This window comes from Geodermatophilus sp. CPCC 206100 (assembly GCF_048569675.1).
Taxonomy (GTDB): domain Bacteria; phylum Actinomycetota; class Actinomycetes; order Mycobacteriales; family Geodermatophilaceae; genus Geodermatophilus.
Genome location: NZ_JAQISV010000052.1, coordinates 1 through 45,541, shown reverse-complemented (window position 1 = coordinate 45,541; position 45,541 = coordinate 1). Strand labels below are relative to the sequence as shown.

Here is a 45,541-nt window from a genome sequence, read left to right as displayed (position 1 = left end):
TGGCCGGGGGGCGGAGCGCACGGCGCCGGTCCGGCCGCCCGAGCCGGTGCCTGCGCGGCGGCCGGCGACTGCGGCGTCGCGGGCTGCGGCGTCGTCGGCTGCTCGGCCGCGGGCCGGGACCGCCGGACGAACTCCCGGCGCGGACCGGCGGACTCGGGAGCCGCCGGCTCGGCGGCCGGCTCCGGGCGAGCGGGCGTCTCGCGGACGGCGGGCGCCTCCCGGACGGCGGGCTCCCGGACCGGGGCCTCGGGAACCGGGCGCCCGGCGGACTCGCCCGCGATCGACAGCCGCCGCTCCAGGCGCTCCAGCCGCTGCAGGGTGGCCGCCGCCGAGTCGTCGGTCGCGGGCAGCAGCATGCGGGCGCACACCAGCTCGAGCAGCAGCCGCGGCGCCGTCGTCCCGCGCATCTCGGTCAGGCCCTCGTGGACGGTGTCGGCCATCCGCGACAGGGTCGCCGAGCCCAGCGCCCGCGCCTGCGAGCTCATGAGGTCCAGCCGGTCGGGCGGGCAGTCGAGCAGCCCGTTCCCGCCGGCGTCCGGCACGGCGTCGAGCACGATGAGGTCGCGCAGCCGGTCGAGCAGGTCGGTGGCGAAGCGGCGCGGGTCGTGCCCGGCCTCGACCACCCGGTCGACGGCGCGGAACACCCCCGGCGCGTCGTGGGCGGCCAGCGCGTCGATGGTCTCGTCGAGCAGCGCGTCGTCGGTCACCCCGAGCAGGCCGACGGCGCTCTTGTAGGTGACGCCCTCGCCACCCGCGCCGGCCAGCAGCTGGTCGAGGATCGACAGCGAGTCGCGCACCGAGCCCCCGCCGGCGCGCACCACCAGCGGGAACACCGTCGGCTCGACCTGCACGCCCTCGGCGGCGCAGGTCTTCTCGAGCAGGCCGCGCAGTGTCGTCGGCGGCACCAGCCGGAACGGGTAGTGGTGCGTGCGCGAGCGGATGGTCGACAGGACCTTGTCCGGCTCGGTCGTGGCGAAGACGAAGACGAGGAACTCCGGAGGCTCCTCGACGACCTTGAGCAGGGCGTTGAAGCCCTGCGTGGTCACCATGTGCGCCTCGTCGACGATGTAGACCTTGTAGCGGCTGTTCACCGGGGCGAAGAACGCCCGCTCGCGCAGGTCCCGGGCGTCGTCGACACCACCGTGGCTGGCCGCGTCGATCTCGATGACGTCCAGCGACCCCGGCCCGTCGGGGGCCAGCGCGACGCACGAGCCGCAGACGCCGCACGGGGTCGACGTCGGCCCCTGCTCGCAGTTCAGCGAGCGGGCGAGGATCCGCGCCGACGACGTCTTGCCGCAGCCCCGGGGGCCGCTGAACAGGTACGCGTGGTTGATCCGCCCGCCGTCGACGGCGTTGACCAGCGGAGTCGTCACGTGCTCCTGGCCGACCACCTCGGCGAAGGTCGCCGGGCGGTACTTCCGGTAGAGCGCCAGAGCCACGCGACGAGGTTACGTGGCAGGTCCGACGCCGCCGTGGACCTCCACCGCGATCCCGACGACGGGGAGGAAGAGAGGACCCCCCGCGCACCCGCCAGAGCCCGCTTATCCTTGCTGCCTTCCGGCCCTGGGGAGGTTCACAGGGTGACGCCACGCGAGGGGTCGGCACCCACTGTAGGGCAATTCGGGTCGGCCGCCGCCACGACCCCCCGCTACGCTCCCGGCCCATGACGCCCTGGCCCCGCCCCGAGGCTCGCCCCGAGCCTGCGAGGGGGGAGGAGGACCGGGTCCTCCCCCTCCCCCCGCCCCGGTCCTGACCCGGAGCACCGCGGGCTGAGCCCACCCCGGCGCGCGCCGAGGACGCTGCGCCGTGCTCCGGACCGACTCCCCCGATCCGGAACCCGCGACCAGGAGCGTCATGTCCACCCCCACCCGCGCCGCGACCAGCGGCGCACCGACCGCGGCGCCGTCCCGCGGCTTCGTGCTCGTCGTGCTCGCCGCCCTCTGCTGGGGCACCTCGGGCGTCAGCGGCCGCGTGGTCGCCGACCGCACCGACCTCGGCCCGCTGGACATCGCCTGGCACCGGCTGGCCATCGGCGCCGCGGTGCTGCTCGCCGCCCACCTGCTCACCCGCCGCCGGGCGGTCGCCGGCGCCCCGCTGACCCGCCCGGTCGCCGCCCGGCTCGCGCTGGTGGCCGCCGGCCTCGCCGCCTACCAGCTGGCCTACTTCGCCGCCGTGGCCTCCGCCGGGGTGAGCATCGCCACCCTGGTCGCGCTGGGCCTGGCACCCCTGCTCGTCGCCGTCGGCGCGGCGCTGCTCGGGCACGGCCGGCCCGACCGGGCCACCGTCGCCGCCCTCGCCGCCGCCCTCACCGGGCTGGGCCTGCTGGTCGGTCTGACGGCGGGCGCCTCGGCGGGGACGGCGGTGCTGCTCGGCGGCCTCCTCGCGGTCGGCTCGGCCCTGGGCTACGCCGTCGTCACCCTCGCCAGCGGCGGCCTGCCGGCCGGCGTCCCGGTGACGCTGGTGGGGTTCGCCGGCGGGGCGCTGCTGCTGACCCCGGTCGCGCTGGCCGCCGGCCTGCGGTTCACCACCGAGCCGGTCGCCCTGCTGACGCTGCTCTACCTCGGAGCGGTGCCGAGCGCCCTGGCCTACGCCTTGTTCTTCCGCGGGCTGCGCACGGTGCCGGGCGCGGTCGCGGCGATCGTCACCCTGCTGGAGCCGGTGACGGCGACGGCGCTCGCGACGGCGTTCCTCGGGGAGCGGCTGCCCCTCGGCGCGCTGGCCGGCGGGGTGCTCGTGCTGGCCGCCGTCGCCGGGCTCTACCTGCGCCGGCTGGGCACTCCCGCGCCGGGACCGACCGCGCCCGGCACCTGAGCGCCGACGCACGGAGGCCGGGCCCCGCTGCTGCGCGGGACCCGGCCTCGGGTGCGGAGGATGGGAGATTCGAACTCCCGAGGGGTTGCCCCCAACCCGCTTTCCAAGCGAGCGCCATAGGCCACTAGGCGAATCCTCCCGGTGCCCGGCCAGGATACCGGGCGGTGCCGCGGCGGTCAGCGAGGGCACCCGGTGGCGCCGGGTGTGGTTTCGCCCCGGCGCCCTGGGGAAGGCTGGTCCGGAACGGGATCCCCGGCCCGCGGCACCAGGAGGCAAGCCCCATGAGCGAGACCGAGCAACTCCGGCCCGAGGTCGTGGAAGCCATCGTCGCGGTGCTGAAGGGCGCCGACCCCTCGGGGCTGCCGCCGACCGCGACCAAGGAGGAGAAGGACGCCGCCAAGGACCGCTACCTGTCGGAGTTCGTCGCCGAGCGCAGCAAGCGCGACCGGCAGACCCGCGCCTGGGAGTTGCTGCTGACCCGCAGCTACGACGAGCCGCCCACCTGGCAGCGACTGTTCGACGACCTCGCCCCGGACGTCGTCGACCAGCTCGGCGAGCTCTACGACGCCCTGCCCGCGGGTGCCCAGGAGGAGTACGCCCGCCGGTACGGCGTCCCCACCGGCGTCTGACCGGCGCCTCGGCGCCGGCGCGTCACTGACGGACCCCATGAGCGGACCCGACCACCTCGTCGCCGGGCGCTACCGGCTGCACGCCCGCGTCGGCGGCGGCGGCATGGGCACGGTCTGGCGGGCCACCGACGAGGTCCTGGGCCGCCGGGTCGCGGTCAAGCAGGTCCTCCCGCCGAGCGGCGCGGACCCGACCGCGGTCGAGCAGCAGCGCCAGCGTGCGCTGCGCGAGGGCCGCATCGCCGCCCGCCTGAGCCATCCCCACGCCATCTCCGTCTACGACGTCGCGGTGGACGAGGCCGGGTCGCCGTGGCTGGTGATGGAGTACCTGCCCTCCCGCAGCCTGGCGGAGGTGCTGGCCGAGGACGGCGTCCTGCACGTCGACCAGGTGGCCCAGATCGGCGCCCAGGTGGCCGACGCCCTGGTGGCCACCCACGCGGCGGGGATCGTGCACCGGGACGTCAAGCCGGCGAACGTGCTCATCGGTGAGGGGGCCGGGGTCGACGGCCTGGTGAAGATCACCGACTTCGGCATCTCCCACGCCACCGGCGACGTCACGCTGACCCAGACCGGGCAGATCACCGGCACGCCCGCGTTCCTGGCCCCCGAGGTGGCGCAGGGGTCCGAGATGACGCCGGAGAGCGACGTGTTCTCCCTCGGCGCCACCCTCTACACCTGCCTGGAGGGCGAGCCCCCGTTCGGCATGGACGACAACGCCCTGCGGCTGCTGCACCGGGTCGCCGGCGGGCAGGTCGCCCCGCCGCGCCGGGCCGGCTCGATGTCGGGCGCGCTCACCCGGATGCTCGCGGTCGACCCCGCCGCGCGCCCGTCGATGAGCGAGGTCCGCGATGAGCTCGCGCGGCTCGCCGCGGGGCGGGACGGGGACCCGACGACGGTGCTGATGGCCCGCACCATTCTCCGGTCGTCCACCAACCGGCAGCGGACCGCCGAGCTCGGCGCGGGCGAGATCCCGGCCGGCGGGGGATCTGGCGGGGGTGCCGGTCCGCGCACCGCCGTCCAGGACGTGCCGCCCGCGCAGCCGTCGCCCCCGACCCCGCCTCCTACGCCGCCGCCCGCCCGGCCGGCGTCGATCGTCACCGCGCGGCCCCGCAAGCGCCGCCCCGGCCTGGTCGCCGCGGTGGTGCTGGCCGTGCTGCTCGTCGCCGGCGGGATCGCCTGGCTGGTCACCCGCGGCGACGCCCCCGAGGGCGCATCGGCAGCGGACCCGCCGGCGTCGTCCGCGGCGCCGTCGAGCGAGGCCGACGGGGGCTCCGCCGGGGCGGACCCCGGCACGGAGCCCGCGCCGTCCTCCGACGCGACCGCGCCGCCCGCCGACCAGCCCGCCGACGAGCCCGCCGACGAGCCCGCGGAGGACGCACCTCCGCCGGACGACCCGGACGCCGTCGCCGAGCAGACCCTCGCCCGGTACTACGAGCTGCTGCCCGGCGACCCGGACGCCGCCTACGCGATGACCGGGCCCACGCTGAAGTCCGCGGCCAGCCCCGGGTACTACCGGGACTTCTGGTCGCCGTGGTCGGAGGTCGAGCTCGCGGAGCTCCGGGACGTCTCGCGGCAGGACGACGGGTCGGTCACCGCGACCACCGAGGTGCGGTACACCGGCCGCGACGGGGGCAGCCAGGTCGAGCTGCACGAGGTGCGCTTCGTCCGCGCCGACGACGGCGACTGGCTGGTGGACTTCGACCGGTACGTCGGGCCCGTCGGCTGACGCACCTCCCCGAGCCGTTCCGGTGAACGGCCGCGAACAGCAGCGAAGCCGCCCCCAGGGTCCCCGACCAGCAGGTCGGAGCCCCTCGGGACGGCTTCGCCGTCAGGACTGGCGGTGGCGGTGGGATTTGAACCCACGGAGGCTTGCACCTCACACGCTTTCGAGGCGTGCTCCTTCGGCCGCTCGGACACGCCACCGCCGCAGAGACTACAGGGCCCGCCGGCGCCGGAAGAACGCGCGTAGGAGCGCGGCGGACTCCTCCGCGCGCACTCCCCCGGTGACCTGCGGCCGGTGGTTGAGCCGGCGGTCGCGGACGACGTCCCACAGCGACCCGGCCGCCCCGGCCTTCGGGTCGTCGGCGCCGTAGACGACGTGTCCCACCCGCGCCAGCACGCTCGCACCGGCGCACATGGTGCACGGCTCGAGGGTGACGACGAGCGTGGTGCCGGTCAGCCGCCAGCCGTCGCCGTGCACCCGCGCGGCGGCGCGCAGGGCGAGCACCTCGGCGTGCGCGGTGGGATCGCCGCGCTTCTCCCGCTCGTTGGCCGCCTCGGCCAGCACCGCCCCGTCCGGGGCCAGGACGACGGCACCGATGGGCGTGTCGCCCCACTCCACCGCGGCGGCGGCCAGCTCCAGCGCCCGCCCCATCGCCGCGTCGAGGTCGGGAGTCACCGGGTTCCCTCCGGCGTGCTCGTGCTCTGCCCACCAGCGGGGGCAGAGCACGAAGGGAGAGCCCGGACCTGCCCTGCGGGGAGCTCGTGCTCTGCCCACCGGGGTGGGCAGAGCACGACTCCGCGCGGGGGGAGGTGTGCCGGGTCCGCGGTCACGCCGGGACCCGCCGGCCGCCGGCGTCGTCCAGCGGGATCCCGACCAGCGCGGACAGCTCGGCGAGCGCCGCCGCCGGGTCGACCACCTTGACGGTGTGCATGCCCAGGGCCCGCGCCGGCTCGAGGTTGATGCCGAGGTCGTCCAGGTAGGCGCACTCCCCGGCCCCGACCGGCCGGCCGGCCGCGTCGGAGAGCCGGGCCAGCGTCCGCCGGTAGATCTCCGGCTCGGGCTTGCGCACGCCCTCCACCGAGGACTCCACGACCACGTCGAACAGGTCCAGCAGCTCCCCGAGCCGGCCGGTGCGCTCCATCGGCGCGACGTTGTTCGACAGCAGGGCCAGCGGCACGCCCCCGTCCCGCAGCCGCCGCACGGCGGCCACCATCGACGGGCGCAGGTCCCCGCCGAGCGCGGCGAGCACCCGGCGGGCGTCGAGGCGGTGCCCCGCCACCCGGGCCTCGGCCTCGAAGGCGTCGACGAAGCCCGCGGCGTCCAGCTCGCCGCGCTCGTACCGGGCCCACGCGTTGGTGTCCGGGTCGGTGCTGTTCAGCCGCCGGACGAGCCCGTCAGGCAGCCCGGCCTCGGCCTCGTACGCGGCGAACGCCGTCATCGGGCTCTCGGTGAGCACCCCGCCGAGGTCGAGGACGACGGCGGTGACCCGCGCGGTCACGTGCGCACGGCGGCCGCGAGCTCCTCGGCGAAGCCCAGCCGCGCGGCGATCGCGGCCACCATCTCGTCGGCCCACAGGTCGTCGGCGGTCACGATCGGCCGCAGCTGGTCGGCGGGCAGCCCGTCGTCGGCGAAGACGTCGAGGTCGCCGCCGGGCCAGCCGGTCTCGTCGTCGTCGAACGCCCCGTCGGCGTCCACCGCGATGCCGTAGCGCTCCACCACCTCGGCGGCCAGCACCCACTCCTGCATGGTCGCGTCGGAGATCAGCGCCCGGACCAGGCCCCCGGGCCCGTGCCGGAGGACGACGAAGTACAGCCGCGAGTCGACGACGACGACGAACGGTCCGGGCCACGCGCCGACGCCCGGCTCCCCCAGCGCCCGCTCCAGCACCGGCAGCTCGTCGCCGGCGTCGGCGGCCAACAGCTCCACCCGCCAGCGCCCGTCGGGCCGGCTCACCCGGACCGCCCAGCTGGCCCGTACCTCCGGCTCGGTCACCGCTTGCGCAGCATGGTCAGGCCGTCGGAGACGGGCAACAGCACCGTCTCCCAGCGGGGGTCGGTGGCCAGCGCGGCGTTGAGCTCGACGATCGCCCGCTGGTTGTCGTTCTCCGGGTCGAGCACCCGGCCGTTGGCCAGCGTGTTGTCGAGCAGCACCACTCCGTTGGCGGTCATCCGCGGGTGCAGGTCCTCGACGTAGCCGGCGTACCCGGTCTTGTCGGCGTCGACGAAGGCGAGGTCGAACGTCGGCTCGGCCGGCAGCGCGCGCAGCGACTCGTGCGCGTCGCCCAGTCGCAGCTCGATCCGGTCGGCCAGCCCGGCGCGGGCCCAGTAGCGGCGGGCGATCGCCGTCCACTCCGCGTTGACGTCCAGGCACAGCAGCGAGCCGTCGTCGGCCAGGCCCCGGGCGACGCAGAGGGCGGAGTAGCCGGTGAAGGTGCCGATCTCGATCGCCCGGCGGACGCCCAGCGCGCCGGTGAGCAGCTGCATGAAGGTGCCCTGCTCGGGCGCGATCTGGAAGGTCGGGGGCACCTCGCCGCGGTCGGCCAGGGCGGCGGTCTCGGCGAGCAGGTCGGCGACCACGTCGTCCGGCGGCTCGGACGAGGCCCGTACGTACCCGGCCAGCTCGGGGGTGAGGAGGAACGAGCGCGGCGTCATGGCGCCTGCGGGCGGAGGAGCGCGGGGGTCATAGCCTCTGATCATGGCCGATCCCGCCTCGCACGACGACGGCGCCGACGTCGACCCCGCGCTGTTCACCCGGCTGGCGGACGACCCGCTCGCCGGGCTCCTGGGCATCGAGCTGGAGCAGGTGCGCCCCGGGTACGCGCGGGCCGCGATGACGGTGGGGCCGCAGCAGCTGAACGCCGTCGGCACCGCGCACGGCGGGGCCACGATGGCGCTGCTCGACGTCGTCCACGCGGCGGTGAGCAACAGCCACGGCACGGTGGCGGTCGCGCAGGACGTGCACACCGAGTTCCTCGCCCCCGGGCGGCTCGGTGACCGGCTGGTCGCCGAGGGGACCGAGGTGCACCGCAGCAGCCGCACCGCGGTGTACCGGATCGACGCCCGCGCGCAGGACGGCCGGCTGGTCGCCACCGCGCTGGCCCGCGTGTTCCGCACCGAGCGCCCCTGGGAGTCGCCGGCATGACCGCGTTCCCGGTCCCGACGATGCCCGCCCCGCCGGTGGCCGTCGTCGGGCTCGGCCAGCTGGGCGGGTCGCTGGCCGCGGCCCTGGTCGCGGCCGGCCGCCCCGTCACCGGCTGGGACGTCGACCCCGCCGCGCGGGAGGCCGCCGGAGCGCGGGGGGTGCGGATCGCCCGGGAGCTGGCGGGCGTGGTGGTGCTCGCCGTGCCGCTGCCGGCGATGGCCACCGCCCTCGACGGCCTCCTCCTCGCCCCCGACGCGACCGTCACCGACCTCGGCTCGGTGAAGGCCCCGGTGCTGGCGCAGCTGCGGCCGGCGCTCGGCGGCCGGTACGTCGGGGGCCACCCGATGTGCGGGACCGAGCGGTCCGGCCACGCGGCCACCGATCCCGGCCTGTTCACCGGCGCCCGGTGGGCGCTGTGCCTGGAGCCCGACACCGAGCTGCCGCGCTGGCTGCGGGCGGCCGAGGTGGCGCTGGACGCCGGCGCGGAGGTGGTGCCGGTGACCGCCGCGGAGCACGACGACGCCGTCGCCGCGATCAGCCACGTCCCCCACCTGCTGGCCGCGGCCCTGGCCGCCGCCGCCGGGGAGGCCGGCCCGCTGGCCCTCGCGCTGGCCGCCGGCAGCTTCCGCGACGGCACCCGGGTGATCGCCAGCGACCCGGCCTTCGTCACCGCGATGGTCGAGGGCAACGCCGGGCCGACCGCCGCCGCGCTGGCCCGGGTGCAGGCGCAGCTGGCCCGGCCGTGGCCGGAGCTGGTCGGCGCCGGGCACGCGGTGCGGGCGGCCCCACCCGGCCGCCGTCCGGTGCGGGTGCCGCTGGACCGCAGCGCGCTGCTGGCCCTGGGCCGGGCCGGGGGTGCGGTGACCCGGCGGCTGGCGGCGTTCGTCGAGGGCTGGGTGCCCGACCCCGGCTGACACGGTTGTGCCCGCCGCGCGGCGGGCAGGGAGGACGACATGGACGAGAAGGATCTGCTCAGCCGCATCCACGCCCTGGTCGACGAGGAGCACCAGCTGCGGGAGTCGGGGGAGCACACCGACGACCAGCGTGCCCGGATGTCCGAGGTGGAGGCCCAGCTGGACCAGTGCTGGGACCTGCTCCGGCAGCGCCGCGCCAAGCGCCAGTACGGCGAGGACCCCGACGAGGCCTCCGCCCGGCCCGAGCAGCAGGTCGAGGGCTACCTCCAGTAGCCCGCCGGCCGGGGCGGACCCCGCTGCGCTACGGGAGGTCAGCGGACGCATCTAATCTGTGAGGGGGCGGTCACGGGGGTCGCCGGACCACCCTGACCGACCGACGGGGGACTGCAGCATGGGCCGCCACGCCGACACCCGGAGCCGCCGCGGGTCCCCGCAGCTCGCGCCGCAGGTCCTCATCGCGCTGGCGGTTGCCGCGGTCGTGCTGGTCGCCGGCGGCGTCACCTGGTGGGCGGTCGGCTCCGGCGCCGGGGACTGTGAGCGCACCGACGTCGTCCGCGTGGCCGTCGCCCCCGAGCTGGCGCCGGTCGCGGAGCGGGTGCTGTCCGGTGCCCCGGGGCTGGGCACCGAGGACTGCGCCGGCGTCGAGGTGTCGGCGCAGGAGCCGGTGCAGACCGTCGGCGACCTCAGCGCGCTGGAGGGCGCGGACCTCCCGCACCTGTGGGTGCCCGACTCCTCCCTGTGGCCGGCCCGCGCCGGCGAGGTCCCCCTCGAGGTGGCCGGGTCGGTGGCCACCTCGCCGGTGGTCCTGGCCACCAGCCGATCCGCGGTCGACGCGCTGGGCTGGGCGGAGACGGCGCCGGGCTGGGCCGAGGCCCTCGCCGGCCGCCAGGCGCTCGCGGTGCCCGACCTCGCGACCAGCGCCGAGGCGCTGGCGGCGCTGACCGCGGTCCGGACGGCGCTGGGCGCGGACGAGGACGCGGACAACGCCGTCGTCCAGGCGGTGCTGGCCGCCGAGCGCGAGCCGGCGGTCTCCTCCGCCGACGCCCTGACCGCCGGCCGCGAGGGCGCCGAGGACGCGCCGCTGGTCCCGGTCAGCGAGCAGGAGGTGTACGCCGCGGCCCAGGGCGAGGGCGAGTCCGCGCTGGTCGCCGTCTACCCCCGCGAGGGCTCCCCGTCGCTGGACTACCCGGTCGTGCGGGTGGGCTCGGCCACCGGGGCCGACGCCGCCGCCGTCACCGCGGCGATCGAGGCGCTCACCTCCGACGCCGCGCGCACCGCCGCCCAGGAGGCGGGGTTCCGCGACCCGGACGGCGCGGCGCCCCCCGACGCCGGGGAGGCCACCGGGACGCTGGCGGAGGCGCCCGAGGCGCTGCTCCTGGACCCGGCGCAGGTCCAGGCGCTGCTCGCCCAGCTGTCGGAGCTGGCCGCCCCCTCGCGCATCCTCACGGTCTTCGACGTCTCCACGTCGATGGAGGCGCCGGCCGGCGGCGGCACCCGCGCCACCCTGGCCCGCGACGCGGCCAAGAGCGCGCTGTCGCTGGTGCCGGGGAACTTCGCCCTCGGGCTCTGGGTGTTCGCCCATGAGCTGGAGGGTGACCAGGACTGGACCGAGCTCGTGCCCACCCGGCAGCTGGACGCCTCGGCCGACGGGAGCGTCCAGCGCGACCTGCTCGACGACCAGCTCGACACCATCCCCGACCGGCTCACCCCGGGCGGCACCGGCCTGAACGACACCACGCTGGCCGCCGTCCGGGCCGCCCGCGCCAACTACGACCCCACCGCGGTGAACAGCGTGCTGATGGTCACCGACGGCACCGACGAGGACGACGGGATCGAGCTGGACGCGCTGCTGCAGACGCTGCGCGACGAGGCCGACGCCGACCGGCCGGTGAAGGTCATCGGTGTCGCGCTGGGCCCGGACGCCGACCTGGACGCGCTCGAGCAGATCGCCGCCGCGACCGAGGGTGCGGCCTACTCCGCCGTCGACCCGACCGACCTGCAGACCGTCCTGTTCGACGCGCTCCGCCAGCGGGAGTAGGCGGTCAGGTACGGGCGAGCAGGCCGTCGAGGGCCGCGGTGACCTCCTCGACGGTGACCCGGGCCAGGGCGGGGTCGAGGTCGGTCCCCCACGGGTCCCCTGCGCCGTCGCCGTGCCACAGGACGACGTGCAACGGCCCGCCGTTCCGTGCGGTCCGCGGCGGCGGACCCCACAGCGCCGGGGACACCGGCCCGAACAGCACCACCGACGGCCGGCGGTAGGCGGTCGCCAGGTGCGCCATCCCGGTGTCGCCGCTGAGGACGACGCGGGCCCCGGCGACGAGCGCGGCCAGCTCCAGCGGAGAGGTCCGCCCCGCGAGCACCGCCCCCTCCCCCAGCCCGGCGGCGTCGGCCACCCGTTGGGCGAGCGGCACCTCGACCGGGCCGCCGGTGATCCGCACGTCCAGCCCGGCCGCGGCCAGGTGCCGGGCGACCGCGGCGAACCTCTCCGGTGGCCAGCGCCGGCCGGGGAACGCCGCCCCGGGGTGCACCAGCGCGACGCCGTCCGGCGCCGGAGAGGGGACGCCGGGCACCGCCAGGTCCAGCGCGTCGGGGTCGGCGGCGGCGCCCAGCCCCTCGGCGACCAGCCGGCACCAGCGGTGCACCTCGTGCTCGTCGGGGTACCAGGTCGGCCCGGGATAGCCGGGGCTGGCGAAGGTGAGCAGCCGGTCGGGCTGCAGGTCGGCGACGACGACGTGCGACGCCGGGCCCTTCCCGTGCAGGTCGACGGCGAGCTCGGGCGGCGGGCCGGCCCAGTCCAGCGGCTCGAGCTCACGGGCTGGTAGCACGTCGTCGACGGCGTCGACCAGACCGGCGAGGGGCTCCAGCGCGGTCGTCGTCGCGAGCACCAGCCGGTGTCCGGGCACCGCCGTCCGCACCGCCCGGATCGCCGGGACCCCGGTCAGCAGGTCCCCGAGCCCCAGCGGCCGCAGCACCACCGCGACGGGCTGGTCGCCCCCCCGTCGGTTCCCGCGGAAACCGACGGAAGCGGAGTCCTTCACCACACGCGAGAGCGCTCGACCAGGGCGGTGGTGGAGTGGCCGTCCAGGTAGGGCAGGACGACGGCCTGGCCGCCCCACCGGCGCAGCACCGCGGCCTCGGGCAGGTCGGCCCCTGCGTAGTCGCCGCCCTTGACCCACACGTCGGGCCGCAGCCGGTCGAGCACCTCCGCCGGGGTGTCCTCCTCGAACACCACCACGGCGTCGACGAACTCCAGCGCCTCCAGCACCCGCGCCCGGTCGGCCGCGGTCACCAGCGGCCGGGTCGGGCCCTTCAGCCGGCGCACGGAGTCGTCGGAGTTGATGCACACGACCAGGCAGTCGCCCAGGCCGCGGGCCGCGCGCAGCGTCGCGACGTGGCCGGAGTGCAGCAGGTCGAAGCAGCCGCCGGTGGCGACGACGGTGCCGCCGGCCGCGCGGACCCGGGCGAGGACGCCGTCGGCCCCCGGCGCGGCGTCGACGTCCGGGGCGGCGGGCTCGGCGTCCCACGCCGAGGCCCCGCCGCGGGCCACGAAGGTCCCCGCGAACGCCACCGCGGCGGCCACCGCCTCGCCGGTCACCGCGCCGTCGGCCAGGGCCAGCGCGGCCGCCGCGGCGAAGGAGTCCCCCGCGCCGCACGGGTCCCCGCCGGTGACCGGCAGCGCGGGCACGACCATCGGCGCGCCCTCCCCGTAGGAGAGCAGCGCACCGCGGGCGCCCAGGGTCACGGCCACGGCCCCGACGCCCCAGTGCCGGATGAGCGCCTCGGCCCGGGCACCCACGGCCGCCAGTCCGTCGCCCCCCGCCGCGACCCCGGCGGCGGCCGCGACCCGCGCCGCCTCCGCGCCGTTCGGGGTCACCAGCCGGACCGAGGGCAGCGGGTCGGCGCCGCGCGGGTGCGGGTCCCAGACGACCGGTCCCCGGGCCTGTGCCAGGGCGGCCCGGACGTCGGCGGCCGCCGTCGTTCCCCGGCCGTAGTCGGCCACCAGCACCGCCGCGGCGTCGCGGATCGCCGCTGCCGCCTCGGCGGGCAGCGGGCCGAGCGCCGCCACGGGGGCGCCGCTGTCGAGCCGGACGACGGAGTGGTCGCCCACCCGCACCCGCTGCTTGACCGCGGTGCCACCGGTGGCCGGGATCTCGACCAGCCGCACCCGGCCGGCCAGCAGGGCGCGCAGCCGGTCGGCGCCCTCGTCGTCGCACATCGGCGTCACGAGCACGACCTCGCGGCCGGTGGCCTGCGCGGCGACCACCGCGGCCAGCGCCGCGCCACCGGGGCGCTCGCGGGTGTCGACGTCCTCGACGACGGGGACCGGCGCGTCGGGGGTGAGCCGGGAGGCGGTCCCGACCAGGTCGACGTCGAGCAGCGCGTCGCCGACGACGACGAGCGACCCGGTCACGAGACCACCCCGATCCGGCTGTCCGGCACGCGGGCGGGCTCGGCGAGCACGGCGGCGTCGAAGGCGGCACAGACCAGGTGCAGCGCGACCAGGTGGCACTCCTGCACCGTCGCCGTCCACGGGCTGTCGATGCAGACCGCGTCGTCGGCGGCCGCGGCGAGGGGGTTGGGCGCCGGGCCGGTCATCGCCAGCACGGTGATGCCGCACTCCCGGGCCCGGCGGGCGGCGGCGACGGCGTTGGGGCTGCGGCCGGAGGTCGACAGCAGGACCAGGACGTCGCCGGACCGGCCGTGCGCCTCCACCTGGCGGGCGAACAGCTCCTCGGCCGGGTAGTCGTTGGCGATCGCGGTGAGCGAGGAGGTCTCCGCGGTGAGGCAGATCGCGGAGAACGGCGGTCGGTCGGCGCGGTACCGGCCGACCAGCTCGGCGGTCAGGTGCTGGGCCTGAGCAGCGCTGCCGCCGTTGCCCGCGGCCAGCAGCCGGCCCCGCTCCGACCCGCACAGGACGTCGGCGACCTGCCGGCCCCACCGGTCGAGCGTGTCGAGCTGCCCGTCCAGCGAGCGCAGCGCCGCCGTCAGGGACGCGACGTGGTCGGCGCCGGTCAGGTGGGTGCAGGTGTCGGGCGAGACGACCTCGCGGGCGGCGGAACTCATCGGGCGACCTCCACGGGGCGACGGCTGGCCAGGACCTGCCGGTAGACGTTCTCGGTGTCGGCGACCACGCGGGCCCACCGGTAGCGGTTGCGGGCCCGGCGCACCCCGGCCGCGCCGTAGGCGGTCCGCCGGGCGTCGTCGGCCAGCAGCGCGGCCAGCACCGCGCCGAGCCGGTCGGGGTCCCGCGGCGGGACCAGGTCACCGGTGACGCCGTCGGCGACGGAGTCCTGCAGCCCGCCGACGGCGGTGGCGACCACCGGCCGGCCGCAGGCCATCGCCTCGAGCGGGGTGATGCCGAAGGGCTCGTACCAGGGCACGGCCAGGACGACGTCGGCCGAGCGCAGCCAGGCCGGGACGTCGGCCCGCGCCACCGAGCCGGTGAACACCAGCCGGTCGGCGACGCCGGCGGCCGCGGCCACCGCGCGCAGCCGCTGCACCTCGGGGTCGCCGTCCAGCCGGTCGGCCGGCGGGCCGCCCACGACGACGAGCTCGGCGTCCGGGACGGCGGCCAGCGCGCGGACGGCGTCGTCCTGCCCCTTGCGCTCGACCAGCCGGCCGAGCACCAGCAGCCGCTGCCGGCCCGGGGTGCGCGGCGCGACGGGGCCCCTCGGCGTGAACACCGAGGTGTCGACGCCGCACGGCACGATCGAGGCGCGGTCGCTGTCGAGCCCGAGGCGGCGCAGCTCGAACACCTCGTCGGAGCAGGTGGCGACGACGTGGGTGACCGTGCGGCACAGCGACCGCTCGAGGTCGATCCGCTGCGGCGGCGAGGGATCGGCGGCGCCCTGGTGGCGGCGCTTGACCGAGCCGAGGGCGTGGAAGGTCTGGACGACCGGGACGTCCCCCGCCGCCGCGACCGAGGCCAGGCCGCTCATCCAGAAGTGCGCGTGCACGAGGTCGGGCGGGTCCGCGGCCCAGCCGCGGCGCAGCACGGCGGCGAACTCGGGCATGTGCTGCAGCAGGTCGTCCTTGGGCAGGACGCGCTCCGGCCCCGCGGTCACGTGCACCACGTCGTAGCCGTCGACCGTGGGCACGCGGTCGGGCTGGTCCGGGTCCTCGCGGCGGGTGTGCACCGTGACGTCGTGCCCGCGCTGCGCGAGCCCCGCGGCCAGGGCCGCGACGTGCACGTTCTGCCCGCCGGCGTCCACGCCGCCGATCGCGGCCAGGGGGCTGGCGTGCTCGCTGACCAGGTGGATCGTGAGCGGCCACGCGCCCGGCTGATCGGTCCTCATCGCGTCACCTCCTCGAGCAGTGCGTCCCAGTCGCGCAGGAACCGGTCGAGCCCGTAGCGCTCCAGCGCGGCGGCGCGGGCCGCCTTGCCGGCCAGCCGGGCGGCATCCTCGTCGTGCAGGTACGTGCGGACGGCACTCCAGAGACGCTCCGGGTCGGTCGAGAGCACGCCGGCCTCGCGCGGCACCGCCTCCACCACCTCGGTGGTGGCCAGCCCGACCACCGGCATCCCCAGGTGCATCGCCTCGAGCAGCGACAGCCCCAGGGAGGTCCAGCGGACCGGGTGCACGTACACCCGGCGGCGGGCCAGCTCGGTGTGCATCGCGGCCTGCGGCGGGTCGTCGTGCAGCGCGACCCGGTCCGGGTCCAGGCCGTACCGCTCGTGCAGGCCGGTCAGCCCCATGCCGAAGACGTCGACCGGCGCGACCGCGGCCAGCCCGGGCAGCAGGTCGGCGCCGACGGTGCGGCCGCGGCGGACCGGCTCGTTGGTGACGACGGCGGCGCGGGCCAACTCGCCGGTCCAGCGCTCGCCGGGGTCGACGATGCCGTGCTCGATGACGGTCGTCGGCGCCCGGCCGTTGTCGTAGAAGAGCCGGTTGAAGTGGGTGACGTGGGCGATCGGGATGTCGTCGCGGCCGGCCAGCGGGTGCCGGGTGTGCGGGACCGGGCCGTCGTCGGGCTCGAGCCCCGGGGCGTTGTGCTCGAGGAAGACCGCGGGCAGGTCGCGGCCGGGCTCGCGGCCCAGCCACTCCCGGACCAGCTCGAGGTCGCGGGTGCGCTGCAGGACCACGACGTCGACGTCCGCGTCGCGCAGCGCCTCCGGGGTCACCTCGCGGGCCGACGCCGGCCAGTCCCAGGTGCGGGCCCGGCCGAGCCCGTCCGGGCCGCGATCGGCGGTGACCGGCAGCAGGTACTCGTGCCGGCCCTGGACGAACGCCGTCGCCCACGACCCGTGCACGTGCCACACCAGGACCCTCACGCGGCTCCCACCTTCTCGACAGCCGCGACGACGTCGGCCGCGGACACGGACGTGAGGCACGGGTGCCCCGGGACCGGGCACTCGCGGGCGCGGGTGTCACGGCAGGGTGCGGACTGGTCGCCGAGCAGCACCGTGGGCACGCCGTAGGGCGCCCAGCGCGCGGCCGGCACGACCGGGGAGAACAGCGAGACGACCGGCGTCCCGACGGCGGCCGCGAGGTGCGCGGGCCCGGTGTTGCCGACGACGACGGCCGCGGCGCCATCCAGCAGCGCGGCCATCTCGGCCAGCGAGGTGCCGCCGCCGAGGTCGACGCCACGGCGGCCGGCGACGGCCGCGGTGAGTTCCCGCTCGCCGGGGCCGCCGGTGACCAGCACCCGGTGGCCGGCGTCGGCCAGCGCCTCGACGGCCTCGGCGCAGCGGTGCGCCGGCCACGCGCGGGCGGGCACCGACGCCCCGGGGTGCAGCACGACGTAACCGGGCTCGTGCGCGACCGCGGGGAGGGGCCGGCGCACCGCGAGCCGGCCGTCGTCGCCGGCCGGCAGGTCGAAGCCCGCGGCTCGGGCCAGGGAGAGGGCCCGCTCGGGCTCGGGCAGGTCGTCGTCCACGCGGTGGCGGACGTCGAGCAGGGCGCCGGGGTAGTCGACGCTGATCGCCGAGATCCGGGGCACCCCGGCCGCGCGGAGGAGCAGTGCCAGCGGCAGCGGCGACTGGTGGAAGGACGTGGAGACGACGGCCGCGTCGGGCGCCAGGGCCCGCACCCGCTCGGTGAGCGCGGCGAGGTCGGCGGCGTCGACCGGCGGCGGGTCGCCCAGGATCCACGGGCAGGACCACGTCTCCACCCGGTCGACGCCGGGCAGCAGCGCCGCGGCCTCGGCTCCGGCGGGGCCGGCGAGGAACACCACCCGGTCGGCGCCGGCCGCCACGGCGCGCACCATCGGCCCCTGCACCAGCACGTCGCCGGCCGAGTCCAGCCGGGCGACGAGCACGGTGCCGGTCACCAGGCTCCCGCCAGGACGTCGTCGACCGCGGCGGTCAGCGTGTCCGCCCGGCGCGGCGCCGCGGCGACCTCCGCCTTCCGCGTGACCGGCGTCGGGACGAGGATCCCGGTCGCGCCGGCGGCGGCCGCGGCCTCGACGTCGGCGCCGATGTCCCCGATGACCACGCACCGGGCCGGGTCGACGTCGAGCTCGGCGCAGGCGGCCTTGACCATCCCGGGCGCCGGCTTGCGGCAGGCACAGGCGTCCTCGGGCCCGTGCGGGCAGACCTGGACGGTGTCGAACGGGCCGAGCAGCTCGTCGAGGCGGGCCATGCAGGCGTCGACCTGCGCGCGGGTGATCAGCCCGCGCGCCACCCCGGACTGGTTGCTCACCACGCCGACCCGCACGCCCCGGGACCGCAGCGCGTCGACCGCCTCCCGCGCCCCCGGCACCGGCTCCACGAAGGCGGGGTCGCCGTTGTACGGGTAGTCGCGGACGAGGGTGCCGTCGCGGTCGAAGAGCACCAGGTCGGGCAGCCCGCGCCACGGCCGCACGCGCCGGTGCCGGACGGCGCCCCGCAGCCAGTGCCAGGTGGCCAGCGGGGGGATGAGGGCCGACGTGAGCGCCATCGTGGCGACCTCGGCCCGGTCGCGGGGGCCGGGCGCGATGCGGGCCCAGGCGAACTCGGCGGTGCCGGCGACCCAGGCCGCGGCGGCCGCGAGCGCCGCCCGGGGCCGGCCGGCGGCGGCGAGCCCCGCGGCGGCGACCGCGGCAGCCGTGACCGCGGTGTGCTGCGGACGGCGGCCCAGCGGGGCGTCGGCGCGCTCCCGCCAGTCGCGCCCGTGCAGCCGCCGCATGAGGACGTCGTCGGCGTTGCCGGCCTGCACCCGCACGCTGACCCACCGGTCGACCGGGCGGACCGGGTGCGTGATCCAGCGCTGTCCGCGGACGAGCCGCGCGCCGGTGTCCATCACCCGCAGCGCGAGGTCGGAGTCCTCGCGGAAGGCGCGGGGGAAGCGCTCGTCGAAGCCGCCGACCGCGGCCAGCGCGGAGCGGCGGTAGGCCAGGTCGGCGGTGATCCAGGAGCTGGTCGCGAGGCCCGCGGTCCCCCGCTCCCAGTCGGTGGGGCGGCGGTCGGCCGGCAGCGGCACGCGGACCCGGCCCTGGCTGCCGGCGACGTCGGCGGGCAGCCCGGCCAGGTCCTCGGCGAGGCGGTCGTACCAGTCGGGGTCGGGGACGACGTCGTCGTCGAGGAAGGCGATCCACTCGGCGCGCGCCGTGCGCCAGCCCAGGTTGCGGGCGCGGGCGGGGCCGCCTCCGCCGGTACGCACCACCCGCACCGGGGGCAGCCCGGGCCGCTCGGGCTCCAGGGGCGCCCCGGAGGGCCGGTCGTCGACCAGGACCAGCTCGGCCGGGCGGGGGCCGCGGGCCTCGGCGAGGGCGTCGAGGAGCACGCCGAGGGAGGGCCGGCCGACCGTCGGCACGACCACGGCGCACTGCTCGATGCCCACCTGCACCGTCGCGTGCTGCCCGGTCCTCCCCACGCGGAAACACTACGGGCTTGAAGTATCCCCGAACGGCGTACCGCCCGGCCCCTGAAGCAGCGGCTCCGCGTTCAGCGGCGGCTCCGCGCCGCCGCGGACACGCGGGCGAGGGCGTCGGTGACGACCGCGGCGTCGTCCCCCAGGAGGGCGAGCAGGTGCGCGACCAGGTCGTCGTGGGTCGGCGCGGCCGCCTCGACCTTGGCGCGGCCGGCGGGGGTGAGCCGGGCGTGCAGCAGCCGCTTGTCCCCCGCCGCCCGCTCGCGCGTGACCAGGCCCTCGGCGACCAGGCGGCTGACCGTGCTGGTCACCCCGGCGCGGGACAGGCCGAGCGCGTCGGCGACCTCGCCCATGGTGGCGTGCTCGCCGGGGGACTGCGCGATGCGCCGCAGTGCCTCGAAGCCGGTCAGCGAGATGTCGTGCTTGCGGTGCAGCGCCGAGTCGACGCGCCGGGTGATGCGGTCGTGCACCTGGACGATGCGCACCCACGTCTCGGCCGGACTGGGCGCCACCCCGGGGAGGGCAGCGGGATCCCGGGGGACGCCGGGGGCCGGGACGTCGGGCGCGAGGGCGTCCTCGGGGAGGTGCACGCCGTCCATCGTCGCCGACCGCGCCCTCACGCGCTCCCGGGAGGCGGCGACCCGGACGGCTGGGTCCGCCGGCGGCCGGCCGCCCGCAGCAGCCCGACGGCCGCGACGAGCAGCGCCGACCCGGTGACCACCAGCGGCCACGAGGTCCCGCCGTCCGGCACGGGCAGCGCCGCGGCGTCGGCCGCGGGGACCACCGGCGCGTCCGGAGCCGTCGCCCCCGGGAGGGGCGCCGCCTCGAGCCCGCCCGCGGGCACCGGGGTCGCGAGCGCCGGCGGGGTCCCCGGGACCCCGGCGTCCGCCGCGGGTGGCGCGATGGCCGCGCAGTCCTCGGCGGCCGGGCGGGTGAAGGACCAGCCCTCGAGCCCGTCGACGTAGCTGTCCGCGCCGTCGAGCGAGGTGTAGAGGAGGTCCGGGTCGATGTGCTCGCCCCAGTCGACGTCGTCGGTGCTGAGGACGACGACCGCGCCGGGCGCCACCTCGGCCTCGTCCTCCCCCGCCGGCCGGCGGGTGGTGGCGAGCGTGACCGTGTAGCCGACCGCGCCGCCGGTGACCTCGACCACGACGCCGCCGGGACGGCAGCTGGGGCCGTGCGTGACCCGCGCGTCGGGACGGGCGGGGTCGTCGACGGCGGCTGCGGGGGCGGCACCGGCGATGCCGGCAGCGAGGAGCACCGCCCACAGGCCCGCGACGGCCGCGGCGCCCGGGACGAGCCTGGTGACGACCGGCACGTGCACGTTCCCCCTGGATCCTGCTCGCCGGCGCGGCCGTGGAGGCGGCGCCGGGATGCCCCTCATGATGCCGTCCGGAACGACCCGTTGACCCTCGGTCACGGGAGCTGTTCGCGTGTCGCCGCGGCGTGTCGGGAGATTTGTCGACTCCGGTCCCCGGCGGGCTGTGACGCCGGGCTCACTACGGTGGCCCGGGTGGACTCTGCTGCAGGAACCGGACGCCGCCGGCAGGACGAGGTGTACCGGGCCGGGGTGTACGGCCGGCGGCCCCGGGTGCCGACGGCGGCCCGCGCCCTGCAGCGCCGCGCGCGGGCCGCGCTGACCCCACGGGCCTACGCCTACGTGGCCGGGGGCGCCGGGGGCGAGGCGACCCAGCGGGCCAACCGGGCGGCGTTCGACCGGTGGGCCGTCGTCCCCCGGGTGCTGCGAGACGTGAGCGTCCGGGACACCTCGGTGGAGCTGTTCGGGCGCCGGCTGCCGGCGCCGCTGCTGCTCGGCCCGGTCGGCGCGCTGGAACTGGTGCACCCCGAGGCGGACCTCGCGGTGGCGCGGGCGGCGGCCGCGCTGGGCGTGCCGATGGTCTTCTCCAACCAGGCGTCGGTGCCGATGGAGGCGTGCGCGGCCGCCATGGACGGGGGCCCGCGCTGGTTCCAGCTGTACTGGTCGACCTCCGACGAGCTGGTGGAGAGCCTGGTCGCGCGCGCGGAGGCCTGCGGCTGCGACGCCCTGGTGGTCACCCTCGACACGACCATGCTCGGCTGGCGGCCCCGCGACCTGGACCAGGGCCACCTGCCGTTCGCGTTGGGCAAGGGCATCGCGCAGTACACCTCCGACCCGGTGTTCCGCCGGCTGGTCGAGCAGCGGGCGACGGCGCCGGCACCGGTCCGCCCGGGCGCCTCGGCCGAGCGCGACCGGCAACCCCGGCCCACGCTGTCGGCGGTCCGGGCGCTGGTCGGCATGGCGCGCGCCTGGCCGGGCCCGCTGGTGGGGAACCTCCGCTCCCCGCTGCCGCGCGCCGCCGTCGAGACGTTCCTCGCCATCTACTCGCGGCCCTCGATCACCTGGTCCGACCTCGCGTGGCTGCGGTCGCGCACCCGGTTGCCGATCGTCCTCAAGGGCGTCCTCCACCCCGACGACGCCCGGCGCGCGCTGGACGAGGGGGTGGACGGCGTGGTGGTCAGCAGCCACGGCGGCCGGCAGGTGGACCGCTCGATCGCGGCGCTGGACGCGCTGCCCGAGGTGGTCGCCGCGGTCGGCGACCGCGCGCCGGTGCTGCTCGACAGCGGCGTGCGCAGCGGCGCCGAGGTCCTGACGGCGGTCGCGCTCGGTGCCCGGGCGGTGCTGCTCGGCCGGCCCTTCGTCTGGGGCCTGGGGCTGGCCGGGGAGGCCGGCGTGCGGCAGGTCGTCTCCGACGTGCTCGCCGAGTTCGACCTCTCGCTCGGCCTGACCGGGCACACGGCGGTCGGCCAGCTCGGCCCGGAGGTGCTCCGCCGCGTGGGCTGAACGACACGCCGGGGCGGGGTTGCATCTGCATGTGGCCTGGGTCACAGTGGCCGTGGGCGGGGGTAGCCGGCTACGAGTGGCCACCCACTGCTGGGTGGACCGACCAACGCGGCCAGACCGTCAGGACCGGCCCCCCGCCCCTCACTCCCGCCGTCCGGAGTGGCGGACGGCGCGTCGACCTCCACAATCCCTGGCATGCGCACGCTGCGCGCCGCGGTCGGCCTGCTGGTCGCCTCCCTCGTGGTGCTCGCGGTGGCGGGTGCGGCGGTCACCGGGGCGGGACGCGCGGCCGTCGCGGCCGCCCAGCGCGACCTCGACCAGCAGGTGCTGCCGGCCCGCCAGACCGCGACCGACCTCGCCACCGCCTACGTCGACCAGGAGTCCGGCCAGCGCGGCTACCTCCTCACCGGCGACCCGGAGTTCCTCGAGCCCTACGAGCGGGGCCGGACCGCCACGCTGGAGCTGCAGCGGCGGCTCGCGGACCTGCTGGACGACGACGCGGCCGGATCCGGCCTCGTGGCGGCGGTCCGCTCCGCCGGGAGCTCCTGGCACGACGAGACGGCCGAGCCCGGCATCGCCGCCCGCCGGCAGGGACCCCTGACCCCCGCCGAGCTGGACGCCGTCACCCGGGAGGGCAAGGTCCGGTTCGACGCGCTGCGCGCCCAACTGGCCGCCCTGCAGGCGCACACCGCCGTGCTGACCGCCGACCAGCTCCGGGCCATCGGCAGGGCGCAGACCGCGGCGAACGCTGTCGCCGTCCTCGCCGCCGTCCTGGCCCTGGCCGTCGCGGTGGCGGTCGTCCCGCTAGGCCGCCGGCTGCTGACCCGGCCCCTGGACCGGCTGCTCGACGACGTCCGGGCCGTGGCCGCCGGGGACCACGACCGCACGATCGCCGCCGGCGGGCCGCGCGAGCTGGCGTCGATCGCCGAGGCGGTCGACCGGATGCGGGCCGCCGTCGTCGCCCACTCCCGGGACCGGGCAGCCGTCGAGCACGAGCTGGCCCTGCGGCAGGAGCACGACCGCATGGCCGCCGACCTGCACGACCTGACGATCCAGCGGGTCTTCGGGGTGGGCCTGCGCCTGACCGCCCTCGCCCGGCGGCACCCCGAGGTGGCCGGCGCGGTGCGGCCGCTGGTCCAGCAGACCGACCGGATCATCGGGGAGCTCCGCACGGTGATCTTCAACCTGAGCCGGTCGGAGTCCGGCGACACGCTCCGCGCACGGGTCATCGACGTCGCCGACGAGAGTGCCCGCGTCCTCGGCTTCACGCCCTCGCTGGAGTTCTCGGGCGCGGTGGACACCCTAGCCTCCGACACCGCCGGCGCGGAGGTGCTCGCCGCCCTGCGCGAGGCCCTGAGCAACACCGCCCGGCACGCGTCCGCCACGGCGGCCGCCATCAGCCTGGCGACCCGCGACGGCAGCCTCAGCCTCACGGTGACCGACAACGGCGTCGGCGTACGGCCGGACGCCCCGGCGGGCAACGGGCTGGCGAACCTGCGGGCCCGCGCCGAGCGGCTCGGAGGCACCGTCGACATCGGGCCCGGACCGGACGGCTCCGGCACGACGGTCCGGTGGCGGATCCCGGCCGGCGCGCCCTGAGCCGACCGGGGCCACGGCCGGTCAGCCCGTGAGCGCGACCACGGCGGACAAGGTGCCCAGCAGGCCAGGACGCGGCCGTCGCCGTCGCCTGTCGGGATCGACCCGGACCTCGCGTGTCCGGAACGGCTTCTGCTCAACACGTGACGGGGAGGGGCAGGTCTTCTGGTGAGGACGGGGGCGGCCGCGCGGACCTCGACCCCCGGAGAACACTGCGGCCCCGCCCCCACGAAGGGGACGAGGCCGCACTGCTGTCTCAACCAGACGTGCACCCGAAGGGATTCGAACCCCTAACCTTCTGATCCGTAGTCAGGTCGAGGACGTGTCGGACTAGCTCGGGCGATGACGGAACCTACCGTTTTCGCAGGTCGCAGGGCTGGGCCCGTGCTGGGTCGTCCCTGCCGATATCGGCTGCTACTCGACGGTTCGCGCCCACATTGCGCCCGCACACACGACATCAGTCCGGCGATTGCATGACGATGCCGAGCACGCTGACGAGGGCCGAGTGCCCGCTCGGCGAGCGGCCGGCCTGGCAGTACGACGGATCTACCCCGCCGGGAGCGGGAAGAGCGCCAGGCGATTGGGCTGGAGGAGTACGCCCAGGCCGCGCACCGTGCCACGGTCCTCCAGGTAGCGGACCGCCGACTCGATCACCTCGGCGTCGTCCATGAAGAAGCCGAGCCCCGAGTTGCAGTGACGGCACAGCACCCCCCGGATGCACCGGCCACAACCGTCTCTCGCGCGCTTCACCGAGCAGCACCGATGGTCGTGGTCGAGCGCGAACGCCGGCTCCTCACACCCGTCGATCGCGCACTCGCCACCCTGCTGCTCGATCAGCTCCCGGCGGTACTTCATCAGCCCCTGGGGTGAGACGTCGACCGGAGTGTGGACGACCAAGGCCCTCCCCCGTCGGTTCGGCGACGGCTGGGCCTGTGTCTGACCCCGGTTGGCATACGCCTCTCGCACCTCGTTCGGGATGCGGCCCAGCTGTCCTTCGGTCAGCAGGCCCACGGCGACACCCCACTCCCGGATCTCCGCCGCCTCGCGCCCGCCGACCGAGCGGTGCCGCGTGCGCCGGACGCGGTGGGGGGCGGGGCCGGGGAGATGCGGCTTGCGGAGGTACTTGACCGCGCCCGCGAGGAGCACGATGTCGTCGCGGAACCATCCGAGCGACCAGTTGCATCCGTTGCACAGCACGCCCCGGATGCAGTCCACGCAGTTCTTGTCGCCCGGACAGCACCGATGGTCGTGGTCGAGGCGCTCCGCTGGATTGACTCCGCAGATCGCGCACAGCCCGTCCTGAACGGCGATCAACGCCCGGTACTCGTCCTCGGTGACCCCCCGACGGAATCGCCGCGCGACCTGAGACCGATAGTCGGCGGGCTTGCCGGCGAGGAACGCCTGCTGTCGACAGTCCTTGTCCCGACAGTACTTGCGCCGCCGGGTGACCGATGAGGGAGCGGGCGGCAGCGGGTCGTTGCACCAGCCGCAGAGCCACACCTCGGGCGGAACCTCCAGCGGCTTCCCCATGCGCCCGCGCTTGCGGGAATGGCCGTTCGCGCTGTGGAACACGTCCGAGCACTTCTTGCTGCAGAACACGGTCCGCTTGCCCTCCGGGCGCCGACCACACTCAGGGTTGCGGCAGGTCTCCCTCACGGGCGCGGACCGTACTGGGCCCCGCCGACAACATGCAGCAGATACATGCTCCTTGGACGTCGATACCTCGAAGTATCATGATACCTTGCTCCATATGGCGAATAACCCAAAGTATCAGCCGGAGGACCTCGTCCTCGTCGTGTGGCCTCGCCAGTCGGAGCCGGCCGTCACCGCGGGCCACATCACCTGGGAGGAGGCTGCCCGGGAGGCGTGGGCCATGGACCAGGACAAGGCCGACCGCGTCCGCATCCTCGTCGCCGTCCACGACGACGTCGTCGTCGGCGCCTGGGCCGTGGTCGGCGTGACCCACGAGGCCTCCGTCCCCGAGGGCAAGACGCGCATGGTGAGCCGCAGCGCGTTCACCACCGAGGCCGACGAGCGTCTCGACTACCTGGTCGGGACTCCCTCGCCGAAGGCCCGGCAGCGGAACCCGCAGTCGACCCTCGAGCTCCGCGACCTCCCTGGTGCGCAGGAGCTCCTCAGCGAGACCGAGCCGTCCGAGGATGGCCTCGTCCGCCTGGGTGCCTACACGCTCATCGTCCGCGCCGACGGCCGTGCGGAGGTCCACATGCCGGCCGGCGGGGCTCTGACCATCCGCACCGCAGCCTGACTCGCTCCCCCATCGAAGGGCGTCCAGCCACACCGGCTGGGCGCCCTTCTCCATGTCCGGGTCCGGGCCGACTGCCACGAGCCTCATGGGTTACATGCGCTGCCGCGCTGCAGACCCACCGTCCGTCCCGCGGCGAGCGAGAGCGGTGCGGCGAAGCTGACGGAGGCCGCGAGCGCAGTTGTCGGGCGTCCTCGGGGTCTGCTACTCGGGATCGCCCTCGTCCGGGCCGTCTTCACCGCGAACACGCCGAAGCAGGCCCTCCATCGCCTCGGTGATGTCGTGTGCCTTGACCGGTACCGACAGGTCGCCCTCGTAGACGGCGTGATGCCCACGCGCAGTGACCTTCCACCTCCCCGCGACCTCGGTGATGTCCACGGCGTCCACCCGCAGCACCATCCCGTCGCCCTCCGTCTCGAAGTCGCCGAGAGGGCGAAGGTCTCCCACGTCGACATGGAGCGTCACCGACCCACCGTTCGTGAAGGTCAGTGGCCCGGGGACCGAGGGCAGGGAAGGCGTGTAGGGAAAGTCCCTCAGAGCGACCGCAGGGAAAGGCGCCGTCCATGGCCCCCACTCACGCGGAGGAGCGGGCAGCAGTTTCGAAGAGTCGAAGTCCTCACGATCAACGGACTCGACCCCGCGGACGGGCCCTGCGAGGTGAACCTGGAGCTCGACGTCCTCGAGGAAGGACTCCCCTCGGTTCGTCAACGAGACCGAGACCGGCGACGTCGCCATCGCAGCGATGCTATCGAGGGCCGACGCCCAACTCGCCCGACAGGCGTCCGCCCAGTCGGTGATCTGCTTCTCGTACTCCTCAGACGTGCGGTTCTCACGCCGCTGGCCCATCGCGCCCAGGAGGCTCATGTTGCGTGCATACGGGGTGGCCGGCTCGGGCGTCATCATCGCCCTGTGCAGGCGCTCGGTCTCATGGCGGATGTGATCCTCGAGGACCCGCTCGTCGCAGATGTAGGCGATCGCCACACCTTCCACCACGACGTCGAGGTCGACGTTGGGCTTCACCGAGCGACTGCGCCCGAGCAGCCGGACAACTTCTTCGCCAGTGGCCGGCCGGGTCTCGCCGTCGGCGCGGACGATGATCTGACCGCTGTACAGCCCCTGGCCATCCTTGTGGCAGGGGAACGGGGGCTGCCCCCACTCTGGCGGGTCGACGAGGATGAGCAAGACCTCGCGCTCACTGTCGATCGGAACGCGCTGGAGGTCCCATCGGGGACCGTTGACGGAGAGGAAGGGACGGACACCCCGCTCGATGTCGAGCGCCTCGACGGGCTCGATCCCCGAGACTGAGCCGGCCGCCACCCCGAGCACCATCACCGCGTGCCCTTCGAAGTACCGGGCAGCGTCGTCGGGCATCCGGTTGGCCGCACCGAGGATGAACTTCGCGACCTTCGCGATGCCGTCCTTGCTCTTGAGGTCGATTGCGCTCTTGACCTCCAGGAAGTGCCGCTCGACCCGGTCGTCCACCGCGGCAACGGCGTCAACGAGCGCACGCGCTGCGAGTTCGCCTCGGGGGACGCGCGCGAGGTCAATCTCCGACGCACCCACCGAACCTCCCTCTCCGTCCTCGCACTGCGCGCTGTCGACCGGCCCGACTCGACCCCGGCAGCGTAGGCGGCCCCTGGTAGCGGGCGTGGACAGTGGAGTCGCGAAGGGAGTGGACGGCCGCCGTGTAGCCGGCGCGCGAGCCTCCCGCTACTGATTGCGTATCAGCGGACGCGCCGATGAACTGCGCGTTCACCCGTCGTGGGCGCAACGTGGGCGCGCCGGGTGGGACCCCGGGCCACCTCAAGGAAGGTGTTCTTCACCGACATCGTGCCGACGCGCGAACCAAGGACGCGGCGTCAGCTTCGGGTCGCTACACCACCGGCGAGGGTGCGTCAGGTATGACGGTCCCCGGACAGCGTCGTGCCGGAATGGTCGGCGAACACCGGCAGCGATCAGGGGAACAACATGCAGGGCTTCGAGGGCAAGGTCCAGTTCGTCTGGCAGGTCGCCGACCTGTTGCGCGGGGACTACAAGCCGGCGGAGTACCGCGGGGTGATCCTGCCGCTGCTGGTGCTGCGCCGGCTGGATGCCGTTCTGAAGGAGACCAAGCCGGCTGTGCTGGCCCGCGCCGAGCAGCTCAAGGGCATCACCGACACCCCGGACCTGTTGCTCAAGCAGGCGGCGGGCGTGCCGTTCTACAACACCAGCCCGCTGACGTTCACCAAGCTGCTGGACTCCCCGAACAACTTGGCGCAGCAGCTGCGCGCCTACATCGGCGCCTTCTCCCCCGATGCGTTCCAGGTGCTGGAGAAGTACCGGTTCGACGAGCAGATCAGCCGACTCGACGAGGCGGGCCTGCTCTACCTGGTGCTGGGCAAGTTTGCGGAGCTGGACTTGCGCCCGGAGGCCGTGCCCAACCATGCGATGGGCTACGTGTTCGAGGAGCTGCTGCGCCGCTTCTCCGAGCTCTCGAACGAGACCGCCGGTGAGCACTTCACCCCGCGCGAGGTCATCCGGCTGATCGTCAACCTGCTCTTCGGCGAGGACTCCGACGTCCTCACCGGCACCGCACCGGTGCGGTCGATCTACGACCCCGCGTGCGGCACCGGCGGCATGCTGAACATCGCCGACCAGTACCTGACCCGGCTCAACCCGAAGGCCCGGCTGGAGATGTTCGGCCAGGAGCTCAACCCGGAGACGTGGGCGATCGCCCGGTCGGACCTGCTCATCCAGGGGCAGGACCCGGAGCGGATCGTGCTGGGCAACACGCTCACCGCCGACGGGCACGCCGACAAGCGCTTCGACTACCTGCTCGCCAACCCGCCGTTTGGCGTGGACTGGAACAAGTCCGCCGCCGCGATCAAGGCGGAGGCGGCGCAGCCGGGCGGCCGGTTCAGCGCCGGGCTCCCTCGCGTCTCCGACGGCTCCTTGCTGTTCCTCCAGCAGATGATCGCCCGGATGAAGCCCGCCGAGGACGGCGGCAGCCGCATCGCCATCGTCTTCTCCGGCAGCCCGCTGTTTGCGGGTGCAGCGGAGTCCGGCGAGTCCAACATCCGCCGCTGGATCATCGAGAACGACTGGCTCGAGGGCATCGTCGCCATGCCTGACCAGCTCTTCTACAACACCGGGATCAGCACCTACGTCTGGATCGTCACCAACCGCAAGGGCCTCGAGCGGGCAGGCCGCGTCGCGCTGGTCGACGCCCGCGGCGAGTGGTCGAAGATGCGCAAGTCCCTCGGCGACAAGCGCAAGTACCTGGACGACGACCACATCGCCGAGGTCACCCGCCTCTACGCCGAGGTGATGCACGGCACGGACGACGAGCGGGTGAAGGTCTTCGACAACGACACCTTCGGCTTCCGCCGTATCACCGTCGAGCGGCCGCTCCGCCGTCGCTGGACCGTGAGCGAGGGAACGGTCGAGGCAGTCCGGGCGGCCAAGCCGGTGGTCGCGCTCTCCGTGGGAGACGACGCCGCGCGCAAGACCCACGACGCCGTGCTCGGCGCGCTGGCCGATCTGTTCGGCGTCTCCGAGGAGACGGATGCGGCGTTCACGAAGCGACTGCTCAATGCCTGCACCGCCCGTGGACAGGTCGGGCTCGCGCCCGCGCTGAAGAAGGCGGTCCTCGCGGCGGCGGCGGTAGCCGACCCAGATGCGCCGGTGGTGACGGACAAGAAGGGGCAGCCGCTGCCCGACCCCGACCTCCGCGACAACGAGAACGTGCCGCTGGTGCAGGACGTCGACGCCTACGTCGAGCGCGAAGTGCTGCCCCACGTTCCGGACGCCTGGGTCGACCACACCAAGACCAAGATCGGCTACGAAATCCCGTTCACGCGCTATTTCTACAAGTACGTTTCGCCTCGACCGCTCGCCGAAATCGATGCCGAGCTGGAAGCTGTGGACGCGCAGATCCAGCATTTCCTGGGCGGCTTGACGCGATGACCGTCCTCCCACACTTCAGCAGATCAACGCCCCTAGGCCGACTGCTTCGAAGCCGAGAAGCATTCGGTCGGCCAGACCTGCCGCTCCTCACTGTGATCAGCGCGGTGGGTGTCTCCGAGCGAGACTTGTCCGAGGGGCGCGCCCCGAGCGAGGACCTATCGGGATACCGGGTCGTTGAACCTGGCGATCTTGTGGTCAACAAGCTGTGGGCTCGATTTGGCGCGTACGGAGTCTCTGCGCTACGTGGGATTATCTCACCAGCCTACTGGGTGCTCACCGTTGACACCGAAGAGATCGACCCGAGGTATCTGCACCACCTGCTGCGATCAGGGCTGTACAAGGCGGAGATCGGAAGGATCTCTCGGAATCTTCCTCCGAACGGTTACGACCTTTCGTGGGAAGCTTTCCGGGCCATGCCGGTCGCACTCCCAACCTTGGAGGATCAGAGGCGCATCAGCGGCTTTCTTGATTCGCAGGTTGGTCTCATGGAGTCTGCGATCTCGGCGCGCGAGCGCCAAATGAGCCTCGTCGAGGACAGATTTGCGGCCTTCTGGTCCGAGCGTCTCCTTGACCTGGCGGATCCGAGGGACTGGATGCCACTTCGGCGCTTCCTGCGCAGTATCACTGACGGGCCCTTCGGAAGTTCCCTGACAAGCGAGCACTACTCAGAGACTGGGGCCCGAGTGGTTCGGCTCGGGAATCTGGGCCCCGCTCGGTTCCGCCCAGACAATGACGCGCGAATCTCACTTGAGTACTTTGCGGAGTTGCGGGATCACGCCGTCTTACCGGGCGACCTACTGGTCGCCGGCCTAGGTGACGAAAAGCAACCGTTGGGCCGCGCGTGCGTGGCGCCCGACGACCTTGGACCAGCGATCGTGAAAGCGGACTGCTTTCGAGTGCGTCTCGATACCGATGTGGTGAGCCACGCTTATGCAGCCTGGGCCATGAGCAGCCCACCTGTCGCTGCCGAGACACTGGTCATTTCTCGAGGAGCGACGCGAGCCCGCATCAATACGGCTATCGCGCGCGACGTCCGCATACCCGTACCGGCGAGACCTGATCAAGGTGCCTTCGTGGCCGAGATGGAGCGGCAGCGCGCGGCGAGCGACGGAGCGACACAAGCTTTGACTCACGGGCTCGTGCTGCTGCAAGAGCGCCAACAGTCGGTCATCACTGCCGCATTGACGGGGCAGCTTGACGTCACCACGGCTCGGGCGGTGGCGTGATGGCTGGGCACACCGAGTCGGACTTCGAGGCCGCGATCGAGGCGCACCTCCTTGCCAACGGCTGGCGGCACGGATCCCCGACCGACTACGAGACGGACCTTGGCCTCGACCCTGTCCAGCTCCTCGGCTTCGTCAAGGAGACCCAGCCGAAGGCGTGGGCGAAGCTCCAGCAACAGCATGGATCGGCCGTCGAAGCGAAGCTGACCAAGCGGATCGCCGAGGAGATCGACGCCCACGGGGTCGTCCACGTCCTCCGGAAGGGCGTCAAGGAACGCGGCGAGCGCATTCAGGTCGCCTTCTTCCGCCCCACCCACGGGCTCACGCCGGAACTGGTGGTGAACTACGCGGCTAACCGGCTACTGGTGTACCGGCAGCTGCACCATAGCGAGAGCAGCCCGCACCAGTCACTCGACCTGATGCTGGCGGTCAACGGCATCCCGGTGGCCACTGCGGAGCTGAAGAACCAGTTCACCGGGCAGACGGTCCGCCACGCCAAGGCGCAGTACCGCGACCCCAAGCAGCGCAACCCGGCCGACCGGATCTTCGCCCGCCGCTGCCTGGCGCACTTCGCCGTCGACCCGGACCTGGTCTTCATGACCACCAGGCTCGCCGGTCCCGACACGGTCTTCCTGCCGTTCAACCAGGGCTCGGCCGGCGCCGGCAGGAAGGGCGGAGAGGGCAACCCGCCCAACCGGCACGGCCACCGCACCGCCTACCTGTGGGAGCAGGTCTGGGCCCGCGACACCTGGCTGGACCTGCTGCACCGCTACGTGCAGGAGGAGGTGCCCAAGCACGGCGGCCGCAAGGTCCTCTTCCCGCGCTATCACCAATGGGACGTCGTCGAGCGGCTCACCGCGCACGCGGCCGTCCACGGGGCGGGGAACAGCTACTTGCTGCAGCACTCCGCCGGCTCGGGGAAGTCGAACTCGATCGCCTGGCTGGCCCACCGGCTGGCCGACTTGCACTCCCCGAGCGACCCCGCCCAGCTCGCCGCGGACGCCGGGCTGGGCACCGACGAGCTGGTGTTCGACAAGGTCGTCGTCATCACCGACCGGCGGGTGCTCGACGCCCAGCTGCAGGCCACCATCTCCGGTTTCGAGCACGTGCAGGGCCTGCTGCAGCGCATCGACCAGGACTCGCAGCAGCTGCGCAACGCCCTCGCCGACGCCCGGACGAAGATCATCATCACCACGCTGCAGAAGTTCCCGGTGATCAAGGACGCCACCATCGAGGGCAAGCGGATCGCGATCATCGTCGACGAGGCCCACTCGTCCCAGTCCGGGGACGCCGCGCAGGCCGTCAAGAAGGTGCTCGGCGCCGGGGACCCGCTCGCCGCCGCCGAGGCCGATGCGGCGAGCGCGGAGGCCGCCGCGCCCGACGACCAGGACGTGCTGGCCGCCGTCGTCACCGAGTCCGCAGAGTCCCGCGGTCGCAGCCCGAAGCTGTCGTTCTTCGCCTTCACGGCCACGCCCAAGGGCAAGACCCTGCAGCTGTTCGGCACCCCCCGCGAGGGGGGCGGGACGACGGTCTACGAGCCGTTCCACCTCTACTCGATGCGCCAGGCCATCGAGGAGGGCTTCATCCTCGACGTCCTCGAGAACTACGTGACTTACAAGCGCTACTACCGGCTGGCCAACGGGCTGACCAGCGACGACCCCGAGGTGGAGAAGGGCAAGGCCGCCGTCGCGCTGGCCCGATTCGTCGACCTGCACCCGTCCAACCTCGACCAGCGCGCCGAGATCATCATCGAGCACTTCCGCACCGTCACCGCGGGCAAGATCGGCGGCAAGGCGAAGGCGATGGTGGTGACCGGCAGCCGCCTGCACGCCGTCCGCTACCTGGCTGCCGTCCAGCGCTACGTGGAAAAGAAGCAGCTCACCGGCATCCGGGCGATGGTCGCCTTCTCCGGCAGCCTCACTGACCCCGACGTCCTCGGTGACCCGGTCACCGAATCCGGGCTCAACGGCTTCCCCGAGACCCAGACCAAGGAGCGCTTCCACGACGAGGGTCAGCTGCTCATCGTCGCGGAGAAGTACCAGACCGGCTTCGACGAGCCGCTGCTGCACACCATGTACGTGGACAAGAAGCTCGAGGGTGTCAAGGCGGTGCAGACCCTCTCCCGGCTCAACCGCATCCACCCCGGCAAGGAGGACACCTTCGTCCTCGACTTCCGCAACACCGCCGAGGAGATGCGCGAGCAGTTCGCCCCCTTCTACGAGGCCAGCTGGACCGAGGAGACCGACCCCAACCTGCTCTACAACCTGCAGACCCGGATCGACAGCCACCACGTCATCGACCCGGAGGAGCAGCAGAAGGCCGTCACCGCCTTCCTCCTCGGCCACAACGCCGCGCACGCCACCGTGACGGCCAACGTCGACCCCGCCGTCATCCGAGCCGACAACCTGCCCGACCACGAGCTGGACGACCTGCGCGACGCGCTCAAGGCCTTCGTCCGGGCCTACGCCTTCCTCGGCCAGGTCATGCGCTTCACCGACGACGAGCTCGAGAGCCTCTACCTCTACGGCAAGCTGCTGCTGGCCAAGCTCAAGTCCCCGACCACCGAGTCCGGCGCCATCGACCTCGGCGCCACCGAGCTGGCCTTCGTCGGCCACTCCGCCGGCACGGTGACCAGCGGCAGCAACACCCCTGGCGAGGACGACGGCGAGATCGAGACCTACACCGGAGCCGGCCGCGGCAGCAGTCTCGAGGAAGCGCTGATGATCCGGCTCTCGGAGCTGATCAACACCTTCAACGCCACCCACGGCATAGACCTCAGCCAGGCCGAGAGCCTGCTCATCTACGTCGGCGTCCCCAGCACGCTGTCCGACGACGAGGACGTCCAGCAGCGCGCCGCCGACAACACCGAGGAGCAGTTCTCGATGACCATCAAGAAGGACGACATCGCCGGGGCATTGTTCGCCAACCAGGAGAGCTCCAACAAGCTCCTCAAGGCACTCCTCGAGAACGAGGGCTTCGCCGACGCCGTGCAGAAGATCATCAGCACCGAGACCTGGAAAGCCGCCCGTCGCAAGCACGCGGACAACGCGGCATGACGGATCGGAGCTCGTCATGGGGGACCTGAAGCTGTTCGAGCTCGACAACGGCATGGCCATCGAGCTCCCCGGAACGGCCATGACACTCGAGAAGTCTCTGCAGACCCTGATCGAGAAGAACATGGAGACGCTGTTCGGGGTCCGTTGCCTCGCCAGCGAGTACTCGACGGGGAAGAAGCACGCCGGCCGCATGGACTCGCTGGGGATCGACGAGAACGGCAACCCGGTGATCTTCGAGTACAAGCGCGCGATGAACGACAACGTCATCACCCAGGGCCTGTTCTACCTGGACTGGCTCATGGATCACCGCGGCGACTTCGAACTGCAGGTCCTCAAGCGCCTCGGCCCCACGGTCACCGTCGACTGGTCGAACCCCCGCCTCGTCTGCGTCGCCGGTGACTTCAACCGATACGACGAACACGCGATCGGTCAGATGAACCGGAGCATCGAACTGGTCCGGTACCGCAGCTACGAGGACCGTCTGCTCGCGCTCGACCTGGTGGCCTCGACCAGCGCGAAGGCGACCGCAGCGGGCGAGCAGTCCGGACCCATCACCACGACGGGCTCCACCAAGACGATGAACAACACGAAGACGGTGAGCCAGTTGCACGAGGCGGCCTCGGCGCAGCTGAAGGACGTCTACGACGCCCTTGAGCAGTACCTCCTGAACCTCGGCGACGACGTCTCGAAGATCGTCAACAAGAACTACTACGCCTTCCGGCGCCTGAAGAACTTCGCGTGCGTCGAGGTCCACCCCCAGTCCGCCGAACTATTGGTCTACGTCAAGGTCAACCCGGACGAGGTGACGCTCGAGGCCGACTTCTCCCGTGACGTTCGTTCGATCGGTCACTTCGGAACTGGAGACCTGGAGCTGACCCTGGCCAGCTCCGAGGACGTCGTCCGGGCGCAGCCGCTGCTCGACAAGAGCTACGCCGCCAGCTGAGAGGAGGTCTGCTCAGGCCGTCCCCCATGACTCCATGCCCCGCAACGGGGTGGCGCAGCAGTCCTGGCACAGCAAAGAGCCCCGGCCATAGTGGCTCGGGGCTCTTCGGCGTCATGACAAAGGAGCATGAGAGCCTGGGACGGAGCCGGGGGCAGTATCCATGCCCCCGGCTCCCCTACTGCCGGGCTGCTGGCAGCCGGAATCGTGCGACGCGAACCCCGTCCCGGTACACCTTCAGGTGCCCTTGACGGGAGATTCGAGTGGCGTATCCCAGGTGCTCCAGCACCTCCGCAATTTCCCAGAGTGCTTTCATGCTCCTTTTCACCTCCTTTCGGATGGTGTAAACAGTATAGTCATTTAGGCGGAAAACAACAAGTCGCCTCCATGGTCAAAAAGCGAACTCGTCCAATAGCGAAGGTGTGGAGGTATGTGCGAAGGGGATCAGTCCCGCCCGCGCACCCGCGGGTGCTGGCTTCGGGCGGCAAGCCGTAGTGCGGTCCAGTCGCCGAGGCACGAGCCCTCGGTCATCGATCGGCGGTCATGCCAGCCACGGCAGCCGGCGTAGGAGATGGAGACCTCGGGCATCGATACCGAGATGGTGGTCTAACCAGGGACTGCGCGGGAGCTTGAGTCATGGTGCAGGTTGGCTCGTAGGACCCCTCTCACTAACACCGAGGGCCCAGTTCGGTGCCCGTGGGCATCTACTACTTCATCTTCGTCGTCGACACGCAGAAGAAGGATCGACGTGACGATGCACAGCACCAGCCCCTTCATCGATGGGCTGACCGCGCTGGCCGGCAGGCCTCCCCCGGATCGACTCCGGTGCAGGCGATGGCACCAACGGACCGAACCGCCAGGCGCGGAGCCGCAGTAGAAGCCCATCGGCAGCGCGACGACCGTGGGCATCTACTTCTTCACCTTCGTCGTCGGCAGGTGGTCGTAGACGGGGATGACGATGTCGAGCACCAGCGCCCCTGAACTAGGGCCGAAGGCCCTACCTCAGGGGGCACTGATGCCCAGGCCCACGTGACCACACGTCCGAGAGGACGTGCACCTGGTCATGTGGGACTGGGCATCTTCTGCGTCTCAGGTACGCACCCCCCGAAGGGGAAGATGGCTGCGGAGCAGCAGGGACGGCAACGGGCCGAGGGTGTTGGACGGTCTTCCTTCTGCGTGGACCGGGTGGTCGCCCGGACCTCCTTCGACGTTCTTCGACCACCCACCCATCAGCCCTCTCGGGCACCCTCGGCCACCCGCAGGACAGACCGGGTGTCACCAAGGACTTGATGGTGTACGCGTACCCGCTGTGACCTGGGATTCGCTGCAACGCGCGGTGCCTGGACGTTTTCGTACCCCGCCGTACCACCAGCGGCCTCGTCCGGTCAGTACCTGAGATCTCCGGCTGATCTGCGGGCTTCTCTGGCGCCCGCTGCCCATGGGTTGTGGTTGTGCGTGCCGAGCAGCACGAGGCCATCTCGACAGAGGAGACCGAGAACTAGCTGGTCAACGGCCCGGTCCTCATCGTCGTGTTGTGCAACCCGGGCGCACCCCAGCGCTGCGCACCCGGCCCGAGAAGAGGCCGCTCAGCCATCGACCTGATCGCCTCGACGTCCTCGGGGGCGAAGCGCACGAGACTGGTGCCGGGCAGGACCCGGGCGGGCCATCGCTGCGCGCGCACCATCCGGTAGACCGTGGCCGGGGTGCAGGACAACTCCCGTGCGAGCTGCCCGACCGTTCTCCATGCCGGTCGCTCACCCCTGAGCGCGGGACTCTGAGTGACTTCACCGGCGTCCTGCTGACTGGCCTCTACTGGCATGCACCAAGAGGTATCGCCGCGTCGGCGGGTTGTCCCGACCCTCGGTGGAGTCGCGCAGCTCACCCTCGTTCGACGCCGAGTAGATCGAGAAGATGGCCGGTCACGACCCGGTAGCGCGACCCGATCCGCATCACCGGCACGGGGAACTCCCCCCGCCGGGCGGCCTCGTAAGCAGAGGAACGGCCCATGCCCAACACGCTGCCCGCGGTGACGAGGTCGACCACCACGGGCAGCGCAGCCACCTCCTCGGTCGTCCAACGACGGGTCAGTCCGCGCCGCGCCACGGGGCCTCCATGGTGTTGCGCAGGCGCACGAGCAGCTCGGCGTAGTCCCCGGCTGCCCGAGTGCGCGGGACCCTCTCGCCGCGCTCCCACCGCTGGATCGCGGACGCGCTGACCCCGATGTCCGCGGCGACCTGGCCGACGCTCAGCCCCGCAGCGAGCCGGATTCGGCGGGCCTCCCCGGAGGCGAGCAGCGCCCGCGCCTGGATGAGGCGCTCGACTGACGTTGGCGATGGAGGGGACGACATGACAGCCTTGGTACCAGACACGACAACGACGTATCCACACCCAGTTCTGGTAGAGGATGTTGCTCTCAACCGTGGCGATGCCAGGACCAGGAAGGCTGTCAAGCTACGCACGTAGCTGTGCAAATCTCCTGATATGGCCACGTCAAGCCAGCTGGCAGCCGCCACGGGGACAGGTAGACGCCGCCAAGTATCAGGGGTCATTAGTGACAGGAAGGCAGGAAAAACCTCGCATGGGTCCGGAGCGAATCTACCGGGGCGTCTTCCCGGTGGTAATCGAGGTCCGAGGCGTCCGCATCTATGTCGGGGTCCACCTCGCCACGGTGGACCGACGCCTGAGGTGCGTAGGCCTCGACCTACGCTCCCTTAACCTCGACGACGTCCTGCCCCCCGGCCCGATGGACCTGGGCAACGGCGACTGGCTCGAGATCGGCAGCCCCGTACTGCGGGGCCTCCCCCTGACCGACGTTCTCGACCAGGCCTTCGGCGCCTACCGGACGTACCGCGACACCGTCCACAGCGGCATGGACTCGTTCATCAACGAGGTAGGCAGCAGCGACGGGGCGAGCTCGCCCCCGAAGCGCCGCGGCCCGCGCCCCCAACTGGACGAAGAAACGCTCGCGCGCCTGGTGGTCCCGGCCTACCTCACGGGAGGCCGACGGCCCGTCCAGGCCGTACGCGACGCACTTGAGCGGTCCGGGGCCCTCCAGCCGCCGGTGACCCTCGACCAGGCGCGCAAGGCCGTCGCGCGGACGCGCGCTCTGGGGCTGCTGCCGCCCGCGCGGAAGCCCAGCGCGACGAGCACGCCCGAGATGCCCACGGTCCAGACGACGGAGTGGAGCGATCTGCCCAACGGCAACACGACGGAGGAGAACGAGATGTCGGGGAAGAACACCATCGAGAGGGGCGAGCTGTGAAGGGCTCAGTGTTCCGCCGGTGCGGTTGCAGGGACGCCTCTGGGCGCCCCGTCTCGAGCTGCCCCCGCCTCGGCCGCGAGCGCGGCCACGGGTCTTGGTATTACCGCGCGGACGTCGGCCGGGATCACCGCACCGGGCGCCGCAGAGAGCAGAAGAAGGGCGGATTCGCGACCAAGGCGGAGGCCGAGGCAGCCCTGGCCAAGGTGGTCGCGGCCGTTGCCACCGGGGAGCACCGGCATGACGGCCGCATCACCGTGGGGACCTTCCTCCAGGAGTGGCTCGCTGACCGAGTCGCTGACGGGCTGCGCCCATCGACCGCCCTCTCCTACCGCCGCTACATCGACATGGACCTGGTGCCCACGCTCGGGCACCTCCGCCTCGGGGACCTGCGCCCCGGGCACGTGGAGAGGCTTCTTCGCGACCTCCGGGCGGCCGGCCGGGGGACGACGACGGTCCGGCGAATCCACGCCACGCTGCGATCCGCCCTGACGACAGCCCGACGCGCCCGGCTGGTGGCGTACAACGCGGCCACCGACGTGGCCCTGCCCACCGAGAGGCCGGCGAAGGTCCGCCCGTGGGAGCCGGATGAGCTCGCCGCGTTCCTCGACTATGCAGCGGGCCACCGGCTCGGCGCGCTGTTCGAGGTGCTCGCCTTCACCGGCCTTCGGCGCGGGGAGGCGTGCGCCCTGCGGTGGGACGACGTCGACCTCGAGCGCGGCGTCATCACCGTGCGCTCGCAGCTGGTGGAGGTCGGCGGCAGGGCGGTCGAGGGGAAGCCCAAGACCCGCTCGGGTGAGGACCGCCGCGTCGACATCGGCCCCCGCACGATCGGCGCTCTGCTCGCCCACCAACTGCACCAGCAGGCCGAGCGGGACGCCTGGGGCTCGGCCTATCGCGATTCGGGACGGGTCTTCACGCGGGAGGACGGCGAGGACCTCACGCCCTCGCAGGTGACCAAGGTCTTCGCCCGGCTCAGTGCGGCGGCCGACCTGCGGCCGATCCGGCTGCACGACCTCCGGCACGGAGCGGCGTCGCTGATGCTCGCCGGGGGCGCCGACATTGCCGTCGTCTCGAAGCGGCTGGGCCACTCGTCGATCCGGGTGACCGCGGACACGTACCACCACCTGCTCGAGGGAGCTGGGCGGAAAGCAGCCGACGCAGCCGAGGGGCTGGTGCGCCCACGCGCGACCACTCCAGCACCGGATGCGCCCACATCGCGCCCACACGACCCCGAAAACGAACCTGCGCGCCTCCCCCGTCGGGGAAACGCGCAGGTCGGTGTCTCAACCAGACGTGCACCCGAAGGGATTCGAACCCCTAACCTTCTGATCCGTAGTCAGATGCTCTATCCGTTGAGCTACGGGTGCCGGTGTTCAGTTGTCGTACGCGGAGGCTCCGGGATTTGAACCCGGGATGGGGATTAACCCAAACCGCATTAGCAGTGCGGCGCCATAGACCGGACTAGGCGAAGCCTCCCAGGGTCCGAGTCCCCCCGGAACCACCGAGGAGAGACTACCAGCGGTCCGGGAGGCCCCGGCAGCGGGGGCGGTCAGACGGCCACCGGCTCCCCGGCCGGACGGGCGACCCGCCGCCGGCCCGGCACCAGGGTCACCGCCACCGCCACCGCGGCGCCGGCGACCGCCAGCAGCAGGCTGCCGCTGACCCCCGCCCGGCCCTCGATGAGCCCGCCACCCAGCGCCGCACCGACCGCGGACGCGCCGGTGGCCACCGTGGACAGCCAGGTGAACGCCTCGGTCGTCGCGTGCGCCGGCGCCAGCGCGCCGACGAGGGAGTTCTGCACGGTGAGCGTCGGCGCGATCGCGGTCCCGCCGAGGAACAGCAGCGCACCGAGCACCCACGGGTCGGACGCCGCCGCGAGCGGGGCGAGCCCGATCGTCACGCCCAGGAGCAGCCACCGGTACTGACGCGGCAGCGAGACGCTCACCACGCGGGCGCCGAACCACAGGCCACCGGCGACCGAACCCAGAGACCACAGGGCCAGGAGGACGCCGGACAGGCCCGGCGAGCCCGCCTCGTCGGCGAAGGCGGGGATCGCCACCTCGAGCGCTCCGAAGCCGAGCATCAGCGCCGAGCCGCTGACCAGCACCCGCGGCATGCCGGGAGCGAGCACGGTGGCCAGCGGGGAGGTCCGCTCGGCGGGGACCACCGGCGTCCAGCCGCGCAGCGCCCGCGACGTCGCGACGCCCACCGCACCGAGGACGGCCAGTCCGCCGGCCAGGCCCACGGCCCACGCCGGGCCGGCCAGCACGGTCAGCGCCGCGACGGCGGTGGGGCCGGCGACGAAGACCAGCTCGGTGGCGGTGGCATCGAGGGCGAAGGCGGTGGGGCGCACCGCGGGGTCGACCCGCGACCACAGCGCGCGCACCGTGCCGGAGACCAGGGGGGTCGCCGCACCCGCGGCCGCGGACGCGGCGACGACGGCCACCGTCGGCGCGCCGCCGAGGACGACGGCGACCAGCACGGCGAGCAGCAGCGGGTGGGCCGCGGCCTGGGCCAGCAGGACCGGCCGCGGCGTCCGGCGGTCGGCCAGCCGGCCGAGCACCGGCGCCATGGACGCCATCGCCAGGCCGTAGGTCGCCGAGGCGAGCCCGGCGAGGGCATAGGAACCGGTCTGCTGCTGCACCATGAGCAGCAGCGCGAGCGGGACCATCGCCGAGGGCAGCCGGCCGGCGAAACCGGCCACGAGCAGCACCGGGGCAGACGGCAACCGCCAGACGGAGAGGTACGCACGCACGACAGGACCCACTTCAGGAGCACGGGAAGGGTAGGGGGTCAAAACTCGTTGACCCCCTACAGGCTAGAGAGGGCGCAGTAGGGAGTCAAACGAACAACGCCCCCTACGCGTGTGATCCGGCCGACCAGCGGTAGGGAGAGGCATGGACTACGACACCTACGGGTCCAGCGCGGTCGAGCTGGCCATCGACCTCGCCAACGCCGAGCGCGACGAGGGACCGGGGTGGGCCGCGGCGTTCCTGCGCGCCCACGACGAGTGGTTCGACGCCGGGACACCGCTCGACCTGGCCCCCGCCGACGCCGAGCACGCCGCCGCGACGGCGGACCTGGTGCGCGCGGTCGCCGTCGCCGGCTCGCAGGAGGAGGTCATCGCCCGGCTCAACGACCTGCTCGCCCTGGCCTCCCCGCAGCCCTACGCGACCGACCACGACGGCGAGCTGCACCTGCACTACGCCCGGGCCGACGCCCCGGTGCTGGAGCAGCTGACGACGACGGTGGCGATGGGGCTGTCGCAGGTGGTGGTCCAGCACGGCTGGCAGCGGATCGGCACCTGCTCGGCCGAGGGCTGCGACGACGTGTACGTCGACACCTCCCGCAACGCCAGCCGGCGCTACTGCTCGAACACCTGCGCCAGCCGGTCGACCGTCGCCGCGTACCGGGCCCGCCGCAAGGCGTGAAGCGGAGTCGCTCGAGCCCGGGAACCGTCACCGAGCGACTCCACAACCGCTAGCGTCCGGCGGCATGCGCAGCGCCCGGCACTGGGATGCCCGCCTGCACTCCCTCGTCGGAGGGCTGCCGACCTCCCCCGCCGACGCCTGGCTGCGCCGGCTGACCACCGCCGCCGACCACGGGAAGCTCTGGATCGCCGTCGGGCTGCTCCTGACCGCCCGGCGCGGGCCGCTGCGCCGCGCGGCGGTGCGGGGGCTGGGGTCGATGGCGCTGTCGAGCAGCATCGTCAACGCCGTCCTCAAGCGGGTGTTCGGCCGCCGGCGCCCCGACCTGGGCGGCCACACGCTGGACAAGCTGCTGCACCGCTCCTTCACCACCCACTCCTTCCCGAGCGGGCACTCCGCCTCGGCCGGCGCCTTCGTCACCGGGGTGGCGATGGAGGCCCCGGCCGCCGGGGCCGCGCTCGCGCCGGTCGCGCTGGCCGTGGGCTACTCCCGGGTGCACGTGGGGGTGCACTACCCGGGCGACGTCGTCGCCGGCCTCGCCGCGGGCTCGGCGGTCGCCGCCGCCACCCGGCTGTGGTGGCGGGTCCGGCCCACCGCGCCCGCCCGGGTGCGGACGGCGCGCAGCGCGCCGGCCCTGCCCGACGGCGACGGCCTGGTGGTCGCGGTCAACCCGCGCTCGGGCCCCGAGGACTACGACCCCGCCGAGGACGTCCGCCGGCTGCTGCCCCGGGCCGAGGTCCTCGAGACCGGCCCCGAGCGGTCGATCGCCGACCTGCTGGCGGAGGCGGCGCCGTCCGCGCGGGCGCTCGGCGTGGCCGGCGGTGACGGCAGCGTCGCCGCGGCCGCGGCCGTCGCGCTGGAGCACGGGCTGCCGCTGGCCGTGCTCCCCGCCGGCACGCTCAACCACTTCGCCCGGGACGTCGGCGTGCACACCCTCGAGCACGCCGCCGAGGCGATCTCCGCCGGCGCGGCGGTCGAGGTGGACGTCGCCGAGGTCAACGGCACGCCGTTCCTCAACACGGCCAGCATCGGCAGCTATCCGGAGATGGTCCGGCGCCGGGACGCGCTGACCGGCCGACTGGGCAAGTGGGCGGCGATGACCGTGGCCGCCGCGCAGACGTTGCACCACGGGACGCCCGTGTCGCTGCTGCTGGACGGCCGGCCGGTGCTCGTCTGGATCCTGTTCGTCGGCAACTGCCGCTACACCCCCCGCGGGCTGGCCCCGGCCTGGCGTCCTCGGCTGGAGGACGGGCTGCTCGACGTCCAGTACCTGCGGGCCGACGTCCGCTTCAGCCGCACCCGCGCCGTCCTCGGCTCGCTGCTCGGGGTCAGCGACCGCAGCTCCGGCTACGCCGAGTGCCAGGCGCGGTCGGTGCGGGTCGTGTCACGGTCGGGGCCGCAGCAGGTGGCCTACGACGGCGAGACCGGGGACCCGGCGACCGAGTTCGACTTCCGCAAGCGCGCCTCGCTCACCGTCTACTGCTGCCGCACCGACTGAGCGCGACGGACCGCGGCCGTCGAGCGGCGGAGTCGCAGCGACCTCACTACGGTCCCGAGCAGGGGTGTCCCGGCACGGTCCGGGCACCGAAGGTCCCGAGGGAGAGAGGTCCCCACCATGCTGGTCCGCCGGATCGCCCGGCCGTTGCTCGCCTCGTCGTTCGTCTACGGCGGCATCGACACCCTGCGCAACCCGCAGTCCCGGGTGCCGGGCGCCGCACCCGTCGTCGAGCAGATCACCGAGCAGGCCGACAAGCAGCTGCCCGTCCAGGTGCCCCGCGACGTCGAGCAGTGGGTCAAGATCGACGCCGGCGTCAAGGTCGTCGCGGGCTCACTGCTCGCCCTGGGCAAGCTGCCCCGGCTGTCGGCGCTGGCGCTGTCGGCCAGCATCGTCCCGACCACGCTGGCCGGGCACCGCTTCTGGGAGCACGACGACCCCAAGGAGCGCTTCGGGCAGATCTCGCACTTCCTGAAGAACCTCGGCCTGCTCGGCGGCCTGCTCATCGCCGCCGTCGACACCGAGGGCAAGCCGTCGGTCGGCTACCGGGCCCGCCGCGCGGCCAAGCGCGCGGCGAACTCCACCGAGAAGAGCTACGACCGGGCCCAGAAGCGCGCCGCCAAGGCCCAGAAGAAGGCCGAGAAGCGGGTGCGGAAGGGCTCCCGCTGACCGAACCCCTGACGCCCGCGGCCGCGCTCCGGAGGATCGCCTTCCTCCTGGAGCGCGCCCGCGAGCCCACGCACCGGGTGGCCGCGTTCCGCACCGCGGCCGCGGTCGTCGACGCGCTCACCCCCGAGGAGCTCGACCGCCGGATCCGCACGAAGACGCTCACCGACCTGCGCGGCATCGGCCCGAAGACCGGCGCCGCGATCGTGCAGGCCCACTCCGGCGAGGTCCCCGAGTACCTGGCCCGGCTCGAGGAGACGCACGGGGAGCTGCTGCCGCTGGCCGACGACGTGGCGGCGTTCCGCACCGCGCTGCGCGGCGACCTGCACGTCCACTCCGACTGGTCCGACGGCGGCAGCCCGATCCGCGAGATGGCCGAGGCGGCCATCGGGCTGGGCCACGACTACATCGCGCTCACCGACCACTCGCCCCGGCTGACGGTGGCCAACGGGCTCTCGCCCGAGCGGCTGGAGCGGCAGCTGGACGTCGTCGCCTCCCTCAACGAGGAGCTCGCGCCGTTCCGGATCCTCACCGGCATCGAGTGCGACATCAACGTCGACGGCAGCCTCGACCAGACCGAGGAGCTGCTGGGCCGGCTCGACGTCGTGGTGGCCAGCGTGCACTCGGACCTGCGGGCCGACAGCGCCGCGATGACCGCGCGCATGCTCGCCGCCGTCGCCGACCCGCACACCGACGTCCTCGGGCACTGCACGGGACGGCTGCTGATCCCGCGGGAGCAGCGGGAGGGACGGCGCCAGCGGCCGCGCCCGGAGAGCACGTTCGACGCCGAGGCGGTCTTCAGCGCCTGCGTCGAGCACGGCACCGCCGTCGAGATCAACTCCCGGCCGGAGCGCCTGGACCCGCCGATGCGGCTGCTCTCCCTCGCCGTCGACCTCGGCTGCGAGTTCGCGATCGACACCGACGCCCACGCCCCCGGCCAGCTCGACTGGCAGAGCAACGGGTGCGAGCGCGCCGTGGAGTGCGGCGTGCCCGTCGCGCGGGTGGTCAACAGCTGGCCGGCCGACCGGCTCCTCGCCTGGACCACCGCCGACCCCGGGGACGACACTGCGTGACCGCGCCCGGCGCCGCAGCCGGGTCCGGCCCGGGACACCGGCCGCCACCGGGCGGGGTGTCCCTGCGTGAGGAGCGGGTCCACAGGGGGCTGGCGGTACGCCCGGGCGGGTGATAGTGGCCACGAACGGGTGATGGCCGCCGGAGGCGCCCGGGGGGCCGTCCGCGAGCCGGCCCGCCACGCCCTCGAGGGCCATCGACCGTTGCGCAGGCGGCATCCACGGGGTATCGGAGCCCCTCCAGCGCTCCGGACGGGGCGATCCTGTGACGAAGACCACGCCGCGACGCGCCCTGCCACGCCCGGGCGGAGCCGCGAGTCGCGACGAGGTCGGTTGCACGCACGGAAGCCGACCCGGTAGTAATGCAACAGACCTCGGGGGCCACGGAGAGTCACCGTTCACCGATTCGGATGGGCGGACGGCGCACGCCGGTCCCCGGGCGGTCGCGGTCCGCCGCGACCAGGCACACGACATCGGTCAGCACCACCACGAACGGGTAGTGATGATCCGCCGGGCGCAGTTGGTCGCCTCAGCCCGGCGGGGAGCAGTGGCGAAACCGGGCCCGTCCTAGAGAGGACACCCGCCCATGCGTTCCCGCCAGGTGATCGAGCTGCGCCCGCACTCGCTCCCGCACAGCCCCACCGTGACGCGGATCGGGTCGCCGCGCGTGAGCGTCGTCGTCCCCACCTTCAACGAGGCCAAGAACCTGCCGCACGTGTTCGCCCTCATCCCCGAGGACGTGCACGAGGTGATCGTGGTCGACGGCCGCA

Annotated in this window: 38 protein-coding genes, 5 tRNA genes, 1 other RNA gene and 2 pseudogenes; 21 read left to right on the top strand and 25 right to left on the bottom strand. The window is 73.8% G+C overall.

Annotated elements, in window-relative coordinates:
* A partial coding sequence (locus PGN05_RS21545) for a DNA polymerase III subunit gamma and tau (protein WP_419754617.1) occupies positions 1-1,439 on the bottom strand: 1,439 nt, incomplete at its 3' end.
* A 68-nt stretch (positions 1,440-1,507) separates the two neighbouring features.
* An RNA gene (gene ffs, locus PGN05_RS21540) (signal recognition particle sRNA small type) lies at positions 1,508-1,603 on the bottom strand.
* Positions 1,604-1,854: 251 nt separating this feature from the next.
* Here ffs and PGN05_RS21535 point away from each other — a divergent pair.
* Positions 1,855-2,811: a DMT family transporter gene (locus tag PGN05_RS21535; protein ID WP_419754616.1), complete on the top strand. Its 957-nt coding sequence runs from the start codon at positions 1,855-1,857 to the stop codon at positions 2,809-2,811.
* Between the two features lie 54 nt (positions 2,812-2,865).
* On the opposite strand, the gene PGN05_RS21530 is transcribed toward PGN05_RS21535, so the two are convergent.
* Positions 2,866-2,950, bottom strand: a tRNA-Ser gene (locus tag PGN05_RS21530).
* Positions 2,951-3,092: 142 nt separating this feature from the next.
* Between PGN05_RS21530 and PGN05_RS21525 the strand changes: the two genes are divergently transcribed.
* Both PGN05_RS21525 and PGN05_RS21520 read left to right on the top strand, forming a co-directional pair.
* Positions 3,093-3,440, top strand: a complete 348-nt coding sequence (locus PGN05_RS21525) for a hypothetical protein (RefSeq protein WP_419754615.1) — start codon at positions 3,093-3,095, stop codon at positions 3,438-3,440.
* A gap of 37 nt (positions 3,441-3,477) precedes the next feature.
* Positions 3,478-5,163, top strand: coding sequence for a serine/threonine-protein kinase (locus PGN05_RS21520; protein WP_419754614.1), 1,686 nt, complete (start codon positions 3,478-3,480; stop codon positions 5,161-5,163).
* 109 nt (positions 5,164-5,272) lie between these two features.
* On the opposite strand, the gene PGN05_RS21515 is transcribed toward PGN05_RS21520, so the two are convergent.
* The 5 genes from PGN05_RS21515 to PGN05_RS21495 form a co-directional block, all read right to left on the bottom strand.
* Positions 5,273-5,360 (bottom strand) — tRNA-Ser (locus tag PGN05_RS21515).
* A 10-nt stretch (positions 5,361-5,370) separates the two neighbouring features.
* Complete coding sequence (locus PGN05_RS21510; RefSeq protein WP_419754613.1) at positions 5,371-5,835, bottom strand: nucleoside deaminase; 465 nt, start codon at positions 5,833-5,835, stop codon at positions 5,371-5,373.
* 151 nt (positions 5,836-5,986) lie between these two features.
* Positions 5,987-6,658 (bottom strand): HAD-IA family hydrolase, encoded by a 672-nt coding sequence (locus PGN05_RS21505; protein WP_419754612.1) that lies wholly within the window; start codon positions 6,656-6,658, stop codon positions 5,987-5,989.
* Entirely contained in the window at positions 6,655-7,152 is a 498-nt protein-coding gene (locus tag PGN05_RS21500; RefSeq protein WP_419754611.1) for a tRNA adenosine deaminase-associated protein, read from the bottom strand. The genes PGN05_RS21505 and PGN05_RS21500 overlap by 4 nt, the downstream gene beginning before the upstream one ends.
* Positions 7,149-7,811 (bottom strand): O-methyltransferase, encoded by a 663-nt coding sequence (locus PGN05_RS21495; RefSeq protein ID WP_419754610.1) that lies wholly within the window; start codon positions 7,809-7,811, stop codon positions 7,149-7,151. Before PGN05_RS21495 ends, PGN05_RS21500 begins: the two co-directional genes overlap by 4 nt.
* Positions 7,812-7,854: 43 nt before the next feature.
* Between PGN05_RS21495 and PGN05_RS21490 the strand changes: the two genes are divergently transcribed.
* From PGN05_RS21490 to PGN05_RS21475, 4 genes are all read left to right on the top strand, one after another.
* Entirely contained in the window at positions 7,855-8,301 is a 447-nt protein-coding gene (locus PGN05_RS21490) for a PaaI family thioesterase (RefSeq protein WP_419754609.1), read from the top strand.
* A complete protein-coding gene (locus PGN05_RS21485; RefSeq protein WP_419754608.1) occupies positions 8,298-9,215 on the top strand; it encodes a prephenate dehydrogenase/arogenate dehydrogenase family protein in 918 nt (305 codons plus the stop codon). The genes PGN05_RS21490 and PGN05_RS21485 overlap by 4 nt, the downstream gene beginning before the upstream one ends.
* Positions 9,216-9,254: 39 nt before the next feature.
* On the top strand, positions 9,255-9,488 hold the full coding sequence (locus PGN05_RS21480) for a DUF2630 family protein (RefSeq protein ID WP_419754607.1): 234 nt from the start codon (positions 9,255-9,257) through the stop codon (positions 9,486-9,488).
* A gap of 118 nt (positions 9,489-9,606) precedes the next feature.
* Positions 9,607-11,253, top strand: coding sequence for a VWA domain-containing protein (locus PGN05_RS21475; protein WP_419754606.1), 1,647 nt, complete (start codon positions 9,607-9,609; stop codon positions 11,251-11,253).
* A gap of 4 nt (positions 11,254-11,257) precedes the next feature.
* Here the strand turns inward: PGN05_RS21475 and PGN05_RS21470 are convergent, their stop codons facing one another.
* The 9 genes from PGN05_RS21470 to PGN05_RS21430 form a co-directional block, all read right to left on the bottom strand.
* A complete protein-coding gene (locus PGN05_RS21470; protein WP_419754605.1) occupies positions 11,258-12,190 on the bottom strand; it encodes a glycosyltransferase family 9 protein in 933 nt (310 codons plus the stop codon).
* 59 nt (positions 12,191-12,249) lie between these two features.
* The gene (gene rfaE2 / locus PGN05_RS21465; protein WP_419754604.1) at positions 12,250-13,626 is read right to left on the bottom strand and encodes a D-glycero-beta-D-manno-heptose 1-phosphate adenylyltransferase; all 1,377 of its coding nucleotides are present in this window, start codon (positions 13,624-13,626) and stop codon (positions 12,250-12,252) included.
* Entirely contained in the window at positions 13,623-14,279 is a 657-nt protein-coding gene (locus PGN05_RS21460; RefSeq protein ID WP_419754603.1) for a D-sedoheptulose-7-phosphate isomerase, read from the bottom strand. Before PGN05_RS21460 ends, rfaE2 begins: the two co-directional genes overlap by 4 nt.
* The gene (locus tag PGN05_RS21455) at positions 14,276-15,511 is read right to left on the bottom strand and encodes a glycosyltransferase (protein ID WP_419754602.1); all 1,236 of its coding nucleotides are present in this window, start codon (positions 15,509-15,511) and stop codon (positions 14,276-14,278) included. The genes PGN05_RS21460 and PGN05_RS21455 overlap by 4 nt, the downstream gene beginning before the upstream one ends.
* Positions 15,508-16,488, bottom strand: coding sequence for a glycosyltransferase (locus PGN05_RS21450; protein WP_419754601.1), 981 nt, complete (start codon positions 16,486-16,488; stop codon positions 15,508-15,510). Before PGN05_RS21450 ends, PGN05_RS21455 begins: the two co-directional genes overlap by 4 nt.
* Positions 16,485-17,486 (bottom strand): glycosyltransferase family 9 protein, encoded by a 1,002-nt coding sequence (locus PGN05_RS21445; protein ID WP_419754600.1) that lies wholly within the window; start codon positions 17,484-17,486, stop codon positions 16,485-16,487. Before PGN05_RS21445 ends, PGN05_RS21450 begins: the two co-directional genes overlap by 4 nt.
* Positions 17,483-19,009: an HAD-IIIA family hydrolase gene (locus tag PGN05_RS21440; protein WP_419754599.1), complete on the bottom strand. Its 1,527-nt coding sequence runs from the start codon at positions 19,007-19,009 to the stop codon at positions 17,483-17,485. Before PGN05_RS21440 ends, PGN05_RS21445 begins: the two co-directional genes overlap by 4 nt.
* 71 nt (positions 19,010-19,080) lie before the next feature.
* Positions 19,081-19,605 (bottom strand): MarR family winged helix-turn-helix transcriptional regulator, encoded by a 525-nt coding sequence (locus PGN05_RS21435; RefSeq protein ID WP_419754619.1) that lies wholly within the window; start codon positions 19,603-19,605, stop codon positions 19,081-19,083.
* A 17-nt stretch (positions 19,606-19,622) separates the two neighbouring features.
* A complete protein-coding gene (locus PGN05_RS21430) occupies positions 19,623-20,330 on the bottom strand; it encodes a hypothetical protein (RefSeq protein WP_419754598.1) in 708 nt (235 codons plus the stop codon).
* A 189-nt stretch (positions 20,331-20,519) separates the two neighbouring features.
* Between PGN05_RS21430 and PGN05_RS21425 the strand changes: the two genes are divergently transcribed.
* On the top strand, positions 20,520-21,827 hold the full coding sequence (locus tag PGN05_RS21425) for an alpha-hydroxy-acid oxidizing protein (protein WP_419754597.1): 1,308 nt from the start codon (positions 20,520-20,522) through the stop codon (positions 21,825-21,827).
* Between the two features lie 195 nt (positions 21,828-22,022).
* Positions 22,023-23,426, top strand: coding sequence for a CHASE3 domain-containing protein (locus tag PGN05_RS21420; protein WP_419754596.1), 1,404 nt, complete (start codon positions 22,023-22,025; stop codon positions 23,424-23,426).
* A gap of 264 nt (positions 23,427-23,690) precedes the next feature.
* On the opposite strand, the gene PGN05_RS21415 is transcribed toward PGN05_RS21420, so the two are convergent.
* Together PGN05_RS21415 and PGN05_RS21410 are read right to left on the bottom strand one after the other, a co-directional pair.
* Positions 23,691-23,795, bottom strand: a tRNA-OTHER gene (locus PGN05_RS21415).
* Positions 23,796-23,969: 174 nt separating this feature from the next.
* Positions 23,970-25,022, bottom strand: coding sequence for an endonuclease domain-containing protein (locus PGN05_RS21410; RefSeq protein WP_419754595.1), 1,053 nt, complete (start codon positions 25,020-25,022; stop codon positions 23,970-23,972).
* A gap of 151 nt (positions 25,023-25,173) precedes the next feature.
* Here PGN05_RS21410 and PGN05_RS21405 point away from each other — a divergent pair, with 151 nt between their 5' ends.
* Complete coding sequence (locus tag PGN05_RS21405) at positions 25,174-25,689, top strand: hypothetical protein (RefSeq protein WP_419754594.1); 516 nt, start codon at positions 25,174-25,176, stop codon at positions 25,687-25,689.
* Between the two features lie 201 nt (positions 25,690-25,890).
* Here PGN05_RS21405 and PGN05_RS21400 read toward each other — a convergent pair whose 3' ends face one another.
* A complete protein-coding gene (locus PGN05_RS21400) occupies positions 25,891-27,249 on the bottom strand; it encodes a hypothetical protein (RefSeq protein ID WP_419754593.1) in 1,359 nt (452 codons plus the stop codon).
* A 360-nt stretch (positions 27,250-27,609) separates the two neighbouring features.
* Between PGN05_RS21400 and PGN05_RS21395 the strand changes: the two genes are divergently transcribed.
* The 4 genes from PGN05_RS21395 to PGN05_RS21380 all read left to right on the top strand — a co-directional run bounded on the left by PGN05_RS21395 (position 27,610) and on the right by PGN05_RS21380 (position 34,853).
* Positions 27,610-29,631 (top strand): type I restriction-modification system subunit M, encoded by a 2,022-nt coding sequence (locus PGN05_RS21395; protein WP_419754592.1) that lies wholly within the window; start codon positions 27,610-27,612, stop codon positions 29,629-29,631.
* 269 nt (positions 29,632-29,900) lie between these two features.
* Positions 29,901-30,857 (top strand): hypothetical protein, encoded by a 957-nt coding sequence (locus PGN05_RS21390; RefSeq protein WP_419754591.1) that lies wholly within the window; start codon positions 29,901-29,903, stop codon positions 30,855-30,857.
* Complete coding sequence (locus PGN05_RS21385) at positions 30,857-33,910, top strand: type I restriction endonuclease subunit R (protein WP_419754590.1); 3,054 nt, start codon at positions 30,857-30,859, stop codon at positions 33,908-33,910. Before PGN05_RS21390 ends, PGN05_RS21385 begins: the two co-directional genes overlap by 1 nt.
* Before the next feature lie 16 nt (positions 33,911-33,926).
* Positions 33,927-34,853, top strand: coding sequence for a DUF5655 domain-containing protein (locus PGN05_RS21380; protein WP_419754589.1), 927 nt, complete (start codon positions 33,927-33,929; stop codon positions 34,851-34,853).
* Between the two features lie 1,875 nt (positions 34,854-36,728).
* Here the strand turns inward: PGN05_RS21380 and PGN05_RS21375 are convergent.
* Both PGN05_RS21375 and PGN05_RS21370 read right to left on the bottom strand, forming a co-directional pair.
* Positions 36,729-36,911, bottom strand: a complete 183-nt coding sequence (locus tag PGN05_RS21375; RefSeq protein ID WP_419754588.1) for a hypothetical protein — start codon at positions 36,909-36,911, stop codon at positions 36,729-36,731.
* Between the two features lie 23 nt (positions 36,912-36,934).
* Positions 36,935-37,198 carry a helix-turn-helix domain-containing protein gene (locus PGN05_RS21370; protein WP_419754587.1) on the bottom strand — a complete coding sequence of 88 codons (264 nt, stop codon included), beginning with the start codon at positions 37,196-37,198 and terminating at the stop codon, positions 36,935-36,937.
* Between the two features lie 395 nt (positions 37,199-37,593).
* On the opposite strand from PGN05_RS21370, the gene PGN05_RS21365 reads away from it, so the two are divergent.
* On the top strand, positions 37,594-38,112 hold the full coding sequence (locus PGN05_RS21365; protein ID WP_419754586.1) for a hypothetical protein: 519 nt from the start codon (positions 37,594-37,596) through the stop codon (positions 38,110-38,112).
* Positions 38,031-39,230, top strand: a pseudogene (locus PGN05_RS21360) (tyrosine-type recombinase/integrase); the annotation flags it as partial. The gene PGN05_RS21365 and the pseudogene PGN05_RS21360, both read left to right, overlap by 82 nt.
* A 176-nt stretch (positions 39,231-39,406) precedes the next feature.
* On the opposite strand, the gene PGN05_RS21355 reads toward PGN05_RS21360, so the two are convergent.
* The 3 genes from PGN05_RS21355 to PGN05_RS21345 form a co-directional block, all read right to left on the bottom strand.
* Positions 39,407-39,479, bottom strand: a tRNA-Arg gene (locus tag PGN05_RS21355).
* Positions 39,480-39,499: 20 nt separating this feature from the next.
* Positions 39,500-39,588 (bottom strand) — tRNA-Ser (locus PGN05_RS21350).
* A gap of 73 nt (positions 39,589-39,661) precedes the next feature.
* Positions 39,662-40,867 (bottom strand): MFS transporter, encoded by a 1,206-nt coding sequence (locus tag PGN05_RS21345; RefSeq protein ID WP_419754585.1) that lies wholly within the window; start codon positions 40,865-40,867, stop codon positions 39,662-39,664.
* A gap of 142 nt (positions 40,868-41,009) precedes the next feature.
* On the opposite strand from PGN05_RS21345, the gene PGN05_RS21340 reads away from it, so the two are divergent.
* The 5 genes and pseudogenes from PGN05_RS21340 to PGN05_RS21320 form a co-directional block, all read left to right on the top strand.
* A complete protein-coding gene (locus tag PGN05_RS21340) occupies positions 41,010-41,543 on the top strand; it encodes a CGNR zinc finger domain-containing protein (RefSeq protein ID WP_419754584.1) in 534 nt (177 codons plus the stop codon).
* Positions 41,544-41,607: 64 nt separating this feature from the next.
* Positions 41,608-43,038: a bifunctional phosphatase PAP2/diacylglycerol kinase family protein gene (locus tag PGN05_RS21335; protein WP_419754583.1), complete on the top strand. Its 1,431-nt coding sequence runs from the start codon at positions 41,608-41,610 to the stop codon at positions 43,036-43,038.
* A 117-nt stretch (positions 43,039-43,155) separates the two neighbouring features.
* Positions 43,156-43,704 (top strand): DoxX family protein, encoded by a 549-nt coding sequence (locus PGN05_RS21330; protein ID WP_419754582.1) that lies wholly within the window; start codon positions 43,156-43,158, stop codon positions 43,702-43,704.
* The gene (locus tag PGN05_RS21325; RefSeq protein WP_419754618.1) at positions 43,701-44,774 is read left to right on the top strand and encodes a PHP domain-containing protein; all 1,074 of its coding nucleotides are present in this window, start codon (positions 43,701-43,703) and stop codon (positions 44,772-44,774) included. Before PGN05_RS21330 ends, PGN05_RS21325 begins: the two co-directional genes overlap by 4 nt.
* A 583-nt stretch (positions 44,775-45,357) precedes the next feature.
* Positions 45,358-45,541: pseudogene (locus PGN05_RS21320) on the top strand (glycosyltransferase family 2 protein); the annotation flags it as partial.

What these genes read in the sequence shown, in the direction of transcription:
- PGN05_RS21535 (WP_419754616.1), top strand. Translation starts at nt 1,855, where the DNA reads ATGTCCACCCCCACCCGCGCCGCGACCAGCGGCGCACCGACCGCGGCG.
- PGN05_RS21525 (WP_419754615.1), top strand. Translation starts at nt 3,093, where the DNA reads ATGAGCGAGACCGAGCAACTCCGGCCCGAGGTCGTGGAAGCCATCGTC.
- PGN05_RS21520 (WP_419754614.1), top strand. Translation starts at nt 3,478, where the DNA reads ATGAGCGGACCCGACCACCTCGTCGCCGGGCGCTACCGGCTGCACGCC.
- PGN05_RS21495 (WP_419754610.1), bottom strand. Translation starts at nt 7,811, where the DNA reads ATGACGCCGCGCTCGTTCCTCCTCACCCCCGAGCTGGCCGGGTACGTA.
- PGN05_RS21490 (WP_419754609.1), top strand. Translation starts at nt 7,855, where the DNA reads ATGGCCGATCCCGCCTCGCACGACGACGGCGCCGACGTCGACCCCGCG.
- PGN05_RS21485 (WP_419754608.1), top strand. Translation starts at nt 8,298, where the DNA reads ATGACCGCGTTCCCGGTCCCGACGATGCCCGCCCCGCCGGTGGCCGTC.
- PGN05_RS21480 (WP_419754607.1), top strand. Translation starts at nt 9,255, where the DNA reads ATGGACGAGAAGGATCTGCTCAGCCGCATCCACGCCCTGGTCGACGAG.
- PGN05_RS21475 (WP_419754606.1), top strand. Translation starts at nt 9,607, where the DNA reads ATGGGCCGCCACGCCGACACCCGGAGCCGCCGCGGGTCCCCGCAGCTC.
- PGN05_RS21460 (WP_419754603.1), bottom strand. Translation starts at nt 14,279, where the DNA reads ATGAGTTCCGCCGCCCGCGAGGTCGTCTCGCCCGACACCTGCACCCAC.
- PGN05_RS21455 (WP_419754602.1), bottom strand. Translation starts at nt 15,511, where the DNA reads ATGAGGACCGATCAGCCGGGCGCGTGGCCGCTCACGATCCACCTGGTC.
- PGN05_RS21435 (WP_419754619.1), bottom strand. Translation starts at nt 19,605, where the DNA reads ATGGACGGCGTGCACCTCCCCGAGGACGCCCTCGCGCCCGACGTCCCG.
- PGN05_RS21420 (WP_419754596.1), top strand. Translation starts at nt 22,023, where the DNA reads ATGCGCACGCTGCGCGCCGCGGTCGGCCTGCTGGTCGCCTCCCTCGTG.
- PGN05_RS21405 (WP_419754594.1), top strand. Translation starts at nt 25,174, where the DNA reads ATGGCGAATAACCCAAAGTATCAGCCGGAGGACCTCGTCCTCGTCGTG.
- PGN05_RS21385 (WP_419754590.1), top strand. Translation starts at nt 30,857, where the DNA reads ATGGCTGGGCACACCGAGTCGGACTTCGAGGCCGCGATCGAGGCGCAC.
- PGN05_RS21380 (WP_419754589.1), top strand. Translation starts at nt 33,927, where the DNA reads ATGGGGGACCTGAAGCTGTTCGAGCTCGACAACGGCATGGCCATCGAG.
- PGN05_RS21370 (WP_419754587.1), bottom strand. Translation starts at nt 37,198, where the DNA reads ATGTCGTCCCCTCCATCGCCAACGTCAGTCGAGCGCCTCATCCAGGCG.
- PGN05_RS21365 (WP_419754586.1), top strand. Translation starts at nt 37,594, where the DNA reads ATGGACCTGGGCAACGGCGACTGGCTCGAGATCGGCAGCCCCGTACTG.
- PGN05_RS21340 (WP_419754584.1), top strand. Translation starts at nt 41,010, where the DNA reads ATGGACTACGACACCTACGGGTCCAGCGCGGTCGAGCTGGCCATCGAC.
- PGN05_RS21335 (WP_419754583.1), top strand. Translation starts at nt 41,608, where the DNA reads ATGCGCAGCGCCCGGCACTGGGATGCCCGCCTGCACTCCCTCGTCGGA.
- PGN05_RS21330 (WP_419754582.1), top strand. Translation starts at nt 43,156, where the DNA reads ATGCTGGTCCGCCGGATCGCCCGGCCGTTGCTCGCCTCGTCGTTCGTC.